53 protein-coding genes (2 of these 53 running past the window's edge) are annotated in these 57,671 nt (G+C 39.2%); 16 read left to right on the top strand and 37 right to left on the bottom strand.

Annotation, left to right across the window (positions count from 1 at the left end; all coding sequences use genetic code 11):
- The 7 genes from FE005_RS11750 to FE005_RS11720 form a co-directional block, all read right to left on the bottom strand.
- On the bottom strand, positions 1 to 1,709 hold the 5' portion of the coding sequence (locus tag FE005_RS11750; protein WP_175413546.1) for a DEAD/DEAH box helicase. It extends 769 nt beyond the left edge of the window; the window shows 1,709 of its 2,478 coding nt (coding positions 1-1,709); it begins with the start codon at positions 1,707 to 1,709; the stop codon falls past the left edge of the window.
- The gene (locus FE005_RS11745; RefSeq protein ID WP_175413545.1) at positions 1,696 to 2,439 is read right to left on the bottom strand and encodes a hypothetical protein; all 744 of its coding nucleotides are present in this window, start codon (positions 2,437 to 2,439) and stop codon (positions 1,696 to 1,698) included. The genes FE005_RS11750 and FE005_RS11745 overlap by 14 nt, the downstream gene beginning before the upstream one ends.
- Before the next feature lie 697 nt (positions 2,440 to 3,136).
- On the bottom strand, positions 3,137 to 3,454 hold the full coding sequence (locus FE005_RS11740) for a hypothetical protein (protein ID WP_254696982.1): 318 nt from the start codon (positions 3,452 to 3,454) through the stop codon (positions 3,137 to 3,139).
- A gap of 62 nt (positions 3,455 to 3,516) precedes the next feature.
- Positions 3,517 to 4,272, bottom strand: coding sequence for a hypothetical protein (locus FE005_RS11735; RefSeq protein WP_138371828.1), 756 nt, complete (start codon positions 4,270 to 4,272; stop codon positions 3,517 to 3,519).
- Between the two features lie 397 nt (positions 4,273 to 4,669).
- Entirely contained in the window at positions 4,670 to 5,647 is a 978-nt protein-coding gene (locus FE005_RS11730) for a tyrosine-type recombinase/integrase (protein WP_138371827.1), read from the bottom strand.
- Positions 5,648 to 5,828: 181 nt separating this feature from the next.
- Positions 5,829 to 6,158, bottom strand: coding sequence for a metal-sulfur cluster assembly factor (locus tag FE005_RS11725; protein ID WP_005472593.1), 330 nt, complete (start codon positions 6,156 to 6,158; stop codon positions 5,829 to 5,831).
- Between the two features lie 82 nt (positions 6,159 to 6,240).
- Complete coding sequence (locus FE005_RS11720) at positions 6,241 to 7,176, bottom strand: YitT family protein (RefSeq protein ID WP_003127293.1); 936 nt, start codon at positions 7,174 to 7,176, stop codon at positions 6,241 to 6,243.
- A gap of 149 nt (positions 7,177 to 7,325) precedes the next feature.
- Here FE005_RS11720 and FE005_RS11715 point away from each other — a divergent pair, with 149 nt between their 5' ends.
- Entirely contained in the window at positions 7,326 to 7,817 is a 492-nt protein-coding gene (locus tag FE005_RS11715) for a YajQ family cyclic di-GMP-binding protein (RefSeq protein WP_003127292.1), read from the top strand.
- A 36-nt stretch (positions 7,818 to 7,853) separates the two neighbouring features.
- On the opposite strand, the gene FE005_RS11710 is transcribed toward FE005_RS11715, so the two are convergent.
- Positions 7,854 to 10,241 (bottom strand): ATP-dependent DNA helicase, encoded by a 2,388-nt coding sequence (locus FE005_RS11710; RefSeq protein ID WP_138371826.1) that lies wholly within the window; start codon positions 10,239 to 10,241, stop codon positions 7,854 to 7,856.
- A gap of 283 nt (positions 10,242 to 10,524) precedes the next feature.
- A complete protein-coding gene (locus FE005_RS11705) occupies positions 10,525 to 11,061 on the bottom strand; it encodes a hypothetical protein (RefSeq protein ID WP_003127290.1) in 537 nt (178 codons plus the stop codon).
- A gap of 322 nt (positions 11,062 to 11,383) precedes the next feature.
- On the opposite strand from FE005_RS11705, the gene FE005_RS11700 reads away from it, so the two are divergent.
- The 3 genes from FE005_RS11700 (at position 11,384) to FE005_RS11690 (ending at position 13,735) form a co-directional block, all read left to right on the top strand.
- A complete protein-coding gene (locus tag FE005_RS11700; RefSeq protein ID WP_003127289.1) occupies positions 11,384 to 12,001 on the top strand; it encodes an MBL fold metallo-hydrolase in 618 nt (205 codons plus the stop codon).
- 20 nt (positions 12,002 to 12,021) lie between these two features.
- Positions 12,022 to 12,726, top strand: coding sequence for a histidine phosphatase family protein (locus FE005_RS11695; protein WP_113849761.1), 705 nt, complete (start codon positions 12,022 to 12,024; stop codon positions 12,724 to 12,726).
- A 175-nt stretch (positions 12,727 to 12,901) separates the two neighbouring features.
- Positions 12,902 to 13,735 carry an undecaprenyl-diphosphate phosphatase gene (locus tag FE005_RS11690; protein ID WP_003127287.1) on the top strand — a complete coding sequence of 278 codons (834 nt, stop codon included), beginning with the start codon at positions 12,902 to 12,904 and terminating at the stop codon, positions 13,733 to 13,735.
- A 48-nt stretch (positions 13,736 to 13,783) separates the two neighbouring features.
- Here FE005_RS11690 and FE005_RS11685 read toward each other — a convergent pair whose 3' ends face one another.
- Together FE005_RS11685 and FE005_RS11680 are read right to left on the bottom strand one after the other, a co-directional pair.
- Positions 13,784 to 14,407, bottom strand: coding sequence for a DUF47 domain-containing protein (locus FE005_RS11685; protein ID WP_003127286.1), 624 nt, complete (start codon positions 14,405 to 14,407; stop codon positions 13,784 to 13,786).
- A 12-nt stretch (positions 14,408 to 14,419) separates the two neighbouring features.
- Positions 14,420 to 15,433 carry an inorganic phosphate transporter gene (locus FE005_RS11680; RefSeq protein WP_086269307.1) on the bottom strand — a complete coding sequence of 338 codons (1,014 nt, stop codon included), beginning with the start codon at positions 15,431 to 15,433 and terminating at the stop codon, positions 14,420 to 14,422.
- 276 nt (positions 15,434 to 15,709) lie between these two features.
- On the opposite strand from FE005_RS11680, the gene rpsT reads away from it, so the two are divergent.
- Positions 15,710 to 15,964, top strand: coding sequence for a 30S ribosomal protein S20 (rpsT, locus tag FE005_RS11675; RefSeq protein WP_003127283.1), 255 nt, complete (start codon positions 15,710 to 15,712; stop codon positions 15,962 to 15,964).
- Positions 15,965 to 16,008: 44 nt separating this feature from the next.
- Here the strand turns inward: rpsT and holA are convergent, their stop codons facing one another.
- The 3 genes from holA to FE005_RS11660 form a co-directional block, all read right to left on the bottom strand.
- Positions 16,009 to 17,034, bottom strand: coding sequence for a DNA polymerase III subunit delta (gene holA, locus FE005_RS11670; RefSeq protein ID WP_003127282.1), 1,026 nt, complete (start codon positions 17,032 to 17,034; stop codon positions 16,009 to 16,011).
- 31 nt (positions 17,035 to 17,065) lie between these two features.
- Positions 17,066 to 19,108, bottom strand: coding sequence for a DNA internalization-related competence protein ComEC/Rec2 (locus FE005_RS11665; protein WP_254696981.1), 2,043 nt, complete (start codon positions 19,106 to 19,108; stop codon positions 17,066 to 17,068).
- A gap of 169 nt (positions 19,109 to 19,277) precedes the next feature.
- Positions 19,278 to 19,739: a ComE operon protein 2 gene (locus FE005_RS11660; protein ID WP_254697011.1), complete on the bottom strand. Its 462-nt coding sequence runs from the start codon at positions 19,737 to 19,739 to the stop codon at positions 19,278 to 19,280.
- Positions 19,740 to 20,524: 785 nt separating this feature from the next.
- On the opposite strand from FE005_RS11660, the gene gadC reads away from it, so the two are divergent.
- Positions 20,525 to 22,039: a glutamate:gamma-aminobutyrate antiporter gene (gene gadC / locus FE005_RS11655; protein WP_005472579.1), complete on the top strand. Its 1,515-nt coding sequence runs from the start codon at positions 20,525 to 20,527 to the stop codon at positions 22,037 to 22,039.
- 31 nt (positions 22,040 to 22,070) lie between these two features.
- Positions 22,071 to 23,471 (top strand): glutamate decarboxylase, encoded by a 1,401-nt coding sequence (locus tag FE005_RS11650; RefSeq protein WP_021150904.1) that lies wholly within the window; start codon positions 22,071 to 22,073, stop codon positions 23,469 to 23,471.
- A 182-nt stretch (positions 23,472 to 23,653) separates the two neighbouring features.
- Here FE005_RS11650 and FE005_RS11645 read toward each other — a convergent pair whose 3' ends face one another.
- From FE005_RS11645 to FE005_RS11610, 8 genes are all read right to left on the bottom strand, one after another.
- On the bottom strand, positions 23,654 to 25,129 hold the full coding sequence (locus tag FE005_RS11645; protein ID WP_003127277.1) for a hypothetical protein: 1,476 nt from the start codon (positions 25,127 to 25,129) through the stop codon (positions 23,654 to 23,656).
- A gap of 544 nt (positions 25,130 to 25,673) precedes the next feature.
- Positions 25,674 to 26,270 (bottom strand): helix-hairpin-helix domain-containing protein, encoded by a 597-nt coding sequence (locus FE005_RS11640; RefSeq protein WP_003127275.1) that lies wholly within the window; start codon positions 26,268 to 26,270, stop codon positions 25,674 to 25,676.
- Positions 26,271 to 26,315: 45 nt separating this feature from the next.
- Complete coding sequence (locus FE005_RS11635; RefSeq protein ID WP_003127274.1) at positions 26,316 to 26,933, bottom strand: HAD-IA family hydrolase; 618 nt, start codon at positions 26,931 to 26,933, stop codon at positions 26,316 to 26,318.
- A 234-nt stretch (positions 26,934 to 27,167) separates the two neighbouring features.
- Positions 27,168 to 28,730 (bottom strand): YgcG family protein, encoded by a 1,563-nt coding sequence (locus FE005_RS11630; protein ID WP_138371823.1) that lies wholly within the window; start codon positions 28,728 to 28,730, stop codon positions 27,168 to 27,170.
- Between the two features lie 260 nt (positions 28,731 to 28,990).
- Positions 28,991 to 30,340 carry a PFL family protein gene (locus tag FE005_RS11625; protein WP_138371822.1) on the bottom strand — a complete coding sequence of 450 codons (1,350 nt, stop codon included), beginning with the start codon at positions 30,338 to 30,340 and terminating at the stop codon, positions 28,991 to 28,993.
- Positions 30,341 to 30,350: 10 nt separating this feature from the next.
- Positions 30,351 to 30,617 (bottom strand): ACT domain-containing protein, encoded by a 267-nt coding sequence (locus FE005_RS11620; protein ID WP_003127269.1) that lies wholly within the window; start codon positions 30,615 to 30,617, stop codon positions 30,351 to 30,353.
- Positions 30,618 to 30,720: 103 nt separating this feature from the next.
- Positions 30,721 to 31,386, bottom strand: coding sequence for a 2,3-diphosphoglycerate-dependent phosphoglycerate mutase (locus FE005_RS11615; protein WP_021150912.1), 666 nt, complete (start codon positions 31,384 to 31,386; stop codon positions 30,721 to 30,723).
- Positions 31,387 to 31,610: 224 nt separating this feature from the next.
- Complete coding sequence (locus tag FE005_RS11610; RefSeq protein WP_138371821.1) at positions 31,611 to 32,255, bottom strand: 3D domain-containing protein; 645 nt, start codon at positions 32,253 to 32,255, stop codon at positions 31,611 to 31,613.
- A gap of 498 nt (positions 32,256 to 32,753) precedes the next feature.
- On the opposite strand from FE005_RS11610, the gene FE005_RS11605 reads away from it, so the two are divergent.
- Genes FE005_RS11605 through FE005_RS11595 form a run of 3 tightly spaced genes read left to right on the top strand, consistent with a single transcriptional unit; the run spans position 32,754 to position 36,116 of the window.
- Complete coding sequence (locus FE005_RS11605; RefSeq protein WP_138371820.1) at positions 32,754 to 34,232, top strand: ABC transporter permease subunit; 1,479 nt, start codon at positions 32,754 to 32,756, stop codon at positions 34,230 to 34,232.
- Complete coding sequence (locus FE005_RS11600) at positions 34,225 to 34,947, top strand: amino acid ABC transporter ATP-binding protein (RefSeq protein WP_138371819.1); 723 nt, start codon at positions 34,225 to 34,227, stop codon at positions 34,945 to 34,947. Before FE005_RS11605 ends, FE005_RS11600 begins: the two co-directional genes overlap by 8 nt.
- A 17-nt stretch (positions 34,948 to 34,964) precedes the next feature.
- On the top strand, positions 34,965 to 36,116 hold the full coding sequence (locus FE005_RS11595; RefSeq protein WP_060815126.1) for a pyridoxal phosphate-dependent aminotransferase: 1,152 nt from the start codon (positions 34,965 to 34,967) through the stop codon (positions 36,114 to 36,116).
- Positions 36,117 to 36,224: 108 nt separating this feature from the next.
- Here the strand turns inward: FE005_RS11595 and FE005_RS11590 are convergent, their stop codons facing one another.
- A complete protein-coding gene (locus FE005_RS11590; protein WP_138371818.1) occupies positions 36,225 to 36,935 on the bottom strand; it encodes a DUF4811 domain-containing protein in 711 nt (236 codons plus the stop codon).
- Positions 36,932 to 38,410, bottom strand: a complete 1,479-nt coding sequence (locus FE005_RS11585) for an MDR family MFS transporter (protein ID WP_138371817.1) — start codon at positions 38,408 to 38,410, stop codon at positions 36,932 to 36,934. The genes FE005_RS11590 and FE005_RS11585 overlap by 4 nt, the downstream gene beginning before the upstream one ends.
- Before the next feature lie 136 nt (positions 38,411 to 38,546).
- Here FE005_RS11585 and FE005_RS11580 point away from each other — a divergent pair, with 136 nt between their 5' ends.
- Entirely contained in the window at positions 38,547 to 39,014 is a 468-nt protein-coding gene (locus tag FE005_RS11580; RefSeq protein WP_138371816.1) for a MerR family transcriptional regulator, read from the top strand.
- A gap of 67 nt (positions 39,015 to 39,081) precedes the next feature.
- On the opposite strand, the gene FE005_RS11575 is transcribed toward FE005_RS11580, so the two are convergent.
- Both FE005_RS11575 and FE005_RS11570 read right to left on the bottom strand, forming a co-directional pair.
- Positions 39,082 to 39,429: a MerR family transcriptional regulator gene (locus FE005_RS11575; RefSeq protein ID WP_138371815.1), complete on the bottom strand. Its 348-nt coding sequence runs from the start codon at positions 39,427 to 39,429 to the stop codon at positions 39,082 to 39,084.
- 187 nt (positions 39,430 to 39,616) lie between these two features.
- On the bottom strand, positions 39,617 to 40,177 hold the full coding sequence (locus FE005_RS11570) for a sugar O-acetyltransferase (RefSeq protein ID WP_103300078.1): 561 nt from the start codon (positions 40,175 to 40,177) through the stop codon (positions 39,617 to 39,619).
- A gap of 133 nt (positions 40,178 to 40,310) precedes the next feature.
- On the opposite strand from FE005_RS11570, the gene FE005_RS11565 reads away from it, so the two are divergent.
- From FE005_RS11565 to spxB, 4 genes are all read left to right on the top strand, one after another.
- A complete protein-coding gene (locus tag FE005_RS11565) occupies positions 40,311 to 41,195 on the top strand; it encodes a LysR family transcriptional regulator (RefSeq protein ID WP_123836343.1) in 885 nt (294 codons plus the stop codon).
- 136 nt (positions 41,196 to 41,331) lie between these two features.
- A complete protein-coding gene (locus FE005_RS11560; protein ID WP_138371814.1) occupies positions 41,332 to 42,195 on the top strand; it encodes an aldo/keto reductase in 864 nt (287 codons plus the stop codon).
- Positions 42,196 to 42,525: 330 nt separating this feature from the next.
- The gene (locus FE005_RS11555) at positions 42,526 to 43,218 is read left to right on the top strand and encodes an N-acetylmannosamine-6-phosphate 2-epimerase (RefSeq protein ID WP_081132144.1); all 693 of its coding nucleotides are present in this window, start codon (positions 42,526 to 42,528) and stop codon (positions 43,216 to 43,218) included.
- Positions 43,219 to 43,473: 255 nt separating this feature from the next.
- Positions 43,474 to 45,201, top strand: coding sequence for a pyruvate oxidase (gene spxB / locus FE005_RS11550; RefSeq protein WP_138372217.1), 1,728 nt, complete (start codon positions 43,474 to 43,476; stop codon positions 45,199 to 45,201).
- Positions 45,202 to 45,351: 150 nt separating this feature from the next.
- Here the strand turns inward: spxB and FE005_RS11545 are convergent, their stop codons facing one another.
- The 10 genes from FE005_RS11545 to FE005_RS11505 form a co-directional block, all read right to left on the bottom strand.
- On the bottom strand, positions 45,352 to 45,609 hold the full coding sequence (locus FE005_RS11545) for a TfoX/Sxy family protein (RefSeq protein WP_003127255.1): 258 nt from the start codon (positions 45,607 to 45,609) through the stop codon (positions 45,352 to 45,354).
- A gap of 202 nt (positions 45,610 to 45,811) precedes the next feature.
- Positions 45,812 to 46,642: a class I SAM-dependent methyltransferase gene (locus FE005_RS11540; protein ID WP_113849773.1), complete on the bottom strand. Its 831-nt coding sequence runs from the start codon at positions 46,640 to 46,642 to the stop codon at positions 45,812 to 45,814.
- 385 nt (positions 46,643 to 47,027) lie between these two features.
- Positions 47,028 to 48,497, bottom strand: coding sequence for a ribosomal protection-like ABC-F family protein (gene abc-f / locus FE005_RS11535; protein WP_138371813.1), 1,470 nt, complete (start codon positions 48,495 to 48,497; stop codon positions 47,028 to 47,030).
- 351 nt (positions 48,498 to 48,848) lie between these two features.
- A complete protein-coding gene (locus tag FE005_RS11530) occupies positions 48,849 to 49,442 on the bottom strand; it encodes a uracil-DNA glycosylase family protein (RefSeq protein WP_103300073.1) in 594 nt (197 codons plus the stop codon).
- Between the two features lie 171 nt (positions 49,443 to 49,613).
- Complete coding sequence (locus FE005_RS17145) at positions 49,614 to 49,742, bottom strand: hypothetical protein (protein ID WP_005472549.1); 129 nt, start codon at positions 49,740 to 49,742, stop codon at positions 49,614 to 49,616.
- Positions 49,743 to 49,969: 227 nt separating this feature from the next.
- Positions 49,970 to 50,629 (bottom strand): Crp/Fnr family transcriptional regulator, encoded by a 660-nt coding sequence (locus FE005_RS11525; protein WP_138371812.1) that lies wholly within the window; start codon positions 50,627 to 50,629, stop codon positions 49,970 to 49,972.
- A 500-nt stretch (positions 50,630 to 51,129) separates the two neighbouring features.
- Complete coding sequence (locus tag FE005_RS11520) at positions 51,130 to 51,357, bottom strand: heavy-metal-associated domain-containing protein (protein WP_060814852.1); 228 nt, start codon at positions 51,355 to 51,357, stop codon at positions 51,130 to 51,132.
- A gap of 25 nt (positions 51,358 to 51,382) precedes the next feature.
- Positions 51,383 to 53,308, bottom strand: coding sequence for a cation-translocating P-type ATPase (locus FE005_RS11515; protein WP_138371811.1), 1,926 nt, complete (start codon positions 53,306 to 53,308; stop codon positions 51,383 to 51,385).
- A 226-nt stretch (positions 53,309 to 53,534) separates the two neighbouring features.
- A complete protein-coding gene (locus tag FE005_RS11510; RefSeq protein ID WP_138371810.1) occupies positions 53,535 to 53,954 on the bottom strand; it encodes a DUF4430 domain-containing protein in 420 nt (139 codons plus the stop codon).
- A 121-nt stretch (positions 53,955 to 54,075) separates the two neighbouring features.
- Positions 54,076 to 56,559, bottom strand: coding sequence for a vitamin B12-dependent ribonucleotide reductase (locus tag FE005_RS11505; protein ID WP_138371809.1), 2,484 nt, complete (start codon positions 56,557 to 56,559; stop codon positions 54,076 to 54,078).
- Between the two features lie 139 nt (positions 56,560 to 56,698).
- Here FE005_RS11505 and FE005_RS11500 point away from each other — a divergent pair, with 139 nt between their 5' ends.
- A complete protein-coding gene (locus tag FE005_RS11500) occupies positions 56,699 to 57,229 on the top strand; it encodes a hypothetical protein (protein ID WP_138371808.1) in 531 nt (176 codons plus the stop codon).
- 167 nt (positions 57,230 to 57,396) lie between these two features.
- Here FE005_RS11500 and FE005_RS17025 read toward each other — a convergent pair whose 3' ends face one another.
- Positions 57,397 to 57,671, bottom strand: the 3' portion of a protein-coding gene (locus FE005_RS17025; protein ID WP_228073945.1) for a GNAT family N-acetyltransferase. Its footprint extends 229 nt past the window's final position; 275 of the gene's 504 nt are visible here — the last part of the coding sequence; its start codon lies beyond the right edge, outside the window; its stop codon occupies positions 57,397 to 57,399.

Below are 57,671 nucleotides of genomic sequence, written 5' to 3'. Positions count from 1 at the left end.
AATCTTATGAATAAGCTCATATTATTACCGGCTTCAAATTCTTTTAACAATAACTCTTCATCCTTAATAACTTCTTCAATTTCTGTTTTTTTCACTTCACTATTTGTATTTTTATTGATATCAAATTCCTCTAACAAAGGGTTGAAAATTCCATCGTGTGTTACATCTTTTCTTAACATCTTAACTTTTTCATGTAAATTTCCATTTTTTGAATTATACTTCTCACTGTTCACAAAATGGACTGGAGCTAGTAATCTACCTAATTCATTTTTAGATGCTCCAAAAATCATGTTTAGTCTATTTACCCTACCTATTAAATTTAAAAGTTTACTTTGTGTCAAAAGCCTACCGTTGAAAACATATAGATTATCTATAGGCATATTCATGCCTTCTAATATAACTGAATTAGCAACTAGATGCTTTAGATTTTTAATTCGTTTGAAACAATATTCTAAATAATCTTTTATTCCATCTGGGATTAATCCATGTAAGAATACTATACCTTTATCAAGTAACTTAATCTGCAGATAATCTTCATGAATTAATTGTGCTAGTTCTTCTTTCAATATAATTATTTCAGAGTCACTCTCTAAATTAGCCTCAATATTCTCACTTAACTCTCTCGAAAACTCTTCTACCTTTACTGGTCTAAAATGATAGTAGAAATTTTTTTCTTTACTCGTTTTGTTAATATACTCAAAATAGTTCTTTGAACTATCAATTTTTACTTCTTTGTTAAAATATCTATTATAATAATATATACTTTTATTTTTTTTATATTCAAATATATCTAATTCTTTGACATTATTATAAATTTTATACTCAACAATGTCACTTTGTCCCTTTACTCTTAAATTTTTCGAATCATAAATCATTGGAGAAAAGTAAGCGATTTTAGATTTTTCAGATTTAACTAAGTTCATTTTTATAAGCCTAGCTAATGATACCGAACGTTTACTTTTATTGAAATCTAAAATATTGTGTGCTTCATCAATATACATCGCATCAAAATATATTTTGTTTTTTTCCATTAATCTTAGAGCCCTTTCTTGTGTAACAACCGCAATGAATTGACTTTCTCCATTATACATTTCATCATGAATGATAATTCGTCTATCTAATATTTCTTTTTTTAACATTAGATACGTTTGATTAAGCAACGATTTTGTTGGTACAATTACTGCTATTTTATTTAGGAATTTATTTTTTTTAATATGTTCGCTAATAATTTCACTTTTTCCAAAAGACGTAGGAGCTACAAATGAAAAAAATTGATTTTTATCTTCTAGTATTGTTTCATTAATATGACTTTGCTCATGTGTTCGAACCATGCCATTACTCTCAAATAATGCCAATGATGCATTTGAAATAACATCAAAAAAATTTGTATCTTTTAATAAATTTAATTCCATAATTTTTCTAGCAACTGGATAGAATCCAGAATTAATAGTAAAATCGTAAAGAGGTCTGTAATCCAAAGTTTTTTCTGTATATTTTAAAATTAAGAAATATGCAAAATCTTTATACGATGATTTAGAAGGTACTTTTTCATACTCCCTAAGAAAGATACTGGCTATTATTAAAATGAATTCCTTCTCGTTATCTGACAATTCATAATTCGGTAACGAGAGTTTTTTTACTATAATTTCATTTATAAGTTCATTTTCCTTTACTATTTTTGTAAACTCAGTTTGCTCATTGCTTTTCATTTGCATCTCCATCCAATTCACATAACAATTCTTCTAAACATTCTATAAAAATGTTAACACTTCTGTTCATTACACATAAAACTACCTCTTTATTACACACATGTTTATTAACAGATTGAAATATTTCGTCATGACTAGATTCGTAAATTTCACCTGAATAATCTTCGATAAAAATTGTTGAACAAGGAATAATATTATATTCTCCCAAATCTAACTCAACATTGTTCACATATTTATTTGATGCTGATAGTAATTTATCCCTTAAACTATCAGTAGTATCAGATTCATTTGATGCAATATATGTATGATTCAAGGCATTAGACCAAGAATTATTGCCACTATTTCCGCTTCTTCTCATTGATTTTTTTAAGCCTTGATATGCTTTACTTAAATTCTGATTGTGTTTTCCAGATGATGTTTTATAAGCAGTTGACTTACTCTCCATAATCCAAGTTTCACCCTCACGAGTATACAATCCATCGAATCCTTTTTTCATTGAGTTTTCTTCTAAGTTCATAAAACAACAATGTTGTTCAAAATCTTGGCTTCTTAGAAAAAGATGAATAAAAAATTCTGCAACAGTCCCTTTGACTTTATTCTCATCTTGTCTTTCAAGAAAGTTTAACAAGTCTTTTATAACTATTGACATAAGTTCCTTTTTCCCACGTTTAGCTCCTCTGGATATCTCATTTATAGAACTTTTAATAATCTCTTTTGTTTGAATATCCAATTCCAAAACATCTAAAATATAAACCGCTTGATGTTCTCTTTGGCTCAATTTATTATTAAATATTTCAATCAGTCCTCACATCTTCAAATAACTACTTATATAATTGTATCATTTAATTGTGAAAATGTTTCAAAATAATACTAAATCATTAAAAAATATTCTGGTTAAAAAGTTTTCAATATATTATTTTTGAAGCTCTAGTATATAAATTTTATAAAAACTTTAACTACCTATTCCTACAAAAAAATGACTTTTTCAGAAGTCATCTTATTTTTTCTTTCTCTACGTTTTGATTATCTCTGTTGTTTATTTCAACATCATGACCAGTAGAATCAGTTAATGGATGCAACATATGATAATAAAGTTGCACGTCCCGCATCTTGTAAAGTTTAAGTAAATTTTCCAATACGTTTTTGAGAACTTTCTTTAATAGTGGTTTCCAATTGAGGACTATAGAAAAGGAATACAAGAATAATTATTCTTGTATCTCTTAAGTTTCAAAGTAAATAAACCAAAATGTTCTATATATAATTTCTAATAATGAAAGAAATATAAATAGTTTAACCCATCCATGATACATTATATAGTTTGTTACAAAAAACATAAGCATCATAATGTTAATTTTGTAAATATGAAAAATACTACTTAGTAATTACTAAGTAGTATTTATTTAATAGACTCTCTCTAATACTTATTATTAAATCTCTAAATCGCCTAAACCTAGTAAATCTTCAGCAGGGATAGCTGATTCATCAGCTACTGCAGTGTTTTCTTTTACAGGTTTTTCATCAGGAACTACTGTTTCAGTAGTTTCAGTTCCTTCTACATCTTCATCTTTTTTGAATTGGTTATTCCCTTTTGCAGTTTCCAATACTTTACGAGCAAAGTCAACATCTTTTTGAGTTAGATATTGTGCTTTCAAGTCATTGAAGTATGCTCCGTTATCTTCCATGTATGCTTGGTATAAATCAGCAGAATTATCCTCTAACAAATTTGTAAGATATAAAAAAGTCACTGTGTATTAAACTTAAACCATTCTATATTCTTTTCTCGAGTCTCAATTTTCCTATTTTTAAGTCATATTGTTTCTAATTTAGAATCAATATATTTTTGAACTTCTTTTAGTTCTCTTTGGTTTAAGTCATTGATTAGCAGCTTCACCTTGCTTACATTATTGAATGTTTTTCCATATTTCCTTTTATAAAGCCAAATAGCATGGTCTAAATTAACTAATTTCACATTCATATGATTAGCTAACTCTGTAAATGCTAATATAGCTCTTTTTTCATTAAATTTCTTTCCAATTTGTTCCTCAAAAAAATTGATGATATGGACATCTGGTTTAACTGTATCGACCCCGAGGAGCATTTGAAGATATTGAAAAGTAGCAATGCCAATTCCTTTAACTGAATTAATTGAATCCCCTTGTTCTGCATGAATAGCCCAATCTTTCATCGCTTCTAAATCATTTTTAAATCCATGGGTATTTCTATAATTAATAAATGCCTTACAGGTTTGATAGATAGTGGTTATTCTAATTTCAGCTGAATAATTTATTATTGGAACTAACCCTTCATATCCTTCTTGTTCATAGATATCTACAATTTGCTGTAAGGTATTAATGCTATCCGAAAAATTATCTCTGAAATAATCCAAATTATTTTTCTTGATAACATCATATTTTCTAAATTGAGAAAGGATTGGGTCAATAACTATCAGAACTGGATTAGTATAGTTAAACTCTTCAGCAGAGACATAATCTTGAATAATGGTTTTGTCATTACTATTAAGATAATCAGTCATTAAGTTTAATTCATCGTATGTTAGTAACATTAAATATTCTCCTTAGACATAATTATTTCCTAATATATATCATATTAATATAGATGATTATTTTTTACTAAATTCTTTTTTAACATAACATGATTACGACAAACTTATCATTTTAGTAATTGTTCTAATTTTCTTCTCAATGAAATATTAACTGTTTAATGTTTAATCATTTATAGTGCAAATCGTAGTAACCCTCCCATTTCAAAATCAAATCTCCACGAACGAAAAAACATCCACCAGTTCCTTTAGCACGTTCGTTACTTACAACCTCTCCGCAAGACCATGTTTTAGCCATGTTGTGTGTCCTATATAAAATTTGAATTTAAATTTTTCATAATTTTATTCAACATTTACTTTAGATTTCTATAAGTTGATATTAAACCGATTAATAATATATTTAAATCGTCTGCAATGGTGAATAGTCCACAGCTTTACTGATTTCATCCTCAATATTTAAACTTCTTAAATAAACTTCCGTTGTTTTTATTGAAGCATGTCCTAGAAGTTTCTGAATTCTATAGATATCAGTACCATTCCGAACCAATTTTTGAGCAAAATAATGTCGAAAACTGTGTGGACTTACCCTAATAGATTTTCTAATCTTGCATTGATTCCCAATTTTTATGATTGCTCGTTCAGCTAAAATATAGTTGTATTGTTTGCCTTCTCTTGTTAAAAATACATAATTGTCTATATTCTCTATTTCATTATATTCAAAAAAGGAATTTGCTACTCGCTTGTATTTTATATACTCTTTATAAATCAAAGGTGAGCAATGAACAATCCTATCTTTCTTTCCTTTAGCATTTTCAACAAATAACTCTTTATTAGTAATGTGAACATCTTTTAAGTTCATTATCTCATTAATCCTTAGTCCTGTATCTATAAGAATTAGTAAGAGCAAATAATCCCTTTGATTTGTGAATTTTGTTTGATAGCCAGTGTGTTGCTTATCCATTTTCTGAGGTTTGAAAAAAGTTGATTTTTTAGAAACTGACAGCATTTCTTTAATTTCCATATCATTAAATGTCTGAATAACTACCTTTCGCTCTTTGACCCACTTAACACGCATACAGGGGTTTCTATCGTAGCGGACATAATCTTCATCTACACAATACTTAAAATACGCTCTGATGCTTCTTAGATGGCTATTCACATATGTTTCAGCACATCCCTCTTCTAATTTCATCAACATGAATTGCCGAATGCTTTTTGGTGTCACGTCTTCAATAAAGTATATCTGCTCTTTTTTCAAAAATTCAAAAAACAGTTTCAAAAACTTCTGATGCTTCTTTATCGTCTTTTGTGAGATTCCTCTGGATTTTTCATTGAATAACATTTCTTCTAGTAGTTCCTCTAACCTGAAATTTTGCAAAACAAAAACTCCCTTATCAACTTTTTCTAAAAGTTAATAAAAGAGTTCAGAATTTGTTTCCTCATTAGGTATGGTATCCGTATCGAAAATACCCTCATTTTATCTGGTATCCGAAGTCCGAAAAATCGGCTTAGACTACATACTAAATGAGTGAGAAACGCTGTTAAATCAACACGAATCCCTAGCGAATCCCCAAAGCAATCCGTGCATAACGGCTCATTTTATCGGTCGTCCAAGCGGGATACCAGACTAATTTTACTTCTGGATTTTTGACTTCTGGAATGTCGCTTAATGCTTCATGAATTTGTTCGGTCAAAACGTCGGCTAATGGGCAACCCATAGTGGTCAATGTCATTTTAATAACTGTATCGCCTGTTTCCCCGTCAAATTCGATTTCATATATTAAACCAAGATTGACAATGTCAATCCCTAATTCTGGGTCAATAACTGTTTCTAACGCTGCTAAGACACGTTCTTTGATTGCTTCGCTTTCTGCTTCAGTATAAGGCATAGTCGAAACCTCCTTTGATGATCTGTTCAAATCATAACTTGTTTTAATCCCTTTGTAAATGGCACTTTCGCTTTCGTTTTCCTTAGGGACGATTCTTTTTGTTAACTTTCAATTCTGGAAAGACTCCGGTTGTTTTGAATGTACGCTGTTCATCGTCTGTTGCAAAACGTCCTGTGATCGATTGAGTCGGAACAAAGTTGATAAATGCATTCTCATCCGCTTCTAAAACAGCTTGTTCCAAATCATAGATTTCATAACGAGTAACTACCATCATAATCATATTTCCAGGAACACCAGAATACCCTCCTACAGATGGCAACAATGTCATACCGCGAAACACATGTTTTGAAATATTCTTGCCGACAGATTCCGCTTTGGTGGTGATGATCAATGCCGTAACTTTTTGATGGCTTGTATGAAGCATATCCACCACATAACTCATAGCAAAAATGGAAATGATCGTGTACAAGGCGCTCTCCCATGAGAAAATAAACCCTGACAGCATAACAATGATGCCATTAAGCATAAACATATATTTGCCGACAGTCTTACCTGTCGTTTTTGATAAGATCAATGAGAGGATGTCCATTCCTCCCGTTGTGAAACCCATTTTTAACGAATAAGCGACTCCAACACCAAGTAATACGCCGCCAATCAACGAATTCACGAGGATATTGTTTGTGATTTCTCCTTGAGGCAAAATCATCGTTATTAAAGAGACCACTACAACGTTAATAAAACTCATCCAAGTGGAAGCTTTACCTAGTTTGATAAAGCCTAAAATAAAGATTGGCACATTCAAAAGCAAAATAAAGAGACCGGTACTAAGATGCAAGCCGAATTGTTCCCACCCGACTGCTACGATCAACTGGGCAACACCATTCATCCCTGCAGAAAGTACTTTTGCAGGAATCAAAAAGAAATTCAACGCGATCGCTGCGGTCAATCCTGACAACAAAATAACCCCGATTTTTTTCAGTCTTTCCGACTGCTGATGTTTCGTCCATAATTTACTCACAATGCCATTTCTCCTTCACAAAAAATCTCCTTCCAAAGAATAGCAGTTTGTGTCTAAAATTGAAACTATTATTTGCAAAAATTTAGTTTCTCTCCCCTCTTTTTTCTGACTCATGGTAAAATCAAAGAAAAATAGAAAGGATGATCTTTGTGGCAAAAGAAGCAAGTTTCGATGTTGTATCTGAAATCAATACAGAAGAAGTAAAAAATGCCATCCAACTAGCAGAAAAAGAATTAAAGAATCGATTTGACTTTAAAGGTTCGACAGTTGAAATTAAAATGGATGGCAATAAATTAACAATCGTGGGAGACGATGAATTCAAACTTGAACAAATCAAAGATGTGTTAAGCAGCAAACTCATCAAACGAAGTGTTCCGACAAAAAATATCCAATTCTCACAGACTGAACATGCACTTGGCGCCAAAGCCCGTCAGACTGCAGAATTGATCAACGGCATTGATAAAGAACAGGCGAAAAAAATTACGACCGCCATCAAAAATGCAAAATTGAAAGTTAAAACGCAGATTCAAGACAATCAGATTCGTGTCACTGGTAAAAGCCGTGACGATTTACAAGAAGTCATCCAGCTGCTGCGCAAGCTTGAATTACCGATCGATTTACAATTCACAAATTATCGTTGACTTCTCTCTGTACCGATCGCAAACCGCATGTACGGTCTACGATCGGTGCTGAGAGACTTTTTGTTTTTGCCAGAAATGGTCCATTGCTTTGCTAAGCTGCTCTGGTCGAAAGCAGGTTTGGGCGTGTTGCCAATGCAATGGAAACAGTTGCTGGTAAGCCGTTGTATGAAAACGCTGATCCAGCAACAGGATCACGCCTTGATCCGTAGAATCACGAATGACACGTCCCGCTGCTTGCAGAACTTTGTTCATTCCAGGCAGCCGATAGGCATAGGCAAAACCAGCATGTTTTTTTTCTTCATAATAGTCCCGAATCAGTTCTTGTTCGTGATTGATTTGCGGCAATCCGACACCAACAATCGCCGTTCCGATCAGACGAGTTCCCTTCAAGTCGATGCCTTCCGAAAAAATTCCGCCCAATACGCAAAATCCTATCAACGAAGTTTTTTCTTCAGCGTCCGCCGTGTCGTATTTGAATTCCGCTAAAAAATTTTCTCGTTCCGTTTCATTCATAGCTGTATTCTGTACGAGCATCTTAATAGTCGGATACGCGTGATGAAATGCTTCTGCTACTTCGTCCAAATACTGGTAAGAAGGAAAGAAAACCATATAATTGCCTGACTTTGCGTGAACCATTCGATAAAGGGCATCTACGATCGCTGGCAGACTGGCTGTCCGTTGCCGGTAAGTCGTCTGGATGTAATTTGCGATCAGGATTTTTTGATTTGCAGGATCAAATGGACTTGGCAGTCGATAGCGTAATGCTTTTTCTCCGCCTCCCAGCACTTCCTGGTAATAATCAAGAGGCGTGAAACTGGCTGAAAACAACAAGCTGGCTTTTCCTTTGTCTAACACTTGCTGTAGAAAAGGAGCCGGTTCAATACAAAATTGACGAAGAGTCAGCTCATATCGAGTGACCTCTACTGTTGTTTCATAATGATCGTCATAGAATTCAGCAATTTTCAAAAAGTGATTCACTTCAAAATAACTTTGCAGCACCGCTTCCTGAGCCGTATGTTCAGGGTTAGCTGGCAGCCATTCTTTCATAAGCTCAGCTAGCTTTGCTAATTGCTTGTTCATCGTTTCATGGGGTTCTTTTTGATGATGGTACTCCCAATGATCCGTCTCAGCGATTTTTTCAATCGCAGAGAATTCTTTCTCCACTTTATTCAATGCTCGACGAAGCTTTTGTTGATCCATTGGCAGTTGTTTTCTAAGATCTTTAAACATGCTGCGACGAATCTCTGCTGAATACATCTCTTTTGAACGATTGACGAGATTATGGGCTTCATCAATCAAGAAAAAGTAATCTTCTTCTGGTTCCTCAAAAAAGCGTCGGAGATAAACAGTCGGGTCAAACAGATAGTTATAATCACCAATAATGACATCACAAAACACACTGACATCCAGCGAAAGTTCGAAGGGACAGACGGTATGCTTTTTTCCATACGTTTCAATCACTTCTCGTGTGATTTGATTTTCATGATGAAGCAGATCCCATAGCGCTTCATTGATTCGGTTATAATAGCCATTCGCATATGGGCAATGTTCCGGCGTACAATTCCGTTCATCTAAAAAGCAAATCTTATCCTTGGCAGTGAGGGTCACACTTTTTGTTTCACTGCCGTTATCCGCCAACTTGATTAAAGCATCTTCAGCTACTTGGCGAGTGATCGTTTTTGCCGTCAAATAAAACAAACGATCGCCATCCCCTTCTCCTAATACTTTTAGTGCAGGAAAAAGAGTCGATATGGTTTTTCCAGTACCTGTTGGCGCTTCAGCAAACAATCGCTTGCCGTTTTTTAACGTCTTATAAGCGGCAGCAGCCAATTCCCGTTGCCCTTTTCGATACGTTTCGAAAGGAAATTTTAACAGTTGTAGTGAAGTATTTCTAACACGGCGCCAATTTTCCTGAAAAACCAGCCATTTATGATATTCATTGATCAAGTGGGTATAAAATTCAGTAAGTTCTTCCACTGTAAAATGGCGACGGACGCGGGTGATCAGCTGCTCCGTCGTCTGGTAATAGGTTAGTTGGACTTCAATTTCCGTCAACTTTTCTTCTTGAAGGTAAATATAAGCATAAACCATCCCTTGAGCAAAAAATAAATCGATTTGATCCTCAGGAAGATCTTCAAAGTAGGGTTCTGACGTCTTGATCTCATCGATTACCCAACATTGTTTCTCTTCGTCATAGAATAAGCCGTCTGCACGTCCTTCGATAGTCAACTTGTCCTTTTCGATCTCGCTTTCTATTTTGAAGAAGACTTCCTTTTGATAGGCATCGCCGGCTTCTTTTTGCAATCGTCGATGGATACGAGCGCCTTCTTGAGCAGTATGGTTACTGACTTTGCGACTATCGATATCGCCACGGCGCAAAATAAATTCAACGATTTTTCGGACAGCAATTTTTCCTTTATACACGTGATCACCTTCTCGGAGCTATTATATCGGAAGCTTCACTGATTTTAAAGCGAACAAAAAAAGCCTGCAGGATTTGCAGTCTTTTTCACATTTTCTTAAAAAATGCCTACAATGGTTACAGCATATCAAAAACAACCTCTCTTCTTGCCTAATGATGTGTTTTAATTCTTGGCATCATCGCAATCGAAAGTTGTCTCAATCGACTTGTCACTTTCTTGTGGCATCTATTTCTCTTAAACTTCTTATACTGTTCTGATTTTCAGGCATTTCTCATTAGTATCTGTCACTGATCCACTTGAACTTCATAGCGCACATTGTTCTCATCGTAGGCACGATTGGTTGCTTCATCATACTGAAATTTTAATTCCAACCCATGGGCTCGTAAAAATAAATATTTTCCATCGATGGAAAACGAAGCCCCATGTAAGGTTGTCTCGTAGATTTCAAAGGGATCATCTTTTAAGCGAAGATTCGCGGAAGCAAAATTTTTTTCAAAGTCTGCTTGGATCGTTTCATTTCTTTTTTTGAGTGCCGAACCACTCAACGTTTCATCACTGCTACTTTCTGTCATAGGCAAGTATTGTTTGACGATGGTCAATTCTTCTCCTTGCAGATCATAGACACCTTGGCTTTGCGGAAATTGACTGCTTTCTTCTTGAATCAGCATCAAGTCGACATTCTCGGCATTTGTGGAGCTGAGCTTGGTCGCAGTAGCTGTCGTAGGTTCGCTCGTTTTGATTGCTTGATTTTCTTGCCCACAGCTTGCGAGTAACAAGCTGCAAAAGAATGAGCATAAAACTAGGCATACTTTCTTATTCATGTTACCGCCTCCACTATTTCCATAATTAAGGTTTTTTAAATTAATTACAGTATAACAGTGTATTTTTTTTACGGAGGTTTCTTAGAAAATTTTTCGGGATAGTTTTTTAAAAACGATCCTATTTTTAATCAAACTGCCGTTTTTTGCAGATTTTTTTAATCTCATTTTCTCTTTGGTTTCTTCCACCAGCGCAAGAAGAGCCATTTTACGCTCTTTTGCTTTTTCCTAAATAAAGAGCAAAACTGTGAATCTTTAAAAAGCTTTTTTTGTTTCCTTGAATACTTTAGGCTATACTAAAAGAAGAAACAGAGGAGGTTAAAATATGAAAATCATTGGCTTAGTCACCGGCCCTGTTCAAGAGAATTGTTACTTGGTTTGGCAAGATGGGCATTTATTAATCATTGATCCGGGAGCAGAGGCTGAACGAATCATTGCTGAAATCGAAAAAACAGAAGCAAAGCCTAGTGCAATCTTATTGACCCATACTCATTATGACCATATCGGTGCAGTGGATCACTTAAGAGACTATTACAGTATCCCAGTTTATGTCAGTCCATTAGAACAAGATTGGTTAGGAGATCCTCTAAAAAATCTTTCTGGTCGCCATCCTGACTTAGGCGGTATTACTGCACGTCCTGCAGAGCATGAATTGGCGTTAAAAGATTATCAAATTGACGGCATCTCTTTTCGCGTTGTGGCAACTCCGGGACATTCCATTGGGAGTGTCAGCTTTATTTTTGATGATTTTGTCGTTTCAGGAGATGCCCTTTTTAAAGGCAGTATTGGACGTACGGATCTACCAACTGGTAATTTGGAACAATTATTAACGAGTATCCAATCTGAGTTGTTTATTCTGCCCAACCAATTAACTGTTTATCCAGGGCATGGTGAGCCAACGACGATTGAAAACGAAAAACGGACAAATCCATTTTTTAGATAAATGTAAAAGGAGGAAACGATATGGCAAGAACAGAATTATATGTCGTGCGACACGGTAAGACAATGTTCAATACATTACAGCGCGTTCAGGGATGGTGTGATACTCCATTGACCCGCACAGGTGAACAAGGAATCCATTATCTTGGGCTTGGTCTCCGGGAGATCGATTTTGTGGAAGCAGTATCCAGTGATAGTGGTCGTGCTATCGAAACCATGCGCTTGATCTTGGGCGAGCATTTACGTGGGCCTCAGATTCCTTATCATATTGATAAACGAATCAGAGAATGGTGTTTTGGGTCTTTAGAAGGGGCTTATGATGCAGAAATGTGGGGCGTCATTCCTCGTGTGTTGGATTTCCCTGATTATGACAATATGATTGCTAGCCATGTCAGCTTTGAGGCTGTTGCTAATGCGATTCATCGTGCGGACACAGCGAATTGGGCCGAATCCTTTGATGAATTGACTGAACGGGTCAAAACCGGCTTTGAAGACATCGCGTATCGGGTTGAGAAAAAAGGCGGCGGCAATGCGTTAGTTGTGTCCCATGGTCTAACGATCGCCTTCTTGCTGCATTTGATCAATAACGAAAACAACGTGCGTATGGACATCGATAATGGTTCGGTTACCCGACTGATTTATGAAAATGGTGAATTCACAATTGCGGAAGTGGGCAACACTAAATATATCAAGAAAGGACTTGCCCTTTCACAAGATCTCCTCGCTTGATTTTCTTGCAATAATGAATCAACAAAAGTAAGAGTAGTTTTTTGCTGAAAAGATCCTCGGCTTGACGATTTTTTCAGCAAGAAAAACTGCTCTTTTTTTAGGAAGTGTTTGGTATTTTTTCCTAGAACAGGTATACTATGTAATGTATTTCACCATACAAGAAAGGACTGAACAAATGTTTTTTGCGAATTTTATTAAAGCCATCCTTTTCGGGATCATTGAAGGCATTACCGAATGGCTTCCCATCAGTAGTACCGGTCACTTGATCCTTGCTGATGAATTTATTGGGTTGAAAGTAAGCCCGGAATTTATGGCGATGTTCAACGTCGTGATCCAATTAGGAGCGATTCTGGCGGTTGTTTACCTCTATTTCCATAAATTAAACCCATTTTCACCCACCAAAAATGCATTGGAAAAGAGAGACACTTGGACACTCTGGTCGAAAGTGATCATTGCTGTCTTACCATCTGTCATCATTGGTTTGCCACTGGACGATTGGTTAGACGCTCACTTCTATAATTTCCTCTCTGTTTCGATCGTTCTGATCATCTACGGGATCGGCTTCATCGTCGTTGAGAAAAGAAACAAAAACAAAGAACCAAAATGTACCGATTTGAACAAGTTCACTTATAAAGCTGCACTAATTGTCGGGATGTTTCAAGTATTAGCATTGATTCCCGGAACATCACGCTCTGGCGCTACGATTCTTGGAGGAATCATGATTGGTGCCTCCCGCTTTGTCGCAACAGAATTTTCATTCTTCTTAGGTATCCCTACCATGTTCGGTGCAAGTATATGGAAAATATACAAATTTCTTAAAGTTGGAAATGCTTTTGACTTGCAAGGAACAGTTATCTTATTAACTGGAACGATCGTTTCCTTTATCGTTTCCGTGTTAGCCATCCGCTTCTTGATGAATTATATCAAACGAAACGATTTCACTTTCTTTGGTTGGTATCGTATCGTACTTGGTGCGGTTTTGATTGTTTACTGGTTAGTATCTTTATAATAAAAACACTGCGATGTCCTTTTGGACATCGCAGTGTTTTTAGCTAAATTACGTATTTTTGATGACCATGCCGTCAATAATATCGACAGCACCTTCTGTGTCGTTGATGATTGTTTCAAAGCGGTCATAAATGTCTTTCCATTTAATGATTTCTAAGACATCTTTTTCATCGGTGAAAAGGGCCTTTTTCAATTTAGAGTACAAAAGGTCCGCTTCAGACTCGATACGATTGACATCATTGATCATTTGACGTAGCGTCTTTGAATTTTTGAACTTAGGAAACTCTTTTAATGCCGTCTGCACACCTTGTGTGGCCTGTTCGATCATGACAGCGAAATCAGCTGTTTCCGGACGTAATGACTTGATCACAAGATTTTCAAATAAATAAGTCAATCCCATGATGCCATCTAAAATATCGTCCAAGCGTTCAGAAATAATCAAAATATCTTCTCGATCGATCGGTGTGATAAAAGAATCATATAATTCATTGGTCAATTCTGCGATCACTTGATCGCCTTCTTTTTCTAATGCGTGAATTTCTGCTGCTGCTTCAGTTAACGCTGCTTCTGAATAATCATTTATCAGAACTGAAAAACGTTTTGCCGCTAAATGACCATTGGTTGCCAGCTGCTCCATCGCTGCAAAATAATCAAAACTTTTTTTTCGTGCCATTCTTCTCTCTCCTTACAAAATCACAAGTAATACTTTTACCATTACATAGGCAATCAAGCCACAGCCTGGGAAAGTCAAGATCCAAGCATAAATCATTTCTTTCACGATGCGCCAGTCAACGCTGGAAAAGCGACGTGATGCGCCAACACCCATGATGGCAGTTGTTTTTGTATGTGTCGTCGAAACGGGAATCCCAAACACGGAAGATAAGAACAAGCAGATTGCCGCTGTTAAGTCAGCCGAAAAACCTTGATATTTATCCAGTTTGACCATGTCCATGCCGACAGATTTAATGATTTTCATCCCACCGACAGAGGTTCCGATTCCCATAGTAAGAGAACATAACGCCATTACCCACAAAGGGATCGTAAAGCCGTTGCCGCTTTTTTCTACAAGGTTATTGTAGTAAAGACCTAGCATAAAGACCCCCATAAACTTTTGACCGTCTTGTGCGCCATGCAAAAAAGCGTTTGCTCCAGCTGCGACCGCTTGCCCGATCGTAAAAACTTTATTTGCTTTACGACGAGAAGTTCCCCGGAAGAGCCAAACGATCAATTTGGTGATGATAAACCCACCAATGAACCCCATCAATGTTGAGACCACCAGCCCTATCAGTACTTTGACCCATTCTTGTCCGTTTACTGCATGTAATCCGCCCAGTGCCATTGCTGCTCCTGTAAGTCCAGCAATCAATGCATGGGATTCACTAGTTGGAATACCGAAGTACCAAGCCGCAACCGTCCAGACGACGATTGAAAAAAGTGCAGCAGCTAAAGCGATTTGTGCAACATGAAAGCCGCCAGCAGTATCAAAGCTGACAATGTTACTGATGGTTTCAGCAACTTGCGCATTGAAATACGTCATCACTAAGACCCCAAGGAAATTCATCACTACCGCCATTCCAATAGCGACATTTGGACGTAGGACCCTCGTAGAGACTGCGGTGGCAATTGCATTTGGAGCATCCGTCCACCCATTGACGAAAATAACGCCTAACGAGAGCACGATGGTTATAACTAAAGCCATATTCACATTTATACACCTCATTTAAAAATTCCGAAGTAATCATAGCATAGAAAGTGAACAAAGTGTAAACTTTTTGTAAGTATTCATTAAAAAATATGTAAAGGATTAAAATAATAATATAGAACAAGAAAAAATAGCTGGCAAAAGCACCTTTTTTTGTGTTAAGTAAAATTTCTTTACAACTTTTATTGCAAATGAAACTTGCATTAGGTATAATGACTAGTGTTGATTTATACGTTTCAAACGTATAAGAACTTATTTTTGGAGGTGAAATACATGCCAAACATTGAATCTGCAATCAAACGTGTTCGCACAAGCGAAGCGGCTAATGCTAAGAATTCATCTCAAGTAAGCACAATGCGCACAGCAATCAAAAAATTTGATCTAGCTGTTGAAGCTGGTGCTGATAACGTAGATGCGTTATATAAAGATGCTGTTAAAGCAATCGATATGGCTGAGACTAAAGGATTGATCCACAAGAACAAAGCTAGTCGTGACAAATCTCGTTTAAGTAAAAAAATTGCGAAATAAGCAAATTAAAGCCGAAGCAATCAAATGATTGCTTCGGCTTTCTTTTACCCTTGTCTTTTACCATGCTTTAAAACGAACAATTGAAACAGAAATTCTTTATCGATTTGACCACTTTTCACCAAATAATCATTCTCAATCAATTCATGATAAAGGGCTGCTAATTGCTTTTCATTGAACTTTCTTGCCTGCTGCATCGCTAACTTGACCCGATAGGGATGGATTTTTAGTGTTTCAGCAATATTTGCCTGTTGATAGCCGACCTTCATCAGAATCGACGCTTGTAAAAGCAAGCGTACTTGTCCAATCAAAATTGCATTGATTTTAATGGTCTCTTCCCCTTGTAACAACAAGTCATCATACAACCGCCAGGCATCCGCTACTTTTCCTTGTAACACATCATTAGTCAATTCAAAAACATTGTGTTCTAAGGTTTTAGGAATCAATTGCTGAACGATTTCTTTTGTGATCTTCGCATCTTTTCCTGCATACAAGCGTAATTTTTGCAGCTCCTGCATCGCTTTTGATAAATGGAGATCAGTCAACCGCAGGAACAGTTCAAAAGCTTCTCTAGTCATTTCAATACCATCGTTTGTCAATGTCTGTTGCAAGTACCGACGAACATCCGCTTCTTTCATTGGTGCCACATCGATGATGATCCCTGCTTTTTTCAACTGCTTCGTGATTTTCTTTCGTTCATCCAGCTTATCATATTCGGCAAAAATCACCAAAACAGCCGTGTCCATTGGATTTTTTAAATACAGCAAAAAATCATCAAGGTCATGTTCTGGAACATTGGCTTTTTTTTCTGCTGTTAGAAAAAAAGGCCGCTCCACAAAGATCAATCGCTGATCACCGAAAAACGGCAACGATTGCGCTTCTTGAATCACCAAATCCAAAGGCTCTCTTTCCATATCAAAAGAAGCAAAATTCAAGTCATCTTTTGAAACTTCAAAACGCGTCAAAAATGCTTGACGTACTTGTTCTTGTAAAAATTTTTCTGTGCCTGTCACTAAATAGATAGGTTGCAGAGATTTCGTTCGAATCTCTTGCAACGCTTTTTGCAGTTCCATAGATTCCCCCGCTTTCTTTTCCATCCTATCATCATTCTAATCGATAGTCTAGCCATGTTTCTAGCTGTTGGACACGATGCCAATTTGACCAGCTGAAGCGGATCATCCCCTGCTGATCTGTTCTCAAGATGCTTCTTCCTTCCATCACTTCCAAAACTTCAGAATGTGGATGTCCATAGCGATTGTCTTTGCCACAAGAGATGATTCCGATTTTGGGTGAAAGGCTCTCGATAAAACGAGCAGAAGTGGAGGTACGACTGCCATGATGCCCTAGCTTTACCACTTCTGCCTGGAGATGAGGGTACAGTTGAATCAACTTTTCTTCCCCTTTTTGATCTAAATCACCGGTAAATAAAAAGCGCCACTTCTCAATTTCAGCCTTCAAAACTAAAGAATCTTCATTTTCACCTTGCCCAGACTCAGGAGCTAAAACAGTGATAGCAAGGTCGCGACCAATGGTTTCACCCACTTTTGTCCAGTGAACAGTTCCTTGCGGAAGCTGCTTGATTAACGCGGCAATCTGAGGATGGTGTTCACTTCCAGGAACTAGGTATATTTTTTTGACAGGGATTGCTGTCATTAATGCCAATGCATCACCTAGATGGTCCGTGTCTCCATGAGTCAAAAAAAGCCCATCGATTTGCCTGACTCCCTCGCCTTTTAAAAATGGAATCAATGAGGCGTGTGCATTTTCTTGATACGCGCGTTGCTGCCACGCCTCTTTAGGAAAAGATAAACTGCCGCCGGTATCAATCACATACACTTCCCGATTAAAGGCTGTTTGTAAGACAATACTATCACCTTGCCCAACATCGACAAATGTAACGGCAGCAGGGACAAAAAGACGCTGAAAAAGTAGCGGTAAAAACAAACTGACTAAGAAACAAAAAAAGAACTGATGTCGCTGATACAAAAATAAACCAAGAAGACTACAGAAAATAGCAAGTTCTATGGGAATCCTTCCAGTCGTGAGGGCAAATCTTCCAAGAAAAAAGACGATTTCCTCTATTCCATGCAAAAGTGTTTCACTCCAACTATCCAGATAGGGTATTTTTGGTATCAAAAGACTTACGGCAAAAAGAGCAAAACAGCTAGGTAAGATAAAACGTTGAAACAACGGAAGCAAAAGAAGAGTAAAAATCCCACCCAACAAAGGAAATTCATAGAATAAGTGCATCAGCAGCGGCGCTGCCAATAACGGCAAAAACTGAGAACGGATCACTGAGGAAACCTGTACGTTTCTTTGCATGAGCAATAAAAAAGTCATCAAAAAACATAGCTGCCCGGACGTTTGCAGAAAAACTTTTGGGTCGATCATAAGTGTTAGAAAAAGCACGATACCGTAACGATCACAGGCTGAAAGGTGACAGGAAAACAGTCGCAAAAGAACGGTCATCCCATAAGCGAGAACAGCTCGAATCACGCTGATAGAACCACCAAATAAAATGGCGGCTATCAGGATAATTGGCAAAAGAGGAAGCAGCATCTCCTCTCTGGTGAGCTTTCCTCGTCTCAGACCTCGTTCTAACCAGTAGAAAAAGCAAGACACATGCAGTCCGGACACAGTAAAAAAGTGCAGCAAGCCACTGCTGCTGAATAATTGACGGATCTCTTGAAACTCATGATCTTTATATCCAAATAACAATGCGTTTATATAAGATGCCAGCTTCTCAGGGAAAAACTGCTTCACGTGAGTCACTGCAGCTGCTCGCCACCTGTGGATCGAAGAAATCCCGGCAGTTTGTTTGCTTGCGAGAATCTCAGTAATCGTCAATGTGCCTAAGAAGTTCCTGCTAGCCAAATAAAATGAGTAATCAAAGGCATGTTTGTTTCGGATTGGCTCTGCTATCTTGAAATTTCCATGTACTCTTAGTGATTTCTGCCAATTTTGTCGGCTGAGCCATTGGTCTTTTTCGGAAAGAGAAGAAACTTGATAACGCCCCATCACTTTACCTTCAGGCAGTTTCCCTTCAAATGTCACTAAATCACCATTGACTTTGATCGTATCAGGATAGATAAGAACCTCAGCAGTTAACGATCCTTCTTCCAACTGAGGATTTTGAAAACTGACCATACGTCCCCCTATCAATACACTGCCAAGACAACAAAGTGCCAATAAAGCAACTTGTTTTTTTATCAGTAGTCCCAGAAGAAGATAACTTGCGATAATAAATAAAAGAACAGATTTCAAATAGAAACCTGTTACCCAGCAACCAATGATCACTCCAACAAAAAGGAAATGGTCACGGCATGTTTGTATGTGTAGCCCCATTCAAGGAACCAAAAGATAATTTTTCAAAATATGCTGGATCAAGTTCAACTTGGTGGACGGTAGCACCAACTTGTTGAATCAAATCTAGAGCATATTGATTATTGCGGTAGTCATTCAGATAATGAATTTTCTTGACGCCTGCCTGCAAAATCGCCTTCGTACAAGGCAAACATGGAAAGTGTGTCACATAAATCTCGGCATTGTCGGTTGAAACACCTAGCTTGGCGCATTGCAGTAATGCGTTCATTTCTGCATGGATCGTGCGGATACAATGTCCGTCAACCACATAGCAGCCTTCATCAATACAATGAACGTCTCCACTAACTGAGCCATTGTAGCCGCCGGCAATAATCCGTCGGTCCTTGACTAGTGTCGCCCCCACCTCTAACCGAGAGCATGTACTTCTAAGAGAAAGTAAAACAGCTTGAGCCATAAAATACTGGTCCCAAGGGATTCGTTTATTTCCTTCTATCGATCGGTTTTGAGAATTAACCCATTGATTCTTTTTATTCAGATCGCTTGTCATCTGCGTACCTCCTTTTTCTATTTTTCCGATTGCGAAATAATAGTACACAATTTTTTATAATATACTATACCCCCACTGATTAATCTAGGGGCTATTGAATTTTAGTGTCTTTTTCTCCATTCACTTCTGCTTGTTTTTCCTACTGCTACCGTCAGTCAAACAGTTCTCAAAATGACTCCACTACCTGCTGGGTATTGTTTTTGATTAAGGGACTGGGAATAAAACTGCTTGTTATTTTCTTTGATGCTACTAATATTTGATGCTACTAACGGATGGAACGAAAGATCCTCACTTCACTCTTCCCAGGTATAATAGTTTTTTCGCCTTTTCTCTCTTTCTTCTTCCGATTCCTCCCTTTCATTGAAACACTTGCCTAACGCAAATTTTTCATAAAACCTTTGTAGCAACACCATCTGCCTATTTCTAGTTTTTCAGGGGTACATAAAATAATACGCCTTTCGAGTGCTCTTGCTTTTTTTTAACAGCAAAATACACGCTTCTTTTTTATTTCCAGCTTTTTTTCTTTTTCACTTTTGTTTTCAGAAAAAACTTGGAAATTTTCTTACCCAAAAAGTTTTATACTTCGTTTTGTAAGAAAAGAGGTGGACACACAATGAACAGAAGCATACATCAGCTTTCTCCTCCGAGATAACAGCGCCAAAAAGATATTAGACTTAGAAAGAAGCGATTTGATGAACGAGAAAAAATTATCTTTATTTGGTTTTTTCGCACTAACAGCCTCGATGGTCCTGACTGTGTACGAGTACCCAACTTTTGCCACGTCACAACTTCATTTGGTTTTCTTCTTATTATTAGGAGGTATCCTCTGGTTTTTGCCTGTTGCACTCTGCGCGGCAGAAATGTCGACGGTAAAAGGCTGGCAGAACGGTGGGATATTTAGTTGGGTCAGTGAAACATTAGGCGAACGGTTTGGCTTTGCAGCAATCTTCTTTCAGTGGTTTCAGATTACTGTCGGGTTTGTTACGATGATTTACTTCATCTTAGGGGCACTTTCTTATGTGCTGAATTTTCCCGCCCTCAACAATGATCCATTGATGAAGTACATCGGTTTGCTGATTATTTTTTGGCTCTTAACGTTTTCTCAGTTAGGTGGAACCAAAAGAACAGCAAAAATTGCAAAAGCAGGATTTGTTATCGGGATCGTCATTCCCTCTATCCTCTTATTTGTGCTAGCAGCAGCTTATTTCATCGGTGGAAATCCTATTCAAATACCCCTGAGTGAAAAAGCATTTATCCCTGACTTTTCAAAAGTTTCTACTCTCGTGGTATTTGTTTCTTTTATTTTGGCTTATATGGGTGTGGAGGCCTCTGCTTCCCACATTAATGAACTAAAAAATCCGCAAAAAAATTATCCACTAGCAATGATTTTGCTAGTCATTCTTGCCATTGCATTAGACGCTATTGGCGGCTTCTCTGTTGCTGCGGTCATTCCGCAAAAAGAATTATCTCTCAGTGCCGGAGTGATTCAAACCTTTGAATCGTTGTTGCTTCACTTCAATCCGCATCTTGGTTGGCTAGTGAAGTTAATCGCACTAATGATTGCCTTTGGTGTCATGGGTGAGGTCAGCTCATGGGTCGTTGGCCCATCAAGAGGTATGTTTGCAGCGGCACAACGAGGATTACTGCCGACTTTTTTGCGAAAGCACAATAAACATGGCGTCCCTGTTCCGCTAATCATGATTCAAGGAATCATCGTTTCAATATGGGGTGCTGTTCTAACGTTTGGCGGCGGTGGAAACAACTTATCTTTCTTGGTAGCTATTTCGCTGACAGTAGTGATTTATTTGATTGGTTATTTGCTGTTTTTCTTGGGCTATTTTGTTCTGCTTTTTAAGAAAAAAGATCTTCCTCGTACCTATAATGTTCCAGGAAAAACAATCGGAAAAACAATAATCGCAGGATTAGGGCTCATCATGTCGCTGCTCGCATTATTCGTTTCGTTCTTCCCACCTTCTTCGATTCCTGCCAGTGAAGACAGAACTTACCAAGTCATCTTGTTGATTAGTTTCATCGTTACTTTATTGTTACCATTCATTCTCTATGAACTTCATGACAAACGTGGCAAAGAAGCTCAAATCGACGAACCGGTTCATATGAAAACAGGAGATGTGAACCCTGCCACTTATCCAAGCGCTCGAGGAGAACACCACATCGTTCAAAACGAGAAGTATACAATCAAACATTAACCGTATTTTTTATCTATTAGGAGGAATTATCATGTTATATGGAAAAGAAAACCGCGAAGAAGCAGACTATTTGGAACCAATTTTTGGAGCTGTTTGTGAAGGAGAAGATTTACCGAAATACAAACTAAATCCACAATCTGTTGAACCTAGAATGGCCTATCAGCTCGTACAAGATCAGCTACTTGATGAAGGAAATGCCCGTTTGAATTTAGCTACATTCTGTCAAACCTACATGGAACCGGAAGCAGTTAAGCTGATGACACAAACTCTAGAAAAAAATGCCATCGACAAATCCGAGTATCCACGAACAGCAGAAATTGAAAATCGCTGTGTGAATATCATTGCAGATTTGTGGCATGCAAGCAAAGAAGAAAAATTCATGGGCACTTCTACCATTGGTTCTTCAGAAGCCTGTATGTTAGGTGGGATGGCAATGAAATTTGCTTGGCGTAATCGGGCGGAAAAACTCGGTCTCGATCTAAATGCTCATAAACCTAATTTAGTGATTTCAAGCGGTTATCAAGTTTGTTGGGAAAAATTTTGTGTCTACTGGGATATCGAGATGAGAGAAGTCCCTATGGATGAAAACCATTTGTCGATCAATCTTGATAAAGTGATGGACTATGTTGATGAATATACGATCGGCATCGTTGGCATTCTAGGAATCACCTATACAGGACGCTATGACGACATTAAAGGATTGAATGAACTTGTTGAACAATACAACCAAACAACGGACTATAAAGTCTACATTCATGTGGATGCTGCTTCTGGTGGTCTCTATACCCCTTTTACTGAACCGGATCTCGTCTGGGACTTTCAATTACCAAATGTCATATCAATCAACACATCGGGTCATAAATACGGTCTCGTTTATCCGGGTGTGGGTTGGGTACTTTGGCGCGATCAATCTTACTTGCCTCAAGAACTTGTATTTAAAGTCAGCTATTTAGGCGGTGAGTTACCAACCATGGCCATCAACTTCTCCCATAGTGCTGCTCAGTTGATCGGACAATACTATAATTTTGTGCGCTATGGTTTTGATGGTTACAAAGCGATTCATGACAAGACCCATAAAGTTGCTCTTTATTTGGCAAAAGAAATCGAAAAAACCGATCTATTCGAAATGATCAATGATGGCGCTCAACTTCCGATCGTCTGCTACAAATTGAAAGACGATCCAAAACGGGAATGGACGTTGTATGACTTAGCAGACCGTTTACTCATGAAAGGTTGGCAAGTTCCAGCTTATCCATTACCAGCCAATTTAGACGACCAAATCATCCAACGATTGGTCATTCGTGCAGACTTTGGTATGAATATGGCCCACGATTATATTCAAGACATGAAAGAAGCTCTGCTGGCACTTGATCAGGCTCATCTGGTCTATCATAAAAAACAAGAAATCAAAACCTACGGCTTTACTCATTAAAAAGGCCAACACGTTCTAGCAAGAAACTTCCCCAAAATCATTAGAGCTCTCAACGTTACTTCTATTGCGGAACTGTCCCAAGTAGTGCCATTCGCTTGCACTACTTTAGTTCAAAGAGAGGGATTGCGCACGGCTGTGCGCAATCCCTCTCTTTGTATCAATAATTATCTTTTTCAGTCTTTTCAATTACTCTTTGTTGCAAAGATTTCCTCGACTCGTTGATATAGTGTCTGATTGATAGCTAAGATAACAGAGGAAACAGTGTTGAAAGTCACCGGATAAATTTTAGTATTTTTCGTTTGAAGTGTTTCTTGATAAAGAGAAGCATCACATAAAATCATTCGTTTGGTACAAAAAAAGACATCATCCACCACATCAGTTAATTGGTGATAGATCATATTGCTTATGGTAAAGTGCTCATCTAACATTTCTTCTAACTGTTGGCGATAATACAAGTATTTAAAATCAGAAGGTGCAACAATATACACTTCCAAATGTTCAGTTTTTTCAGCATCAGGAAGCAAACTTAGTAAAATCGTCAATTTACGAACCAGATTGTCATTCCATCGAATCATCTGCTGGTTTTGGTTTGCCCATAACCCAAGGCTCTCCATTATTTGATCAAACATTTCCCTCTCACTTGGGTAGAGAAAGAATAGACGATCCGTTTGAAAGATCTGCATGTCCCCCCAAGCGGAACGAAGAAACGGTAGTAACGCTTTTTCGAACAACAAATGATTTTTCTCGGAGATTCCTAATCGGTTTTGTAATAAATGCGTGAGTTCCAACATCTCCGGACAGCGATGAATGTGATTACGATAAACGACTTCAAAATCTCTTTGCAACAGCTCCAGATTATTGCACTGATACTTGCGTGAATTAAAAAGTGAATAGATGTAAAATTCTTCGTCCTCATTGCTACACAAAGAAACTACAAGTTCTTTAAGACCTTGCTGTAATAATTGAAATAGCGGTGTCTGTCGTGCCATCTCCTTGTCCCTTGATGCAAAACAAATAGGAGCTATTCGGCTTCTTGCTAATCCGATGTGGATCCCTAAATGAATGATTTGACGTTCGTCTTCAGGATAAGAACGCAGAAAAAAACGTTGTTCCACGAATTGGATCAGTTCTTCACAAGCCTGCTCAATAAAAGACTGATTTTTTTCAGGACGTTTTCCTAAATAGTTCATTACAGCCAATAGAAGATAGCGGAAGTCTTTCTCGGGGATCTCGACCTCCTCTTGCTCTTCATTTAAATAGCCCATTTCCTCAAAAAATCTCCATAAGTCTGTCCGAATGGTATAAACCTTGCTTAATGAAATAAACACCTCTTCCGATATTTTTTGCCAACTTCTCTCTCCAATCAAAAATTGATAGAGAACTTGTAAAAAATAGGATCCTTGATAAATGGTTTGAGTAAGCTCTGATAAGGAAGATCCGGCAGTAAAAACCACTTGATATGTATGCTTCTCGTGAGTGGCGGTAGCAATGCGTTCTTTTAGTAAAAGCAGAATTTTATCAATGTCATTGATAATGGTCGCAGGACAGACATCCAGCTGTTCGGCTAAACGGTCAATAAGCACGCTTTCCTTCTCATACAACTGCTCGCAAAGATAGACTTGACGAATCACGCATTTTTCTATATACCTTTCCAGCATAGGCTCGCTCCTTTCCCGAATTTATTACGTCCGTTATTATAAACTATCAGGAAATAGGAAGAAATGAAATTGATAGCATTCTGAGGAAAAGTTTAGGCAAAAAAATTGTTTTCAAAATTATTTTTAATTTTATCTTGGGAAAAATGAAGAATTTTTCATGTAATCGGTATAGCTTACCTTTAGCAAATCTTTTCCTGCTGAAATAAACAAATGGATTACACAGTGAGAAAAGGTCTACTTTGTATTCACACGATAAATTCCTTAGATCCCCTAGCATTCGATACAACATATAGTTGTATCGATTGACTCTTTTTGAGCAAAAGATTAATTTTTACAACCACCGGCCGCCTGCGACAGAGTGTGTTTTTGTTAGCATAATACGTCGCGATACTGACTTGTTTCACCCGATCGCTCTACTAAATAAAAATGACTTCTCTACTTACCTTATACCCCTTATACCCCTATACTCCCTATACCCCCTACAACAACGAAACAGAAAAGCCACTGAATCGCGAGCTTATTCTCTTATTCTTTCTCTTATTTTTCATCGCACCTTGATCAACCCCTCCAAAGCCTCATAAGTTTTAGGGCCAATACCAGAAACTTCTTTCACTTCTTCCACGGTTTTAAAAAAACCCTTTTCTTCACGGTAAGCGATGATTGCCTCTGCCTTTTTCGCGCCAATGCCTGGAAGCTCTTGTAACTGGCTGCTATCTGCTGTATTTAAATCGATCTGGTTCTGAGCAAGTGTTCCTTCTGCTCCGTTGTCAGCGTAAACTACCGGATCATCTAAATGAGGAACGATTACTAATTGTTGATCTGACAATTCTTGGGCAAAATTCATGACTTCTTCATTTCCTTCATCAGTGACCCCGCCCGCTAATTGGATCAGCTCATACAGTCGAGCTCCACTAGGTAAGGTGTAAATACCCGGATTTCGGATTTCTCCTTTGATATCTACAACGATCTGGTCCAATGACTCTTTCCTACTCTCTGATTCGAAAATTGGTGAAGATTCTTCTGCTTCGGGCCATTCTGGCTCATTCGGGGTAAAAAACAAACCAAATAGAAAAAGAATGACCAACAGCGCGCTCAAGGATAAATGCCAATATTTTTTCCCAAAATCCAACCACTTGTCCATAATGAATCACCTCAAAAAGAAGTACGCAAAAAAAGTCTTGATTGCTCAAGACTTGATAATTTCTTCGATTTCTTTCATGGAATGAACGACATGGTCTGCATCCAAATCAGTTAGCAATCCTTCAATATCATAGAACATCGTTTGCACCCCTGCCCCTCGTCCAGCCAGCACATCCATCGCACGATCACCGATCATTACAGTCGTTGTTTTGTCCAATTGATATTTTTCCACTAAATAATTCAAAGACGTTGGGTCCGGCTTGCGGGGAAAATTATTCTCCGGTCCCACGATCTCTACGATCAAATGGTCAAGATTTTCTTTCATTAAAAGTTCTTTCGTTGAAACAACGTCACGATGGGTCAAAATATAATTCTTTCCGCCATGGTCTACTACTGCTTGTAAAGCTTCTTTCGTTCCCGGAAATGAAACGGGTAGCCGCTCATCTAGTGCTTCATATGCTTTAAAACGAGCGCTAAAATCAATGAAATCCAATTGATATTTCTCAGCTACTTGTTTTGATGACGATGCTTTCAAGATGCGATAAATTTCTCTCGAATCGGGATCAAATCCAGCGTCTTTCAATGTTTTAAGAAACGCCTCTAACATGATTGGGTAACTGTCAAACAATGTGCCGTCAAAGTCCCAAATATACGAATGATACATGTACAACCCTCATTTTCTAAAAATAAGCTGAAATGTTTCCGTGAAAAAAATGTTTTTTCAGCAACTTTACAAAGTTTATCACAAAAGTCCGCCTTTGTCTTTAGATCAAAAGGCAAAGTGGTTGAGACAGAAGTGATTAGTTGCAAGAAATTACGGCTTATTACTGCAAAAGCGACCGCTTACCGTGCGTTCGAAAAAAGAGCTATGACAACCTTTTGTCACAGCCCTTAAAAATTACCAGCTTCCGGAAATTCCGCCCCCACTACTGGACCCACCGCCAAAGCCACCGAAATCACTATCCGAGCTTTTACTCTCTGCGATGACCTGTTCTTGTCGCGTGACATGATTGATGAGTAACAAATAAACTAAAGATTGATCCATAGTGGTTGGATTGTATTCACGACGAGCATTATTCAATAGTTCTGAACGATCTTCCCCCGAAAAATCACCTACTTGTTTTTGTAGATCTGGATGATTTTTATATACTTCATGGAGATCGATAGTAAACAAAGCATCCGTTTTAACAGAATCAATCAAGCTAGCTATTTCCTGAGAACTCGTCTGCACCATTTCAGGATACGTCTTTTCCTTCGTAAGCAGCATAGCCAAATAATCGTTGTTGAGACTACGCCGCTGAATTTCTTCTTCCGCCAACTGCTGAATCTCTTTTTTATACTGTGGAATCAAATAAGCATTTTCTGCAAGAATATCTCCAGTTAAATCATAATCTCGTAATTGTTCCTTGAGTTGCCGCTGCAATTGTGTTTCATAGGTTCGCAATGTGTCATGGCCTTGGGCTAACTCTTGCCCAAAGATCTTCAAATTTTTATGATCTTTCATATATTCTTGCACGAATTGATCGGCCAACTGCGGATTTTTCAATGCTTGTTGAATCATTTGGTTTCTAGCTGGTTGCGGACTGATTCTTTCAAACTCAGCTAATTGCCTCGGAATAACTTCACTAAGCAGGTACATTTTTAACGCCTTCAAACACTCTCCAGCAACAATATAGTGATTGAAGGTCTGATAATTCCTTCTTTTACTTGCCCATCTGTAAAAAGCCTTTTCATCAAACGCTGGATCCGAATGAATATGAGGAGGAATCACATTGGCTGCTTGAAAACTTTTCTTCGTTTGGCGCTTGCGCCAGCCTATCACTCCGCTAATAGCTGCAATAATCAATGCACTAACTGAACTAACAAGTTGCCAAAACAGCAACCAGAATTTCTTTGACTCTGCGGCTTCTCGGGCCTTTTTTTCTGCCAGTAGCTGTTGCCCATCCGCATAAATTTTGTTCAGACCAACCGTTTCGTCCGCTGTTTTCATTTCCTCATAGACGCGATCAGAAGCATTTAAAACAGCTTGATCATAGTCTTCATCACGCAAAAGATCTTTTGTATCTTCATCGATCAGGTCATCATCTGACAAATCAGAAAAAATATACGTTAAGCCATCCCCATAGCCTAAACGAAATTCCCGGTCCTCGATGGCAAACACAAAGACTAAGCCATTGTTATACGCGGATTGACCAAAACTGTATTCATCAAATAACTGATTGGTTACTGTCTCGATCGTTTGGCCGTCTAAGTTTTTAAGCGTGACAACAGCGTATTCTGGACTTCCTGGCAACGTTTGGAACCTCTCTTGGTTTAATTGATTGATTTTTGCGATTGTCTCTGCTGAGAGGACCCCTGCATTATCCTTCACAAAACTTTGACCAAATACTTTTTGGGGAACAAGTAGCACGAACATGACGATCACTACCAGTATGGAGCTGCCCACTACCCTCTTTTTCATTCTTGACACCCCTATCTGTATAAAATTACGTTAATTGTATATTATTTCCAGATGATCAGCATAGGGCTAAAGCCTTAGATCACAAAGAAGAAACTGCGAACTAAGTGCTACACTAAACAAAATGTCCGATTTTTTTACTAGCATCCCCTCCAAAATACCATTAGGTCTTTATGAGCGAATGTTCGAAAAGTAATCACCTTTTCGTCCAATCGAGAGCATTTGATTTTGTGTGTTCCTTATATCGCAGTTTCAGAAGATGATCAGTTTTTGAAAGAATGAATCGGCGCAGGAATTCGGCCGCCTCGCTGAATAAAGTCAGCAGATTTAGCTGGATTAACTTTCATAACAGGTGCTGTGCCTAGTAAACCACCAAATTCGATTCGGTCTCCTACTTGTTTTTCTTTAGCCGGAATGATACGTACCGCCGTTGTTTTATGGTTGATGACGCCGATTGCTGCTTCATCAGCAATCATCGCAGCAATCGTTTCTGCAGTAGTATCTCCAGGAATTGCGATCATGTCTAAGCCCACCGAGCAAATTGCTGTCATCGCTTCTAACTTTTCTAGATTCAACAAACCACTTTCAACTGCTTTGATCATGCCTGCATCTTCTGAAACCGGGATGAAAGCACCCGATAAACCACCAACATGATTGCAGGCCATGACGCCGCCTTTTTTGACGGCGTCGTTCAACAACGCCAATGCAGCCGTTGTCCCGTGAGTTCCAACGGATTCCAGACCCATTTCTTCCAAGATGAGCGCCACACTATCCCCTACAGCCGGAGTAGGTGCTAAAGAAAGATCGACGATCCCAAAAGGAACCCCTAAACGCTCTGAAGCTACCCGTCCGACGAGTTGCCCCATACGGGTTATTTTGAAAGCCGTTTTTTTGACTGTTTCTGCAACGACGTCAAAAGATTCTCCTTTGACTTTTTCAAGCGCACGCTTGACCACTCCAGGACCGCTGACGCCTACATTAATCTCGACATCTGCTTCTCCGACACCGTGAAAAGCACCGGCCATAAACGGGTTGTCTTCCACTGCGTTTGCAAAAACAACTAATTTCGCACATCCCATATCTGAAGCTTCAGCCGTTTGGTTGACTGTTTCCCCCATTAACCGAACAGCATCCATATTGATTCCAGCTTTGGTTGATCCAATATTGACCGAAGAACAGACAAAGTTCGTTGCTGCCAGCGCTTCTGGAATCGATTGGATCAATGCTAAATCACCGCCTTGATACCCTTTTTCAACCAGAGCACTGTAGCCACCGATGAAATTGACCCCTACTGTCTCAGCTGCCCGATCCAATGTTTTAGCTACCTTCACACAGTCTTGTGGCGTCGGTTGACTGGCTGCCACAACAATGGCAATCGGGGTAACAGAGATTCGTTTGTTGATGATTGGAATACCATATTCTGTTTCGATTTGTTCGCCAACTCGCACCAAGTTCTTGGCTTTTGTCGTAATTTTTTGATAGATTTTTTCGCACATCTGATCGATATCGGCATCAATACAGTCTAAAAGAGAGATTCCCATTGTAATGGTACGAATATCAAGATTTTCTTCTTCAACCATGCGAATGGTTTCTAGTATTTGATTGATTTCCATAGAAGCCCTCCTATAATTTATGCATGGTATCAAAAATTTCTTGGTTTTGAATACTGATTTTAACACCTAGTGTTTCGCCTTTGGTATGCAATTGCTCACGAATCGTTTCAAAATCTGCATTTGCCTCCATCGATAATAACATCATCATCGTAAAGTATTCTTCCATGATGGTTTGTGAAACATCGAGGATATTGATGTCTAATTCTGCCAATAGTTGGCTGACGCCTGCGATGATCCCTACCTTGTCTTTTCCAATAACGGTCAATACTGCTTTCATAAGAGCCCGCCTTTCATAAAATTTTTCTTATTATAGCATAAGAAAACTGCACTTTCGATGAAACTTCATACGAAAGCGCGGTTTTTAGTAATAATGTTCGTCTTTATCCCAGCCGTTCTTGTAAAACAGCTTGTGAATCAAAGGTATAAATGATTGGCTCTGCATTGGGGACATCGATTTTGTCGACTTCTTCTTCAGGTACATTCTCCAAATACTTCACTAAAGCCCGCAAACTATTGCCATGGCCTGTGATCAAGACATTTTTTCCTGATCGAATGAAGGGAACAACATCATCCGACCAAAAAGGGGTGATCCTTTCAACGACCATTCCTAGGTTTTCTCCTTTAGGAATCAAGCGTGGATCTAAGTCGTCATAACGACGATCAAAATGATTTTCTGAAACATACAGCGGCGGTTCATTATACCCTCGTCGCCACTTTTGGACTTGACCTTTTCCATAACGAGCAACCATTTCATCTTTATTGACACCGACTAACTGTCCGTAATGTCGTTCATTCAACCGCCATGTCTTATAGGTAGGTACCCACAATTGAGCGCTTGCTTCCAAAACAGTGTTGCAGGTGATGATGGTTCGCTGAAGATAAGAAGCAAATGCTACATCAAAAGAAATACCCAATTCTTTGATTTTTTCTCCCGCTTGCCAAGCCTGTTCCCGACCCTTTGCTGTCAAGGCCACATCCAGCCAGCCCGTCCAATAGTTTTCAAAATTTGCTTCGCTTTCGCCATGCCGTATCAATACTACCTTCACTTGAACGCCTCCTCTTTGATTCATTATCTCAAGAAAAAAGCAAAATGTCTTGGGCAAAGTTCACAGAGGCATCCTTTTTTATCTGAGTATACAAAAAGGCTAGGCATAAGTTGAGCCAGACCCGATCTTTAAGGAACAACTGTCCTCTCGTAAATCTTTCTGACTGTTTTTACTTATGCCCTAGCCTCATACGTGCATGGGTCTGTTCTTAAAATTTGGAGAAATTAATCAAGAATCGTTACTTGAACGGTCCGACGGCCCCATTGTTCGCATTGTGCATTTTTTGGGAAATGCACGTCGATGATATTTCCCTTGATCGCACCACCGGTATCGCTGGCGATGGCTTCTCCATAACCTTCAACATAAAGTCTTGTGCCTAGAGGGATCACAGATGGGTCCACCGCAACTGCCATCGGATTTTCCAACAAGTTTTGGCCGGTAGCTGTCACAGTTCCGCCGCCTAAAACATCTGCTGGATCAGAACTATATGCTGTTGCTTCCATCGTCATCGTTGTTCCAGAATAGCTGCTTGCTGCAGATTCAGATTGGTTTTCGTTGGCAGATTGGTCTTCTGCTTGTGTGGTTTCTTTTGCAGGTTGTTCACTTGCTTGGTTATCTGATGATACTTTTTTGTCGGTGTCAATAATCAGAGTTGTACCATCATAGATGATGTTAGGATCTTTCAGTTTGTTGTCTTTTGCAATTTGATCAATATGATCTAAATTACCAAAGTATTTTAAAGAAAGACCAGATAATGTGTCATCAGATTTCACCACGTGTTTGATTTCGTCTGCGTTAGCAGTTGTACTTAATGCAGCAAAACCAGCAATTGTGGCTGTAGTTAATACGAATGTTTTAATTGATTTCATAAATTTTATTTCCCTCGCTCTATGTAAGTTTTCGTCGTAACGACTTGATAAATAATAGCAAGATACGTTAAGTCCTTGGTAACAGTTCGATGACGAAATATTTCACTTTGATAAAAGAAATTAAATAACGTACCAAATAAAAAATAGAAATACTTAAAACCTTGCTAAATAAGGCTTTAATAGTAAACAGAAGATCGATTAACTGTTACAAGTTTCTTTTAAGCTAATCAAAAAAGCCGAATGAATCTTAAATATTTCATAATTTCCGGAAATTTTCTGAAATAAATTTTCTTATATTACAAATTTGTAAAAAACAATTCAACCTGTAAACTTATAGAAAACACTGTTTTTTCTGAAAACTCAAATATATTTCGTGATTTTTCCAAGAAAGGGATTGACTTCCCAAAAAGGTATGATACGATATTTCTAACGTTTGTTGTATTTTTATACATAATTCAAGCTATTATTGTATTTTAAAACAAAAAAAGGAGTAATTGAATGAAAAAGATGTGTAAATGGTTCGCTTCAACAATGATACTGATCGTCCTGTTCTTTTGTGTTACCACAAAACTGGTACACGCTGAAACAACAGATCCCGTCTATGAAAAAATAAAACAAAATGGCGCATTGATCGTTGGCTTATCTGCGGATTATGCCCCCTATGAATTTCATACCACGATTGATGGCAAAGACGAAATTGTCGGCTTTGATCTATCAATTGCCAAAAAAATCGCTGATGATCTAGGTGTCGATCTTAAAATTGAAGAATTAGGTTTCGATGCGCTGTTAGGAGCATTAAAAACTGGAAAAATCGATCTTGTCATTTCGGGGATGGCTGCTACCGATGAACGTAAAAAGGAAGTCAACTTTTCTGACACTTATATGGAAGTCCAACAAAAAGTGATTGTTCGAAAAGAAGATCAGAACCGGTTTCAATCAACAGCAGATTTCAATGGTTTAGCTGTCGGTGCTCAAAAACAAACCACACAAGAAGAATTAGCTAAAAATGAGTTGTCCGGCTCACTTGTAACCTCTTTGCAAAAAGTTCCGGATCTGATCACAAATTTAAACTCAAAAAAAGTGGATGCTGTTGTGATGGAAGGTCCTGTGGCGGAAGCCTATGTTCAATCAAATGATAACTTAGCAATTGCCGACGATGTGGTCTTTGAGAAAGGTACGAAAGAAACAGCAATTGCTATTTCAAAAGAGGCGCCGCTGCTCCTGGAAAAAATCAATGCTTCCATCAAGACGATTGTCGATAACGATCTATTGAGTCAATATCAAGATGAAGCCTATGCTCTAATGTTCAATGAAGAAACAGGAGCACCTGAAGAAGGCTTCTTTAGCAAATATCTGCCCTTTTATCTCTCAGGAGCCGGTTATACTATTTTTTTAGCCTTTGTCGGTGTACTCTTTGGCTCGATTGCTGGTAGTCTACTGGCATTTATGAAACTTTCTGCGTCAAAAATTTTGCGTTGGATTGCGATTGTTTATATTGAATACGTGAGAGGTACCCCGCTCTTAGTACAGATCTTTATCGTTTATTTTGGGACTGGCGTACTAGGTCTGGATTTATCCAAATTAACGGCAGGTTGTATCGCTCTTGCACTTAATAGTGCCGCCTATGTGGCTGAAATCATTCGTGCGGGGATCAATGCGGTCAACAAAGGTCAGTTGGAGGCAGCCCGTTCATTAGGAATGAATCAAGTTCAAGCGATGCGCTTCATTATTTTTCCGCAAGCCATCAAGAACATTTTACCTGCTCTCGGCAATGAATTTGTGACAGTCATCAAAGAGTCTTCTGTTGTCTCTGTCATTGGTGTCTCCGAATTGATCTTCCAAACAGGGGTCGTCCAAGGTGCCAGTTTCAAACCTTTCCTACCATACGTGATTGTTTCCTTGATTTATTTTGTCTTGACTTTTGCTCTTTCACGATTACTAGGAGTTGCAGAAAGGAGAATGAAAACAAGTGATTAGCGTAAAAAAACTTTTAAAAAATTTTGGTGCGACAGAAGTTCTGAAAGAGATCGATCTTGAAATCTCCACGGGTAAAGTCGTTGTGATCATAGGACCTTCTGGAAGCGGCAAAAGTACTTTTCTGCGTTGTTTGAATCTTTTAGAACAACCTACCAGTGGTCAAATCGAATTTGAAGGAAACGATCTTTTGGCTAAAGAGATTGTGATCGATCAAATTCGTCAAAAAATGGGTATGGTATTCCAAAACTTTAATCTATTTCCTCATAAAACTGTTTTGGAGAACATCACCATCAGCCCCATAAAAGTAAAAAAACAAGATCAAGAGACCGCTGAGAAAAAAGCCTACGCACTTTTGGAACAAGTTGGATTAGCAGACAAAGCGACTAGCTATCCAGCAAGTTTATCTGGTGGGCAACAGCAGCGAGTAGCTATTGCTCGTGCGTTGGCTATGGATCCAGATGTGATGCTTTTTGATGAGCCGACTTCTGCACTTGATCCGGAGATGGTTGGTGAAGTATTAGCGGTGATGCAGGCACTTGCCGAGAAAGGCATGACGATGGTCGTTGTGACTCATGAGATGGGCTTTGCCAAGCAAGTAGCGGATCGCGTGATCTTTATGGCTGACGGTATCATTCAAGAACAAGGAACACCTGAAGCGATCTTTGACCATCCGCAAAATAGCCGCACACAAGATTTTTTAAGAAAAGTACTATAAAAAATGGAGATGAGCCTATGAAACAGTCGATGATTGCACAACGATTTCAAACACCCGAAGAAAATCTACTAATGGACATTGCAACGATTGCCAAGAAAACACCAAATTTGATAGATCTGTCCATCGGCGATCCTGATTTGATTACTGATCAGTCGATCATTGCTGCCGCTTTTACGGACGTCAAAAATGGACATACAAAATACACGGCTTCTGATGGCAGTGCCGATTTTATTCAAGCCGTGGTCGATTTTTATCAGAACCATTATGGATTGACTTTCGCCAACGATCAAGTACGGGCCTCAGTTGGTGCGTTACATGGCATGTATCTTGCCTTGTGCGCGATCTTGGATCCTGGAGATGAAGTAATTATCCATGAGCCTTACTTTTCTCCTTATAAGCAGCAAGTAGAAATGGCTGGCGGAAGCCCGGTTTTCATCCCTACCTTTGAAAAAGATGGTTTTCAGATCGCTATTGATGTATTAAAAGCAGCGATTACCGACAAAACAAAAGCCATTATCATTAATTCTCCCAACAATCCCACTGGTGCTGTCTTTTCGCCGACAACTTTTAAAGCAATTGCTGAAGTTGCCGAAGAAAATGATTTGTTGATCTTGTCAGATGAAGTGTACGAAGCCTTTTGTTTTATGGAAGAGTTTGTTCCTATGGCCACTTTTGCGCCTGAACGGACGATTACTTTTAGCAGTTTTTCAAAAGCTTTTGCTATGACTGGCTGGCGGATTGGTTACATGATCGCTCCTTTATCCATCAATCAGACAGCCAAGTTGATTAATGAAAGTATTGCTTATTCTGCTCCTACCCCCTCACAACGAGCGGGAATCTATGCGTTGAATCACTACGACGAACTTGTTCCAGCAGTCGTAGAAACCTTCAAAAAACGGCTAAGTTACATTCAGCAACGAGTCGCTACTATTCCTTTTCTTTCTTTGTCTCCTGTCAAAGGAAGTATGTATGCCTTCATCAACATAGAAAAAACTGGCTTGGATTCTGTTACTTTCGTTGAAAAACTTTTAAAAGATACTAGCGTGCTAATGATTCCCGGTAAAGCTTTTGGTGAGACGACTGGTGATCATTATGTCCGTTTAGCTGCTACGCAATCAATGCCAATGCTAAGAGAAGCCTTTGATCGCATTGAGCAGTTCACTTTTTAATCAACAAAAAATCCCTCTGCTCCAAGAGAGTGAATCACTCCCAAAAGTTAGCTTTTATGGCTAACTTTTGGCGAATGGTTCAATCACTCTAGTTGCAGAGGGATTTTTTTATTCTTTTTTTGCTTCTTCAATCAGTTTTGCTATTGCTTCTTTTTGATATTCTGCAGTGAATTGACTGATTTTTGCTTTTTGTTCCGCCGCATCCATTGTTGGGTCAGCCATCAAAGCGGCTTGCATCTTCTCTTGAACAAAAGTTTGTGCTTCTGTTTTCATCGCTTCTTGTTGGTTTTCAACAAGACTGGCTAGTTTTTTCGCTTGATCAACAGTTAAGAGAGTCCAAGAATCTGGAAGAGAGAACGTATTCTTTTCACGAATAAACTCTTCATCATTCCCAGCTATTCCAAACAAGAAACGATAAAAATCATTTTTATACGTCCAACGGGTCGTTTTCGTTTCTTTTTGTGCCGATTTGGCATCTTCGACGACATGATTCGTCACATGGTCCATTCTTGTTTGTTTTGGTTTCTTTTGCGACTCATCTGTGCGGTACAAATAGATTTTCTCAGTTCCATCACCCAAAGGTTGATACAACAGCATTGGCAACTGATCATTGTCACTGCTTGAAACTAACGGCTGTGTAGTCGTTGTGGTGGTTTTTTCCATCCCAAAATGTGCGGATAGATTGGCCATCATTGCTGTTAAGCTTAAGACAAAAACCAAACCAAAGAGAAGTGAAATAACAGTTTGGACTTTATTTTTGGCAAAAACATTTAATAACGCAAAGGCAATTACACTGATGACGACAATCACTAACATCATTTGCCGTCACCTCCTTTAAGAACAGTCAACTGAGGCTCTTTTTTCTTCAATGCAAAGGCAATCAAAAAGCCTAAAAAGCCAAAGACAACAGCGACATAAAAAGCAGCATGATAACCAGAAAGCGTTGCTTCGATCGCTTTTTCTTTGTAAGCAAGCGGTGTTGCCTTCAACAAGCCATCACTTGGAAGATTTCCTTTGGTTACATTTGATAAGACACTGATCAAAATCGCCGTTCCAATTGAGCTGGCAACTTGACGGAAAGTATTATTAACTGCTGTACCATGACTGATCAAGTTTCCTGGCAAAGCATTCATACCAGAAGTAGTAACTGGCATCATAACCATGGAAATCCCAAACATACGAATCGCATAAAGAATGACGATATGCAAGATCGGTGTGTCTTTTGTTAAAAAGGCAAAAGGCAATGTTGCAGCAGTCAAAATGAACATACCGGTAATAGCTAAACGCTTTGCCCCATACTTATCAAAAATTGCCCCAGTGATCGGCATCATCGCCCCCATTACCAATGCCCCAGGTAAAAGCATCAAACCAGAATGAAAGGCAGATTCTCCCCGAATATTTTGGATATATAAAGGCAAGACCATTTCTGCGCCCACCATGGCCATATTGGTCACACCTGAAAGAATGGCCGCTAATGTGAATGTTTTCGATGAAAAGACGCGTAATTCCAAAAATGGATGCTCGATGTGCAATTGTCGCCAAGCAAAAAAGGCGATAAACAAGACCCCAACTACTAAGAAACTAATGACCTCCACGCTTCCCCAGCCCTTGTCTCCGACACTGGAAAAACCATACAACAATGTTCCGAAACCGATGGTTGAAAGAATGGCAGAATAAATATCAATTTTCGGATGAGACAGCTCGATAACACTCTTCATCAAGAAGACAGCTAAGATCAATACTAAAATAACGATTGGAATGACCATTCCAAACAAATAGCGCCAAGTATAGTGGTCAATGATCCAGCCGGATAGTGTTGGGCCTAAAGCTGGTGCCAACCCAATAACGATCCCCGACATTCCCATTGCAGAACCGCGTTTTTCTGGCGGAAAGATCGATAACATGATATTTTGCAACAACGGCATGGAGATACCAACACCGGCAGCTTGAATCAAACGACCTAATAGTAAGATCGAAAAATTAGGTGCTGCAAAACAAGCAATTGTACCAATTAAGAAAATCGTCATGGCAGTTAAATACAAATTTTTCGAATTGAATTTATTAATCAGCCAAGCGGTAATTGGAATCATGATCCCATTAACAAGCAAGAATCCGGTCGTCAACCATTGAACATCAGAAGCCGTAATATCGAAGGCATTCATCAAGGTTGGAAAGGCAGTCGTCAGTAATGTTTGATTCAATACTGTACAAAACGTACCGATCAGCAAAACGACAACCAATAAAGAACGATTGTACGGTTTACCGTATATATCTAAAGGACGATTATTTGTCATATTTCACACTCTTTTCACAAAATTTTTCAACAGCACTATACACTTTAAAACTTTCTCACTTATTTGTCAACCTACTTGACACAAAAGTAAAACAAGTTACAATATAAACAAATACCTTTACAAGAATGGAGAAAGCATGTCTCAAACCTTTCGTAAATTATTAGAAAATGACAATTTGCTGGTAGGGATCAGCGAGCTGAGCCGAATGTGTGAAATCTCTCCGCGTCAATTGCGTTACTGGGAACAAAAAGGCCTTATCCAATCCGTTCCTCAAGAAGAAAATGCGCCACGTAAATATCGACTGCCCACGGTGATCAAAGTTGAGTTGATCAAACGTTTCCTTGATGAAGGCTTTACATTAACAAAAGCGGTAGAAAAAGCAGAGGAAAAAATTCGGATCGCTCACCATATTCGCAAAGTCTTTACCGGGGTCCTGCAAAATTTGGAAGTGGTCGATGATCGATTCACGATCATCAGTCTTGGACCCATCAATGAATCCAATCAAATTCTGCATATTATTCATGACGATGTTTCCAATCAATTAAACTATGAATTATTACCGGAAAACCAACCCTTGACTATTGATAAATACCAACAACAATAACAGACTTTCAATGATCGAAAAAAGGATTGTCCCAGGCCCTCTTCTAGGCTTGCGACAATCCTTTTTTTCATTGTTGTTCGTAACGCTGAATTTTGCCGTCCAATCGACTCAATGTCTCTTTTAATTCCTCGAAACGTTGGCGTAGATTTTCACGTTCCTCGGTCAATAGTTGTTTGCGAGCTTCTTTCGTTCTTTCCCCTTGCTGATACAAATCATTGTATTCAATCAAAGATTCCACTGATAAACCGGCGCTGCGCATGCATTTAATAAAATCAATCCATTGGATATCTTCTTCTGAATAATCCCGTACGCCATTGCTGGTACGTTTGATTTGCGGCAATAAGCCCACCCGCTCGTAATACCTTAAAGTTACAGGGGTCAATGAAACGATTTTTGCTACTTCTGAAATAGTCATTCGACTACACTCCTTTAATGACTTTGTTGTCCTCTTATGTGGCTGTGCCATAAGTCTTCTAGTAACACTATCCGAAACTATTATTGCTTCTGCGGTGCAGGGACTCTTCGTCGCAAAAGTAGGAGTCTAGAGCAATAGCATAGGAATCGGTTTAACTTGTTGAATGATGACTTATGACACAGTCCCGTCAAGCGATCGTTTTGACGATTTTTGCTGGTGTGCCAGCTACGACCACATTGGCAGGAACGTCTTTGGTTACCGTCGCATCTGCTGCCACGATGGCATTTTCTCCTACCGTTACTCCCGGTAAAATCGTCGCATTTGCACCAATCCATGCATTTTTCTTGATGACAATAGGTGCCACCCATAACCCACGACGCTTCTTCGGATCAGTCAGATGGTTGACAGTTATCAGACGAGCACCAGGTCCGATCAATACATGGTCTTTAATAAAAATACCACCTAAGTCCACAAAAGTCACATTAATATTAAGATAGACATTCCGACCAAATTGGATATGTCGTCCATAATCTGTATAAAAGGGCGTATTGACTGTTACGGACGCATCAATCTTTTCACCAGTGATCTGCTCGAGATACGCTCTGATTTTGTCAGCTGAATGGTACCCTTGATTCATTTCTCGAACCATCCGCTCATTGTATTCTTTGTATTGGTGGATTCGTTGAAAAATTGGTGCGTCTGCTAAAAGTTCACGATTGACTAGTTGTTGTTGAAAAGCACGATCCATATTTATTGCCTCATTTCATTCAAAGTTGTTGACTTTAGCATACTCCGTTAAAATAAAGATAACTAATACTTAATATGAATATAGAATAATTCCTTAAAGTTATAATACAAATAATCAAACGGAGGACGAGGAGATGGAACTACGTGTGATCAACTATTTTTTGGCGGTGGTCCGAGAAGGCACCATTACCAGAGCTGCCCAAACATTGCACCTATCCCAACCTACCCTTTCTAAGCAATTACAAGAATTAGAAGCTGAGTTAGGAACCAGGTTATTTGAAAGAGGTAGCCGAGAAATTCGATTGACAGATGAAGGTCGCTATTTCTACGAACGAGCCAAGGAGATCCAGCAATTGGTATCTACGACGAAGGCCAATCTTACTACGAAAGAACATATCAGCGGTGAGCTTACGATTGGCGGTGGCGAAACAGAAGCCTTTCGTTTGCTGGCTGAAATCATCACCGCTTTCCAAAAAAAACATCCTGCCGTCCTCACGCATATCTATAGTGGGAACGCAGATGATGTATTAGACAGAATCAATCGTGGATTGCTCGATTTTGGCTTAGTGATCGATCCTGTCGACAAGCAAAAATATGAGTATCTTCAGCTGCCCCATCAAGATCACTGGGGATTGTTACTCCGGGAAGATCACCCATTGGCGACTAAATCAGCGATTTCTGCATCCGATCTAGCGAAGGTCCCTCTTCTTGTTTCTCGTCAAACACAGGTGAACCAACAGTTGACAGATTGGCTGGGACAGTCGATTTCAGCGCACCAAATCGTAGGTACGTACAATTTGCTCTACAATGCTTCTCTTTTGGTTCAAAGTGGAGCTGGCTGTGCCTTATGTTTGGCGGGAATCGTGAATACCAAAGGAACTCCCTTAACTTTTATCCCATTGTCCCCTGCTTTCACCGCCAGAGTGAATCTTATTTGGAAAAAGCATCAGACATTTTCTCAAGCTGCTCAAGTATTTCTGTCAAAGGTTCAAGAAACATTTTCTTCTAAAAAAAATTAAACACTTACCTTTTGTTCTTCTGACCCATTCTTTCTGGTCACTTTCCCTATATTTTATTACTGAAACTTTTTTCTTGCCTTAAAGTCCAGGTGAAGTAGTATGCTAGATTTAGTACAAAAAAAAAGAGGGAAATAACATGATGAATGAAACATTTACGCTATCAAATGGTGTGTCGATTCCTAAAATTGGTTATGGTACATGGATGATTGAAGATAGTAAAGCGGCTGAAGCTGTAAAAAAAGCGATTGAAGTCGGTTATCGCCATATTGACACTGCCCAAGCATATCAAAATGAACGTGGGGTTGGTGAAGGCATTCGCTCGTCTGGCATCAATCGCCAAGAATTATTCGTAACGACGAAATTGGCAGCTGAAATCAAAAATTACGCTGAAGCCACAGATGCAATCAACGCCTCATTGGATCGTTTAGGATTGGATTACATTGATTTGATGATCATTCATAGTCCGAAACCATGGGCTGCCTTCCAAGAGGATGAGCATTACTTTGAAGGAAATGTCGCCGCTTGGCAAGCGCTGGAAGATGCCTACAAAGAAGGAAAAATCCGGGCAATTGGGGTCTCAAATTTTGAAAAAGCAGACTTACAAAACTTATTTGATTACGGTACGATCAAACCAATGGTCAATCAAATTTTAGCCCATATTGGTCATACCCCCTTCGACTTGATCGACTATTGTCAAAAAAATCATCTGCTTGTGGAGGCTTACTCTCCGATTGCTCATGGAGAAATGATGGCAAATCATGAAATTACCGCTATGGCTGAAAAATATCACGTTTCAGTACCGCAGCTAGCGATTCGCTATTGCCTCCAACTAGATCTCCTTCCTTTACCAAAAACAGTATCCATGGAACATATGAAGAACAACGCTGATGTGTCTTTTGCAATTTCAGAAGAAGATATGACTCACTTAAAAGGAATCACTATGAATGATTATGGCTCGAACAATGAGATTCCTGTGTTCAAACGGGCCGCTACAAAATAATTGCAACGAAAGATCGCTTTTCCAGAAACAGCTCTGCCTTGGTGCTGATGTTTTTGGAAAAGTTTTTTGTTTAAAAACTTAAGTTACCAAGTAGTTGCTGCAGTTGTTGTGGCTATAGTCGCTGTTTTTGACCTTCACTTTTAAGAAAGACTGCCTGCTGAAAGCAGAAATAATCGGTTTTCACAGGGATCTTTGGCCATTGACTCATTCAGAGAGAAATCATTTACAAGAGCTATTTTTCCATGCTATAGTCCCTTTGAAGACCCTCGATCGAATTTCAGATTGAAGGCTATTGCTAGTCAGTTGATTGATAATTAGGAGGCAACGTCCATGAACAAAACAGAATTTTTACAAGCAATATCTGGTGGCTTGATCGTTTCTTGTCAAGCTCTGCCAGGGGAACCCTTTTATACCGAAGAAGGTGGCGTGATCCCTCTTTTTGCGGTGGCAGCTCAAGAAGCAGGTGCGGTCGGAATTCGTGCCAACTCTGTACGAGACATCCAGCAAATCAAAGAAAAAGTATCCTTGCCAATCATCGGTATCATAAAAAGAGACTACCTACCTGAAGAACCGTTCATCACTGCTACGATGCGCGAAGTAGATGAATTAGTTGCAACCGGTGTCGAAGTCATTGCGCTGGATTGTACTTTGCGAAAAAGGCACGATGGTCTAACCATCAATGCATTTATCAAAAAAATCAAAGAAAAGTATCCTGACCAGCTGCTGATGGCAGATATTGCGACTTTTGAAGAAGGCCGCAATGCTTACCAAGCTGGGGTCGATTTTGTTGGCACAACATTAGCGGGTTATACCAAAGACCGTGAGCCAACAAATGGACCCGACCTCGAACTGATCCAACAACTTGTCGCTGAACAGTTGCCCGTCATCGCTGAAGGAAGAATTCATTCTCCTGAACAAGCCAAACAAGTTCAGCGTCTAGGGGTTGCAGGTATCGTGGTAGGCGGTGCGATTACCCGCCCCAAAGAAATCGCGGCTCGTTTTATCACAGAATTATCCAATTAGTTTCATAAAGAATCGCATACTTCTAGGGCTTCTAGCGAACAAGCCTCTGATGGCTGAATAAGGGTACCATGATTTTAGATGCATCTGACACAGGTGCATCTTTTTTTGCAGGTATTCTATTCTTTGTACTATTTTTCCTCTGTTGAATTTGATTGCTGATAACCGGGAGTTTCCCTTGTGAGTCGAGTCACATTTTTTGTTGTCTTTTTTAGAATACTTTATACTGAAAGAAAGAGGAGAAAGTGAGTGAAGAAAATGACAAAAATCAATGCAGGTGTCGCCATGGTAAAAGTCTTTGAGGCTTGGGGGATCGATCACATTTATGGCATTCCCGGCGGTTCATTTAATTCCACAATGGATGCACTATACCAAGAACGCGAATCCGTTCGCTATATCCAAGTTCGCCATGAAGAAGTAGGCGCTCTCGCCGCCGCTGCTGATGCCAAACTAACTGGTAAAGTCGGGGCTGTCTTTGGTTCAGCAGGCCCTGGAGCTACCCACCTAATCAATGGATTGTATGATGCTCAAATGGATAATGTGCCCGTAGTAGCATTACTCGGTCAAGTGGCATCAAGTTCAATGAATTACAATGATTTCCAAGAAATGAATGAAAATCCGATGTTTGCGGATGTCAGCATCTACAATCGAACGGTCATGTCCCCTGAAAGTCTACCACACGTGGTAGATGAAGCTATCAAGGCTGCCTATAAATTTCGGGGCGTCGCTGTCGTGACGATTCCCGTTGATTTTGGCTTTAAAGAGATTGAAGCCCAAGAGATCGCCACAGCCAAAAACCATAAAACTGGGGTGATCCTACCTAATGAAGCAGACTTAAAAGCTGCCCTCCCCTATTTTGAACAAGCAAAAAAACCCGTTCTTTATATTGGACAAGGGGTATTCGGCGGATTTCCAGCGATCAAAGAATTTTCCGAGTTCTTTTCAATGCCAGTTGCGGCTTCTGTTTTGGCGAAAGGAATCGTTCCTGATATGTATAAGAATTTTCTTGGCTTTGCCGGAAGAGTTGCCACAAAACCTGCGAACGAAGCACTAGCCGAAGCGGATCTGATTGTCTTCGTGGGGAGCGATTTTCCATTTGGTCGTCGTTTCTTTAATCCGAAAGCCAATTTTGTTCAAGTTGACATTGACTCCTCGAAATTTGGACGTCGGCACAACACAGATGTCTCGGTGTTAGGCGATGGGATCACTGCGTTGAATCAATGGGTCACCCTAGGAACCGAGCGACCAGCAGACCAATGGCTGGCAGCAAATCAAGAAAACATTGTTCGCTGGCATGCTTGGCGCCATCACTTTGACACCAATCAACAAGCTCCTCTTCGTCCAGAACCGATCTTCAAAGAAATTAACCGCATTGCCGAGCCGAATGCGATTTTCGTCAGTGATGTCGGAAATGTGACGATCAACAGTATTCGACATTTAGAAATGACAGGAGAACAGCGTTTTACCACTTCTGGCTGGTTCGCTACGATGGGGAACGGTGTTCCAGGAGGAATTGCCGGCCAATTGAGTTTCCCCGATCGCCAAGTCTTTACATTGAGTGGGGATGGCGGTTTCGCCATGCAAATGCAGGATATTTTGACCCAAGTCAAATACCAATTACCAATCATCAATATCGTCTTCTCTAATGATTCTTTTGGATTTATTGAAGCAGAACAAGAGGATACCGAACAAAAGAAATTTGGAGTCTTTCTAGAAGGCGCAGACTTTGGGAAAGTTGGGGAAGCACTTGGTGCAAAAGGATATACTATTACTCGTTACGAAGACCTAACACCTGCTTTTGATGCAGCAAAAACCAGCAACGGCCCTGTAGTTATTGATATCAAGATCGAAAATGCTCGTCCACTTCCTGTAGAGGAATTGAAATTGGATCCAGAAAAATTTTCGGCAGCTGAAATCGCCGCCTTTAAAGAAAAATACCAAGTCCAAGAAATGCCTACTTTGAGAGAACTGCTTAAAGGTAATTAGCATAAAGCTATGCCCTAAAAAACAAAAAAGACCGAACAATCAATCAGACACTTCCAATGTTTTTCACGGAAGTTGTCAGGCATTGTTTGGTCCTTCTTTTTTGTGTTTTAGATCACAAATCTGATTGGTTTGACTCCCTTTGCAAATCAATCAAGAAACAGTCTGGAAAAACGTTCGCAATTCTTGCTTTCTTGCAGCTGAAATCTGCGTTTTAGGAATTCCTTGTATTGCTCCCTCAATCCCATAGAGCATGTGTAGACAAGCCCCGGGATCCCGTTGGGTACGAATACGCATAAAAATGGTTTCTGCTGTTGCAGACTTCATTTTCTCCACCGAATCGATGCCAATCGCATGCAAGTGTTCGGCAAGAACCTTTCCTACATTCGGTATTTTTTGTAATTCTTCCATGATACGCCTCCTCTCAACGATGTTTGTGCAGTTTTATATTTATTGCACAAATCTTGTTTGATTGTTACCCTATATTCCTTCACAAGTCTGCATCAATTTGATGGGCAGAAAAAGGAAGCTTCATCAGAAACAATAAGACTTTTTTCATTTTATCCCTCCTCTTCATTTTAGCGAATTGTCCCCTAAAATGTAACCCTACCGTTTACTTCTTTAGCAACATCGCGATTGTTTCACTCTCTTTCGTATAGCTTTCGCCACAAACGTTGCTATAAAGCTGATACTCTTTAAATCCAACCGCAGCCAGTTCGGCAGCCAATGAGTGCTCTGTAAAACAACTAGTCCACACATTGTAAGTTATCTGATCCTCTTGAGTGATCACCATTGTTTGATCTAGCCAGACAAAGTTGGGATATTTACTGGTCTTATTCAATGCAAGATAGGAGTTCTCGCTCCAAAAGCCAGCTCCTTCTGAGTAGTCCCATGATTGCTGCACTACAGTCTGATCATATTTCGTTGCACTAAAGACATCTAGCAAGAATTTTCCGCCAGGCTTCAACCAGCGATAAATGTTTGCTGCCAGCAGATGTCGATCGTTTGCAGGTAATGCACCAAAGTCGCAATAGATCATCACGATCAAATCAAAAGTTTCTGTCAATTCCATCTCAAGGTAGTCTTGTTTTAGGTAGGAAATAGGCAACTGTTTTTTTCGTGCAGACTCTTTTGCATAGTCGATCGATCGCTTTGAGAAATCTACCCCTGTTACTTGATAGCCAGATTCAGCAAACAATTCTGAATAGAGCCCTGGTCCACACCCTAGATCAAGAAGGGTTGGATAATCTGCTGGTGGAACTTTTTGACAGATCCAGCTAGCAGATTTTTTGATAAAGGACCGATTTCGACTGGCCCCATCTATACTCGGATCCAAATGATTTTCTAGCATTTTCTGAGAAATATAGTCATCTGTCCAGAATGGGGTATCGGTTTGTTGATAGATTTTTGGCTGTTTAATGAAGTCTTTCATTTCGTTTCGCATTTTTCTGCTCCTTTGATTGATTATTTGTGTAACTGAATAGTTTTCTTTAGTCCTCCTTTTGCGTGATTACTATAAAAGAATAAAAAAAAGCGATGGTTACCCATCGCTTCCGTGAAAAGAGAAGTTAGAGTAAGATAAAATCAATAGCTAGGCAACTTAAATAAACCTACAAAAGCGGTTATTTTTAGCCTGTTCAATTGATTTTATTTACTCTTTTCCAGTCATACCTATAGCACTGATTGTGTACTATCAGCTATGCCGAACTTCATCACCTGTTCATTCAATTATGACTATACTTTACCACATTAAAGCAGTTGCAGCAAACCCTTTCACGATTTTGCGTTCAACGTTACGAGCATATGCGATTAAGAAAATGGCCATACGTTTAAGTGATTTTTTTAAGTTTTTGATCGACGACTTGATAGACCTCATTAGCAACTTGATCAACAAATAATTGATCATGAGAAGTAAATATAACTGTTCCAAGATAATCCCTCATTAGTTTTTCCAGGGCTTCAATCGTAGGAAGATCAATAAAATTAGTTGGTTCATCCAAAATGAGAACATTTGCTGGTTTAACAAAAAGCAGCGCAATTTGAACTCGTGTCGCTTCTCCTCCGCTCAATTTTTTTACGGGCTTTAAAATTTCTGTTTGATAAAAACCAAGGTTATGCAAAATACTTCTGACAAATGATTCAGAATAATCGGTTTGTTTCATTAAATAAACAAGAATTGATTCCGATTCAGTCATTTTATAGGACAATTGTTGGTAACTAGCAAAAACTACCTTAGGAGATAAGACAATTCCTTTACCATCATTTAAAATATGATTCAATAAAGTCGTTTTTCCACAACCATTTGCACCTACAATCGCGATACGCTTTCCTAATCCAAATTGAAAATCACAATCATCAAACAAAACTCTCTGTTCATATTGAATCGAAACGTTGTCTCCTTTTATCGGATAAGGATTATGAATTTCTATGCCTTTTGGTGCTGGAAAAATAATTTGTCTCGGCTCAGTCAATGAATGATGCTCACCTAAATGATCCAAACGGCTTTTCATTGCCTTTGCTGTTTTATGAAGATTCTTTTGAATTGTATCCTTTTGTTTGGATGATGCCAATCGATCAGGACGACTATTTTTCTGCTGCATTTTTTTAGAGACTTTACTAATCTTTTCAGCTTGCTGAAGTTTGCTTTCAATCGCCGCTTCCAAGCGCTTCTTTTCTTTCAAGTGACTTTCAAGCGCATGTTTTTGATGCAGTAATTCCATTTCCTTTTGCTGTTTATACGCATCAAAGTTTCCGTGATATTCCCGTACACACCCCTGATCAATTTCCCAAATTTTCGTTGCTAATTGGTTCAAGAAAAACCGATCATGACTGACAAAAAGCAATGTACCATAGTAATGCCTCAACTCCTCAATAAGCAATGAAATACTTTTCTGATCCAGATGGGTGGTAGGTTCATCCAACAATAGACCCATTTCATAGTTCGATAGTGTTCGAACCAATCGTGACTTTGCGGCTTCCCCACCGCTCCAGCTATCCATTGAATGTTTTGGTAACGAAAAGCGGCTCATGATTTCCCAGTCAACGGATGAAAAATCGTAAGAATCCTCGATCCCTCCAATTTGGGCAAAATAATTAAAGGTCGTGGTTGTCTGAATCGTGCCACTATCAGGCTGGATTTCTCCAGTAATTAATTTTAACAGTGTTGACTTTCCTTCACCATTTCTACCAATGATCCCGATTCGTTCTCCATGATAGGCGGATAACGCCTCAATTGACAAGACTTCTTTAGCGCCATATTGTTTTTTGATCTGTTTGAATTGGACTGTTAATGTTTCCATGAATGATCTCCCTCTCTCGTCTAGGAAAAAGGAAAACACAAAAAAGGCATAGCCTGGCGCTATCCCTTCATAAATAATTGGAAAAGTAGACACTCATCCCTTGAAATCGCGATCACCTAGACTTTTGAATAGTATTAAATTAACGATTCAAAAGATCGATCCACAATTTCATTGCCGCTGTCATGACTTTTCCTCCTTCAGTAAATGATTTCCTTAAGTATAGCAGATCCGAAAATACTTGTACAGAAAGGTTCACATGAGTTCGCTGGAAGTCCCTTACACCAGTGTGTCCTATAATTTCAGCGGAAGATCTGTCATCCTGCGAGCTCATGGGATCGTCTGCTAATCAAATCATTCCTTCGTAATCACTTGATACATTTTCGCGATATCCTCGGCTGCCATCGTGACTTTAGATTTTTCGATCAATACATTCTTCCCTGTCATAATATAAGAAGGCAATAAGCGGATCTTTCCATAGTAGATTTCAGTCTGGCGTATTTTATAAGTTGCAACGGAGGGAATCGCATTCTTTTTTTGCTGCTTTTTGGCGATTTGATTGAAGGCTTTTTTGGCGACATCCCCCATTAGCATAATCACTTCAATATTTGGAAATAACGACAACTCTTTTTCTAATAGCGGTAGATTTTCAGTGATAGTTTGTGTTTCAATTGTCGTCGTGTGTTTTGGCGTTTTGATCGCATTGGTCAAATAAATCCCTAAATCCAATAAGTCATGGGCAGAATCTACATAGATCCCAGCTTGTTGAAACAACGGCAACGTCGTAGAAAGATAAGCGCCATCTGTTGCCCCATAAAAATCATCTGTTGGATCTAGGGGAACGACTTCATTGATCAATACTGCTTTAATGGTTTTCGGATCGACTTCAATATCATTCAAAAAAATACTTTTTTCTGCTCCAGCCATCAATGCCTCTTTCACATTCATTTTCTCACTCCGTTCCTATTCTCTTTTCCTTAATCATACAAAAGGAAAGCGGCGAAGTCGAGGAGTACTTTGTGTTGAGAAAATCAGTCGGTACCCCTCTCTAAAAGAGACAAAAAACTGCGTAAGGAGGATTTCCTTACGCAGTTATACTCAATGAGTCGCGCTCATTTATTACTTATTGTAAATCTTTGGTCCTTTACGCATATTCTTGCGATCATTTTTTGGTGTGTCCATTTGTTTCGAACGGCCACCACCTTGTTTCTTTTTGATCAGTTCAAGCATTTTTTCTTTTTGGTTCACTATTTCCACCTCGTTTTCCCCAGACCCTCTATTATCTGATAAAACAAATCACTTTGATAAAAGAATTTAGCATCCTGATTAAATCTACTTGGATTTTGACCGTTTGTCAATCGTTGATTGCACAATCTACTGAAATTCAGAAGGTTTGCACTGATTTATTGGCAGATGTGAGGTCCCCTTCGCGGGAAACGGATGGTAAAGCTGCTTTTGAATAAAAGTCTCTTTCTTTAAAGATCTGCTAACTGATCTTGGTCAAGCAGCCACACCGTTCGCTTATTGCGGCGGATCCATAGTTTCTCTTCAAAGCGTTTTAATTTTCTTGAAAGAGTTTCGGGTGTGGTTCCTAAAAACAACGCCAGCTCCTTCATTTTCATAGGCAGCACAACTTGATCTGATTCGGCAACTTTTGCTAGATCTAGTAGATAAGTTGCTAATCGTTCATCAACTTTTTCCATCATCAGAAAGCGTGCTTGCTGCTCGACTTTTAGCATTTTTTGCGCATTTATTTCTAATAATTTCAAACTTAGCTGAGGGTAATCCAGCAACAACTGCGTAAAATCTCGCTGTTTGAGAACACAAACTTCTGTTTTCTCCAACGCTTCTCCAAACAATAGTTCGTTTTGAACACCAAATAGTTGTTTCTCTCCCTCATAGCCACCGGGTTCAATGACACGCAGGACTTGCTCTTTGCCATTAGCGGAAAGCTGATAGACCTTCAAGCTTCCACGAGCAACGATCACTAACTGATCAGCACTGGTTGGGGTAAATATCAGTTCCCCTTTTTCCTTAATGTGATGTGTAACCAGCATGTGAATCACTCGTTGATCCGTTTCATCTAAATGATTGAACAATGGCACTAATGAAACACACATATGATCCTTTGCCATGGAAATCCTCTCCTATTCGTTACCAGTTTCCCCGCAAAATTGTCTTATCCAAGGAATCAATGGCCTTGCAATCACGCAGAAAATTCTTTAGAAAACTCAAAAACTCAGTCCTGCCGAACTTCTTTTATGGAATGTCTCAAACAGCAACAACAGCTGCGATTGCTCAACAGCCATGCATGTTAACACGCGACGTTTCTTTTTTAATGTACCACTTTTTTTGAGCATCGTACACCCACCAATTAGCACTAGTGTTGACATAAATTTCTGGAAGTTTACTACTTGATGCACCCATTCAAGGATTCCTTCTTCATCAATACTGTTGAGACTAAATCTCCTTGTTGAAGCCTACCCGACTGCTTTGAAATAAGCCATTAATCCCGTGATCGTCTAACGGCTAAATCTATACACGAAAAAATAATTAACGATAGTAATAGAAAAGATCCATTGTCCCTTTCCTATTAACTTTCTTCGGCTTCATTCCTTTGTTTAATCAAGTAATATCAAGCCAACTCTTTTAGTTGAATCCCTTCAACGACATAACCTAGCGTTTCGATCACTTGTTGGATTTCTTGCGGAGTGATGATTTCTGGTTGAAATTCTACTTTTACTTTACTGGCATTGAACAGAACATTCACTTTTGTTACACCAGACTGGCGACTCAACCCTTGTTCGATTTTTTGCATACAAGATGGACAAGTTAAGGTTTGTAATTGAATAATTGATTTCATGACTATTCCTCCTTTATTGATAGTCTTATTTTAATTCTTCTTGTGTCACTAATAATTGATTTGTATCAAGTTTTGACTTATTTGGTTTCGCCAGCAAGCGCATCGCGTTCAAGACAACAAGCAAAATACTTAACTCATGGAAAAACATCCCGCTGGCCATATAGATGAAGCCAAAGACCAAACCTACTAACAAGAATAAAACAGTTCCTAACGCAATCAGAATGTTTTCTTTCATCTTTCTGACGGTTCTTTTCGTTAGTTGATAGGCATAATTTAGTTGCTCGATCCGTGATTGAATCAATACAATATCAGAGGTTTCGACTGCCACATCTGTCCCATTGCCCATCGCAATCCCAATATCAGCAAGTGCAATTGAAGGACTATCATTGATGCCATCTCCCACAAAAGCAACTATCTCCCCTTTTTTCTGTAAATGTCGAATAAAGTCCGCTTTTTCTTCAGGTAAAAGCTCACCATGAATCTCTGTTAACCCTAACGTGTGGCCAATCAAATTTGCGGTGTGTTGATGGTCTCCCGTCAGCATGATCAGCCGTTTTATGCCGCTTTTTCTCAGTGCATGAATCGTTTCTGATGCCCCTGAACGAATCGCATCTTTGATACCAAATAATTGAGTCAATTGCTGATCACACGCTACTAAAACGATTGAATGACCCTGTCCTCGTAATTCATCTTCCTGCCGTTGTACCTCCATCGATAGCTCGATCCCTTGTTCAATCATAAATTGTCTGTTACCGATCAACACATCATGGCCATTTGCAACCGCCTGTACACCGCGTCCCTTATGGATCTTCGTCTGCTCCACATGGACTGCTTCCCAACTTTCCCCGACAGTTCTTGCATACTGAAGAATCGCTTGACCTAATGGATGATCGGATTCTGCTTCTACGGCTGCCGTTAAGGCTAAATCGTCTTTATCGGTAAAAATCTTTGCGGCAGTCACACTTGGCTTGCCTTCAGTCAATGTCCCTGTTTTATCAAAAACAATCGTATCGACACGGCTGAAAGTAGCCATGACTTCGCTGCCTTTAATCAGTACTCCATTCTTGGCACCATTCCCGATCCCCGCAACATTGGCGACCGGAACACCGATAATAAGCGCTCCGGGGCATCCTAGCACCAGTAGCGTGATCGCTAGACGAATCTCTTTAGTAATCAAGCCTATGAGAACAGCCAGCACCAAAATCAGAGGTGTATAATAGGTGGCAAAACGGTCAATCAAACGTTCGGCAGCTGATTTGCTATCTTGTGCCTCTTCAACGAGTTCAATGATTTTACCAAATGTCGTCTCTTCTCCAACTTTTTGAGCTCGGATTTTTAATGTACCGTTTTCGAGAATCGTTCCTGCAAAAACCATTGCGCCTACTGCTTTTCTAACAAGTTCAGCTTCTCCCGTCACTGCTGCTTCTTTTAAGTAGCCCGATCCTTCAACAATCATGCCATCCACTGGCACTTGAGCACCTGCTTTCACCAGCAAGCGATCCCCCACTTTGACTTCTTCAATTGCTACTTCTGCCGTCTTTTCAACGGCGTCTTCATTCGCTGAGGGGATATATTTCCAGGCTTTTGCCGGCGACATATTGATGAGAGATTGAATTGCTGATCGCGTATGGGCTAACGTTTTTTGTTCAAGAACATGACCAAACAAAAAAAGAAAGGTCACAATAGCTGATTCATTGTATTCCCCAATAAAAAGGGCGCCCAGCACTGCCACAGTCACTAATAAGTCAATACTAAGGACTTTCACTTTTGCCGCTTGATAAGCTTGGATAGCAATGGGAAGACCACCAATAACAGAAGCAATAAACAAGCAACTCTCATAGAGTACCTGCTGCTGCAATAAATATTTCCCACCAAATGCAGTGACGATCAGACAACCGCTGATTATTGTCAGCAACACTTGGTTTGCTTGTATCTTTTTTTGGAACTTCAATGTCTCCACTCCTTTTTTGTTTGTAGGGATGATTCAGCGCTAGTTTAACGAAAAGGAGCGAAAAACAAATTGATTTGTATCAAGAAAAAAAGAGCTGCAACATAAGTAGCAACTCGAGGATACTGAATGGCACGATACATCGTGCAAGCCAAAGAGACCTGCTGGATCCTAGTCCTTATTGGGGGGCCTCGGTTGAAAACATATGTTACACCTCTTAAAGGGTGAGTTAGAATGCTTGTAAATTAAAAGTGATCGTATCAGCTTTTTTCAAAAACAGCTCTTGGGCACCTTTATCACTCATTTCATCATTGACTGTATAGACCCAAAATACATTGTTCTTTTGATCTTGACTCATTCCATCGATCGAAGTGATAAAGCCATCTTTTTCTTCAATCGTAAAGTTTTCTTTCATTACTTTCAGTAGTGATTCATTTTCTTGAAAAGCAACTTCTTTTGAGGTGACTTCCTCACCTTTATTCGTGACAACAATCGTAGCTGTTAATTGTTTCTGATCAACAGAACGTTCTGTGCTTTCTGCACTTTGTGCATTTTGGGTATTTTCTGAAGATGTACGCGTGTTTCCTTGACAGCCACTAGTGACAAATAATCCGCCTAACAACACGATTACGACTAACAATTTTTTCATTTATTTATTCCTTCCCGACATACGTCATTAAAATCTACTCTTTTATCCATCGAAAAACATACTAAATATTTACTGAAACACAGGTATATCCCTTATCTCTTCAATCACTAATGATCTATTTTTACAAACCACATTTCAATTGAATTTTACAATTGGTACATGTACTACAACCGCCAATTTCTTCTATTGTTCCTTCATGACAGATGGGACAAATGTCACCAGAAATCACTGGTTCATTCGTTTGGGTGGTAAATTGATCTTCTGCTGGTTCTACTTGAGTGTTCATTTCATTGTCGATTGCTTCCAAAGTCAATACTTGTGAGTCACGGCTGCCATCCACGTATACAGTACCGCCTTTGGCACCACCATCGTAGAGATCCATATAGACTTTCGCCACCCGACTTACAGAATACCCTTTCGGTGCATTGACAGTTTTTGAAATCGAACTATCCACCCAGCGTTGAATCGCACATTGAACACCAACATGTTCTTCTGGGGACAGTTCCATTGCTGAAATGAAGAAGTCTGGCAGCTGATCTTTGTCTTGTTCCGGATGATTCGCAAGATATTCTTCAACGATTGCTGCATTGATCTCAATAAATTTGCCTAATCTGCCACTTCTAAAATAGGAGAAGGAGTAGTAAGGCTCTAATCCTGTTGACACACCGGTCATCGTTCCCGTCGATCCTGTTGGTGCGACAGTCAAAAGATGTGAGTTGCGAATCCCAAATTGCATCACCCCTTCACGAATATGGGCTGGCATTTTTTTCATATACCCTGTGTCAATAAACTTCTCTCGTAATGCTTGTGTCTCTTGATCATCTTTCCCAATCAAAAATGGAAAACTACCCTTTTCTTTTGCTAAATCAATGGAGGCTTCATAGGCGGTGATAGCAATCGTCTCAAAAATCTGATCGACTAATTGATTGCCTTCTGCTGAACCATAAGTTTTCTCACAATAGATCAGTAGATCGGCTAAGCCCATGATGCCAAGTCCAACACGTCTTTCACCTTTCGCTTGGCGCTCATTTTTATCAAAGAAGTAAGGGGTCGCATCAATGACATTGTCTTGAAAACGAACCGCGGTTTTAACCGTTTCTCTTAATTTAGCAAAATCAACTGTCCCCGTTTGATGATCGGCCATGTTTGCCAAATTGACTGCTGCTAGATTACATACAGCATAAGGTGTTAACGGCTGTTCACCACAAGGATTCGTCGCAACCACTTTTTGCCCATAGGCTGTAGCATTGGTCATTTTATTGGCATTATCGATAAAGAAGATACCGGGTTCAGCTGAGTACGTGGCACAAAAAGTGATTAAATTCCACAATTCACGAGCCCTGATCCTTTGATAGGTTTTTACTTTATGACCGGCGGCTTCCCATTCTCGTACATCTCCGACTTCTGCCCACTTTGCATCGTATTCCGCCATTTCTTCTTCGGAATAATTATCGATATCTGGGAAACGCAGCGCATACCAATCGTCTTTCTTTACTGCATCCATGAATTCTTCTGTCAAACAAACAGAAATATTCGCTCCAGTCAAGAAGTCGCTGTTTTTAACCGTATAACTTCCTCCATGCCGTAGCTTTTCTTTTGCTGTCTTGATCATTTCATTTTGCTCGGTATCTGATGATTCTGGAAGCTGAGCAATATGGGTATACATTTTTTCTTCCATTTTTGACAAAGGATCAAAATGAAGTTTTTCATTGATTAACTGTTTGATGGTGTCATTTTTCAATGTTTTGTTTAACTGCAGCAATACTGCAGGATTCTGGATTTTAGAAATAATGAACGCCAAAATGTCTGGATGCCAGTCAGCCACCATGATCATCTGTGCGCCGCGACGACTTCCCCCTTGCTCGACCAGATTCGTCAAATTGGCTAAGTCATTCAACCAAGAGACGGCACCAGAGGATCGCCCGCTGACACCATGGACCACACAAGCTTTTGGCCGTAAGGTTGAACCATTAGTACCAACTCCTCCGCCCCGACTCATAATCTCCATCACTTCTTGTCTGTGTACAGCGATTCCTTTACGAGAGTCGTGAATGAAAGGCATCACAAAGCAATTGAAATAGGTAACTTGAGAATTAGTACCAGCGCCATAAAGGACTCGACCTGCCGGAATCAGATTTTGTTCGGCAATCTGCTGATAAAACTGCTCAAGAAACAACTCCTGCTCTGACTCTTTATCGGAAATCCCTCTAGCGACTCGGCGAGCGATTTGTTCGAAATAAAGTTCCAGTGGTTTTTCGATCTCATTTTTCCGTCGTTTGACAAGACCACTAACTTGTTCAGCAGTATTTTCTATAGCTGAGCGATACTCTTCTTCAACCTCTATGGAGACCATGTCGTCATCAAAAGACTTTACCCATCCGATGCCTCGAGCAGGATATTGAGGATCTTCTTTTGTGGTTAAAATAACCAAATCACCCTTATCTAATGTTTGGTGGTTTTGATCCTTGAAAGAATAGCGATCGAGCATGATCAAGCGAGAAATTCCTTCAAATGTGTTCGTCATCTCAGTAGTGATTGCTGAGACTTCTGGGAACATATGAATGTCCTCGTTTAGCTTGCTTATCGTTTGTTTACTGTATTTCATTTTTTGTGCCACCTTCCCATACTCAACATATTGTGTCCGGAATTCATTATCACACTACATAATGTGTTTTTCAATCTTGAAATTTATTTTTTTTCATGTATAATGAGAATGATTATCAATTAGAAAGACGGCGATTTCGATGTTCCAGCCTCATAGCCATATATTTTCCGTTCAAAAAATTTCTTTATTAGCACTCCTTACTGCGTCTTGTATCGTTGGACGCTTATTTTTTGTCTGGATCCCCAACGTTCAGCCCATGAGTGCTATTTTATTTTTATTAGCCCTGGCAGGCAGTTTGTCTGATGCTTTGATCGTTGCTTTATTGAGTTTGCTTGGTACAAATATCTACTTAGGGATGGGGCCTTGGACGATCAGCCAATTTGTAGCACTGGCTGCTATGATTACTTTTTTTCATCTGGGAGGAAAAATATCTCTCATAAAGCAAAGCCGCTTAACCCAAGCACTTCTAGCGTTCATTTGTGGTATTCTATACGGTTTGATCGTTTCTATGATGGAAGTTTGGCTTTATCAGTTTCCTTCTTTTACAGCCTATTATCTTCAAGGCTTCGTATTTGATTTGTTTCATGCTAGCGGAAACTTCCTGTTTTATTTGATCTTATTCCCCGTATTTGAGCGAATGATGCCCGCATTAAATAAATGGAGAAAATAGAAAAGCATAATCTTTGCTCGAACCATCACCAAATTAGGAGCACTTACCAACTCTTTTGTCAAAGAAACGTGAAGCGGATTCGTCAAAAAAAAAATCTTTTTACCAAGTTAGCCTAGGCTTCTTAACAAGGTAAAAAGATTTTTATTGTTTGAAGAGAACTTTCTGATTCACTGTTCCTGTTTTATCCTATTTTTCTGTTGTGGGTAGTCAAGGCGATGCAACTGATAGAGTGCGTCTTCTTCCGTTTTGACTAACGAAAAATTCAGTTTTTCTAAAAGTTTTATCGAAGCTAGATTTCCAGGCGCTACCTCTGCTTTTACTGATTGAACACCTTGATCAAACAGCCACTGTATCGTCGCTTGAATCACTTCTGAGCCGTATCCTTTTTGAGACTCATGAGGATGGATCGTGTAACCGATCCAGAAAAAATCTGCTTCATTTT

The organism is Enterococcus sp. M190262, from assembly GCF_005843965.1.
Lineage (GTDB): Bacteria > Bacillota > Bacilli > Lactobacillales > Enterococcaceae > Enterococcus_D > Enterococcus_D gallinarum.
The sequence above is the reverse complement of the archived record's forward strand: the minus strand, read 5'-3'. Positions and strand labels throughout refer to the sequence as shown.

Bases quoted from the DNA above. Each gene is read 5' to 3' on its own strand.
- FE005_RS11725 (WP_005472593.1), bottom strand. From the start codon at position 6,158: ATGCCTTATACTGAAGCAGAAAGCGAAGCAATCAAAGAACGTGTCTTA.
- FE005_RS11690 (WP_003127287.1), top strand. From the start codon at position 12,902: ATGTTTTTTGCGAATTTTATTAAAGCCATCCTTTTCGGGATCATTGAA.
- FE005_RS11500 (WP_138371808.1), top strand. From the start codon at position 56,699: ATGTTCCAGCCTCATAGCCATATATTTTCCGTTCAAAAAATTTCTTTA.
- FE005_RS11605 (WP_138371820.1), top strand. From the start codon at position 32,754: ATGAAAAAGATGTGTAAATGGTTCGCTTCAACAATGATACTGATCGTC.
- FE005_RS11680 (WP_086269307.1), bottom strand. From the start codon at position 15,433: ATGGCTTTAGTTATAACCATCGTGCTCTCGTTAGGCGTTATTTTCGTC.
- holA (WP_003127282.1), bottom strand. From the start codon at position 17,034: ATGGAACTGCAAAAAGCGTTGCAAGAGATTCGAACGAAATCTCTGCAA.
- FE005_RS11610 (WP_138371821.1), bottom strand. From the start codon at position 32,255: ATGAAATCAATTAAAACATTCGTATTAACTACAGCCACAATTGCTGGT.
- FE005_RS11520 (WP_060814852.1), bottom strand. From the start codon at position 51,357: ATGAAATCAATTATTCAATTACAAACCTTAACTTGTCCATCTTGTATG.
- FE005_RS11575 (WP_138371815.1), bottom strand. From the start codon at position 39,429: ATGACTATTTCAGAAGTAGCAAAAATCGTTTCATTGACCCCTGTAACT.
- FE005_RS11665 (WP_254696981.1), bottom strand. From the start codon at position 19,108: ATGGTCAGTTTTCAAAATCCTCAGTTGGAAGAAGGATCGTTAACTGCT.
- FE005_RS11630 (WP_138371823.1), bottom strand. From the start codon at position 28,730: ATGAAAAAGAGGGTAGTGGGCAGCTCCATACTGGTAGTGATCGTCATG.
- FE005_RS11635 (WP_003127274.1), bottom strand. From the start codon at position 26,933: ATGTATCATTCGTATATTTGGGACTTTGACGGCACATTGTTTGACAGT.
- FE005_RS11540 (WP_113849773.1), bottom strand. From the start codon at position 46,642: ATGCGAAACGAAATGAAAGACTTCATTAAACAGCCAAAAATCTATCAA.
- FE005_RS11510 (WP_138371810.1), bottom strand. From the start codon at position 53,954: ATGAAAAAATTGTTAGTCGTAATCGTGTTGTTAGGCGGATTATTTGTC.
- FE005_RS11590 (WP_138371818.1), bottom strand. From the start codon at position 36,935: ATGATGTTAGTGATTGTCGTCATCAGTGTAATTGCCTTTGCGTTATTA.
- FE005_RS11650 (WP_021150904.1), top strand. From the start codon at position 22,071: ATGTTATATGGAAAAGAAAACCGCGAAGAAGCAGACTATTTGGAACCA.
- FE005_RS11505 (WP_138371809.1), bottom strand. From the start codon at position 56,559: ATGAAATACAGTAAACAAACGATAAGCAAGCTAAACGAGGACATTCAT.
- FE005_RS11545 (WP_003127255.1), bottom strand. From the start codon at position 45,609: ATGGAAGAATTACAAAAAATACCGAATGTAGGAAAGGTTCTTGCCGAA.
- FE005_RS11640 (WP_003127275.1), bottom strand. From the start codon at position 26,270: ATGGACAAGTGGTTGGATTTTGGGAAAAAATATTGGCATTTATCCTTG.
- FE005_RS11625 (WP_138371822.1), bottom strand. From the start codon at position 30,340: ATGGAAATCAATCAAATACTAGAAACCATTCGCATGGTTGAAGAAGAA.
- gadC (WP_005472579.1), top strand. From the start codon at position 20,525: ATGAACGAGAAAAAATTATCTTTATTTGGTTTTTTCGCACTAACAGCC.
- FE005_RS11735 (WP_138371828.1), bottom strand. From the start codon at position 4,272: ATGTTACTAACATACGATGAATTAAACTTAATGACTGATTATCTTAAT.
- FE005_RS11530 (WP_103300073.1), bottom strand. From the start codon at position 49,442: ATGAATGTGAAAGAGGCATTGATGGCTGGAGCAGAAAAAAGTATTTTT.
- rpsT (WP_003127283.1), top strand. From the start codon at position 15,710: ATGCCAAACATTGAATCTGCAATCAAACGTGTTCGCACAAGCGAAGCG.
- abc-f (WP_138371813.1), bottom strand. From the start codon at position 48,497: ATGGAAACATTAACAGTCCAATTCAAACAGATCAAAAAACAATATGGC.
- FE005_RS11565 (WP_123836343.1), top strand. From the start codon at position 40,311: ATGGAACTACGTGTGATCAACTATTTTTTGGCGGTGGTCCGAGAAGGC.
- FE005_RS11570 (WP_103300078.1), bottom strand. From the start codon at position 40,177: ATGGATCGTGCTTTTCAACAACAACTAGTCAATCGTGAACTTTTAGCA.
- FE005_RS11705 (WP_003127290.1), bottom strand. From the start codon at position 11,061: ATGAATAAGAAAGTATGCCTAGTTTTATGCTCATTCTTTTGCAGCTTG.
- FE005_RS11685 (WP_003127286.1), bottom strand. From the start codon at position 14,407: ATGGCACGAAAAAAAAGTTTTGATTATTTTGCAGCGATGGAGCAGCTG.
- FE005_RS11555 (WP_081132144.1), top strand. From the start codon at position 42,526: ATGAACAAAACAGAATTTTTACAAGCAATATCTGGTGGCTTGATCGTT.
- spxB (WP_138372217.1), top strand. From the start codon at position 43,474: ATGACAAAAATCAATGCAGGTGTCGCCATGGTAAAAGTCTTTGAGGCT.
- FE005_RS11700 (WP_003127289.1), top strand. From the start codon at position 11,384: ATGAAAATCATTGGCTTAGTCACCGGCCCTGTTCAAGAGAATTGTTAC.
- FE005_RS11560 (WP_138371814.1), top strand. From the start codon at position 41,332: ATGATGAATGAAACATTTACGCTATCAAATGGTGTGTCGATTCCTAAA.
- FE005_RS11695 (WP_113849761.1), top strand. From the start codon at position 12,022: ATGGCAAGAACAGAATTATATGTCGTGCGACACGGTAAGACAATGTTC.
- FE005_RS11645 (WP_003127277.1), bottom strand. From the start codon at position 25,129: ATGCTGGAAAGGTATATAGAAAAATGCGTGATTCGTCAAGTCTATCTT.
- FE005_RS11620 (WP_003127269.1), bottom strand. From the start codon at position 30,617: ATGAAAGCAGTATTGACCGTTATTGGAAAAGACAAGGTAGGGATCATC.
- FE005_RS11595 (WP_060815126.1), top strand. From the start codon at position 34,965: ATGAAACAGTCGATGATTGCACAACGATTTCAAACACCCGAAGAAAAT.
- FE005_RS11525 (WP_138371812.1), bottom strand. From the start codon at position 50,629: ATGGCAAAGGATCATATGTGTGTTTCATTAGTGCCATTGTTCAATCAT.
- FE005_RS11660 (WP_254697011.1), bottom strand. From the start codon at position 19,739: ATGGCTCAAGCTGTTTTACTTTCTCTTAGAAGTACATGCTCTCGGTTA.
- FE005_RS11580 (WP_138371816.1), top strand. From the start codon at position 38,547: ATGTCTCAAACCTTTCGTAAATTATTAGAAAATGACAATTTGCTGGTA.
- FE005_RS11585 (WP_138371817.1), bottom strand. From the start codon at position 38,410: ATGACAAATAATCGTCCTTTAGATATATACGGTAAACCGTACAATCGT.